This window comes from Mannheimia sp. E30BD (assembly GCF_041807785.1).
Classification (GTDB): domain Bacteria; phylum Pseudomonadota; class Gammaproteobacteria; order Enterobacterales; family Pasteurellaceae; genus Mannheimia.
In genome coordinates this window covers 1-46,670 of the sequence record NZ_JBGTYX010000017.1, presented here as the reverse complement: position 1 = coordinate 46,670, position 46,670 = coordinate 1, and the positions used below count along the sequence as shown (strand labels likewise).

Annotated in this window: 45 protein-coding genes and 2 pseudogenes; 31 read left to right on the top strand and 16 right to left on the bottom strand. The window is 40.7% G+C overall.

The window, feature by feature from the left end:
* From ACERCG_RS09405 to hisIE, 7 genes and pseudogenes are all read left to right on the top strand, one after another.
* Window positions 1–103, top strand: a pseudogene (locus ACERCG_RS09405) (IS1595 family transposase); the annotation flags it as partial.
* A 328-nt stretch (window positions 104–431) separates the two neighbouring features.
* On the top strand, window positions 432–1,025 hold the full coding sequence (gene hisH, locus ACERCG_RS09400; protein WP_373611784.1) for an imidazole glycerol phosphate synthase subunit HisH: 594 nt from the start codon (window positions 432–434) through the stop codon (window positions 1,023–1,025).
* A gap of 101 nt (window positions 1,026–1,126) precedes the next feature.
* Window positions 1,127–1,972: pseudogene (locus tag ACERCG_RS09395) on the top strand (BRO family protein).
* A 75-nt stretch (window positions 1,973–2,047) separates the two neighbouring features.
* A complete protein-coding gene (locus tag ACERCG_RS09390) occupies window positions 2,048–2,530 on the top strand; it encodes an endonuclease domain-containing protein (protein ID WP_373611783.1) in 483 nt (160 codons plus the stop codon).
* Between the two features lie 12 nt (window positions 2,531–2,542).
* Window positions 2,543–3,292: a 1-(5-phosphoribosyl)-5-[(5-phosphoribosylamino)methylideneamino]imidazole-4-carboxamide isomerase gene (gene hisA, locus ACERCG_RS09385; protein ID WP_373611782.1), complete on the top strand. Its 750-nt coding sequence runs from the start codon at window positions 2,543–2,545 to the stop codon at window positions 3,290–3,292.
* Window positions 3,274–4,047: an imidazole glycerol phosphate synthase subunit HisF gene (gene hisF, locus ACERCG_RS09380; RefSeq protein WP_373611781.1), complete on the top strand. Its 774-nt coding sequence runs from the start codon at window positions 3,274–3,276 to the stop codon at window positions 4,045–4,047. The genes hisA and hisF overlap by 19 nt, the downstream gene beginning before the upstream one ends.
* Window positions 4,048–4,135: 88 nt before the next feature.
* Window positions 4,136–4,819: a bifunctional phosphoribosyl-AMP cyclohydrolase/phosphoribosyl-ATP diphosphatase HisIE gene (gene hisIE / locus ACERCG_RS09375; protein WP_373611786.1), complete on the top strand. Its 684-nt coding sequence runs from the start codon at window positions 4,136–4,138 to the stop codon at window positions 4,817–4,819.
* 82 nt (window positions 4,820–4,901) lie between these two features.
* On the opposite strand, the gene ACERCG_RS09370 is transcribed toward hisIE, so the two are convergent.
* From ACERCG_RS09370 to hslR, 3 genes are all read right to left on the bottom strand, one after another.
* Entirely contained in the window at window positions 4,902–5,501 is a 600-nt protein-coding gene (locus ACERCG_RS09370; protein ID WP_373611780.1) for a hypothetical protein, read from the bottom strand.
* 106 nt (window positions 5,502–5,607) lie between these two features.
* Window positions 5,608–6,501, bottom strand: coding sequence for an Hsp33 family molecular chaperone HslO (hslO, locus tag ACERCG_RS09365; RefSeq protein WP_373611778.1), 894 nt, complete (start codon window positions 6,499–6,501; stop codon window positions 5,608–5,610).
* A 136-nt stretch (window positions 6,502–6,637) separates the two neighbouring features.
* Window positions 6,638–7,054 carry a ribosome-associated heat shock protein Hsp15 gene (gene hslR, locus ACERCG_RS09360; protein WP_373611777.1) on the bottom strand — a complete coding sequence of 139 codons (417 nt, stop codon included), beginning with the start codon at window positions 7,052–7,054 and terminating at the stop codon, window positions 6,638–6,640.
* Between the two features lie 88 nt (window positions 7,055–7,142).
* Here hslR and nudE point away from each other — a divergent pair, with 88 nt between their 5' ends.
* From nudE to ACERCG_RS09320, 8 genes are all read left to right on the top strand, one after another.
* Window positions 7,143–7,694 carry an ADP compounds hydrolase NudE gene (nudE, locus tag ACERCG_RS09355; RefSeq protein ID WP_373611776.1) on the top strand — a complete coding sequence of 184 codons (552 nt, stop codon included), beginning with the start codon at window positions 7,143–7,145 and terminating at the stop codon, window positions 7,692–7,694.
* 23 nt (window positions 7,695–7,717) lie between these two features.
* Complete coding sequence (gene cysQ, locus ACERCG_RS09350) at window positions 7,718–8,536, top strand: 3'(2'),5'-bisphosphate nucleotidase CysQ (RefSeq protein ID WP_373611775.1); 819 nt, start codon at window positions 7,718–7,720, stop codon at window positions 8,534–8,536.
* A gap of 77 nt (window positions 8,537–8,613) precedes the next feature.
* A complete protein-coding gene (zwf, locus tag ACERCG_RS09345; RefSeq protein ID WP_373611774.1) occupies window positions 8,614–10,101 on the top strand; it encodes a glucose-6-phosphate dehydrogenase in 1,488 nt (495 codons plus the stop codon).
* Window positions 10,102–10,150: 49 nt separating this feature from the next.
* The gene (pgl, locus tag ACERCG_RS09340) at window positions 10,151–10,849 is read left to right on the top strand and encodes a 6-phosphogluconolactonase (RefSeq protein WP_373611773.1); all 699 of its coding nucleotides are present in this window, start codon (window positions 10,151–10,153) and stop codon (window positions 10,847–10,849) included.
* Window positions 10,850–10,863: 14 nt separating this feature from the next.
* Entirely contained in the window at window positions 10,864–11,205 is a 342-nt protein-coding gene (locus tag ACERCG_RS09335; RefSeq protein ID WP_373611772.1) for a n-acetylglutamate synthase, read from the top strand.
* A 5-nt stretch (window positions 11,206–11,210) separates the two neighbouring features.
* A complete protein-coding gene (locus ACERCG_RS09330; RefSeq protein ID WP_373611771.1) occupies window positions 11,211–11,900 on the top strand; it encodes an aspartate/glutamate racemase family protein in 690 nt (229 codons plus the stop codon).
* A gap of 112 nt (window positions 11,901–12,012) precedes the next feature.
* On the top strand, window positions 12,013–13,467 hold the full coding sequence (gene gnd, locus ACERCG_RS09325) for a decarboxylating NADP(+)-dependent phosphogluconate dehydrogenase (protein WP_373611770.1): 1,455 nt from the start codon (window positions 12,013–12,015) through the stop codon (window positions 13,465–13,467).
* A gap of 129 nt (window positions 13,468–13,596) precedes the next feature.
* Complete coding sequence (locus ACERCG_RS09320) at window positions 13,597–14,190, top strand: SGNH/GDSL hydrolase family protein (protein WP_373611769.1); 594 nt, start codon at window positions 13,597–13,599, stop codon at window positions 14,188–14,190.
* 72 nt (window positions 14,191–14,262) lie between these two features.
* Here the strand turns inward: ACERCG_RS09320 and ACERCG_RS09315 are convergent, their stop codons facing one another.
* The 7 genes from ACERCG_RS09315 to ACERCG_RS09285 all read right to left on the bottom strand — a co-directional run bounded on the left by ACERCG_RS09315 (window position 14,263) and on the right by ACERCG_RS09285 (window position 19,724).
* Window positions 14,263–14,421: a hypothetical protein gene (locus ACERCG_RS09315; RefSeq protein WP_373611768.1), complete on the bottom strand. Its 159-nt coding sequence runs from the start codon at window positions 14,419–14,421 to the stop codon at window positions 14,263–14,265.
* A gap of 99 nt (window positions 14,422–14,520) precedes the next feature.
* Window positions 14,521–15,153, bottom strand: a complete 633-nt coding sequence (locus ACERCG_RS09310) for a hypothetical protein (protein ID WP_373611767.1) — start codon at window positions 15,151–15,153, stop codon at window positions 14,521–14,523.
* Window positions 15,154–15,227: 74 nt separating this feature from the next.
* Window positions 15,228–18,092: a valine--tRNA ligase gene (locus ACERCG_RS09305; protein ID WP_373611766.1), complete on the bottom strand. Its 2,865-nt coding sequence runs from the start codon at window positions 18,090–18,092 to the stop codon at window positions 15,228–15,230.
* A 15-nt stretch (window positions 18,093–18,107) separates the two neighbouring features.
* Window positions 18,108–18,404 (bottom strand): hypothetical protein, encoded by a 297-nt coding sequence (locus tag ACERCG_RS09300; RefSeq protein ID WP_373611765.1) that lies wholly within the window; start codon window positions 18,402–18,404, stop codon window positions 18,108–18,110.
* A 275-nt stretch (window positions 18,405–18,679) separates the two neighbouring features.
* Complete coding sequence (locus tag ACERCG_RS09295; RefSeq protein WP_373611764.1) at window positions 18,680–18,844, bottom strand: hypothetical protein; 165 nt, start codon at window positions 18,842–18,844, stop codon at window positions 18,680–18,682.
* On the bottom strand, window positions 18,841–19,293 hold the full coding sequence (locus tag ACERCG_RS09290) for a GNAT family N-acetyltransferase (protein ID WP_373611763.1): 453 nt from the start codon (window positions 19,291–19,293) through the stop codon (window positions 18,841–18,843). Before ACERCG_RS09290 ends, ACERCG_RS09295 begins: the two co-directional genes overlap by 4 nt.
* Entirely contained in the window at window positions 19,287–19,724 is a 438-nt protein-coding gene (locus tag ACERCG_RS09285) for a DNA polymerase III subunit chi (RefSeq protein ID WP_373611762.1), read from the bottom strand. Before ACERCG_RS09285 ends, ACERCG_RS09290 begins: the two co-directional genes overlap by 7 nt.
* A gap of 291 nt (window positions 19,725–20,015) precedes the next feature.
* Here ACERCG_RS09285 and lysM point away from each other — a divergent pair, with 291 nt between their 5' ends.
* The gene (lysM, locus tag ACERCG_RS09280) at window positions 20,016–20,459 is read left to right on the top strand and encodes a peptidoglycan-binding protein LysM (protein WP_373611761.1); all 444 of its coding nucleotides are present in this window, start codon (window positions 20,016–20,018) and stop codon (window positions 20,457–20,459) included.
* 111 nt (window positions 20,460–20,570) lie between these two features.
* Here the strand turns inward: lysM and ACERCG_RS09275 are convergent, their stop codons facing one another.
* The 3 genes from ACERCG_RS09275 to ACERCG_RS09265 all read right to left on the bottom strand — a co-directional run bounded on the left by ACERCG_RS09275 (window position 20,571) and on the right by ACERCG_RS09265 (window position 25,608).
* Entirely contained in the window at window positions 20,571–21,164 is a 594-nt protein-coding gene (locus ACERCG_RS09275) for a hypothetical protein (RefSeq protein ID WP_373611759.1), read from the bottom strand.
* Window positions 21,165–21,300: 136 nt separating this feature from the next.
* Entirely contained in the window at window positions 21,301–24,306 is a 3,006-nt protein-coding gene (gene rne / locus ACERCG_RS09270; RefSeq protein WP_373611758.1) for a ribonuclease E, read from the bottom strand.
* 456 nt (window positions 24,307–24,762) lie between these two features.
* A complete protein-coding gene (locus ACERCG_RS09265; protein WP_373611785.1) occupies window positions 24,763–25,608 on the bottom strand; it encodes a cysteine hydrolase in 846 nt (281 codons plus the stop codon).
* A 126-nt stretch (window positions 25,609–25,734) separates the two neighbouring features.
* Here ACERCG_RS09265 and ACERCG_RS09260 point away from each other — a divergent pair, with 126 nt between their 5' ends.
* Window positions 25,735–26,559 (top strand): helix-turn-helix domain-containing protein, encoded by an 825-nt coding sequence (locus ACERCG_RS09260; protein WP_373611757.1) that lies wholly within the window; start codon window positions 25,735–25,737, stop codon window positions 26,557–26,559.
* Window positions 26,560–26,654: 95 nt separating this feature from the next.
* Here the strand turns inward: ACERCG_RS09260 and ubiD are convergent, their stop codons facing one another.
* A complete protein-coding gene (ubiD, locus tag ACERCG_RS09255) occupies window positions 26,655–28,118 on the bottom strand; it encodes a 4-hydroxy-3-polyprenylbenzoate decarboxylase (protein ID WP_373611755.1) in 1,464 nt (487 codons plus the stop codon).
* 132 nt (window positions 28,119–28,250) lie between these two features.
* Between ubiD and znuA the strand changes: the two genes are divergently transcribed.
* Window positions 28,251–29,240 carry a zinc ABC transporter substrate-binding protein ZnuA gene (znuA, locus tag ACERCG_RS09250; protein ID WP_373611754.1) on the top strand — a complete coding sequence of 330 codons (990 nt, stop codon included), beginning with the start codon at window positions 28,251–28,253 and terminating at the stop codon, window positions 29,238–29,240.
* 48 nt (window positions 29,241–29,288) lie between these two features.
* Here the strand turns inward: znuA and ACERCG_RS09245 are convergent, their stop codons facing one another.
* Window positions 29,289–29,807, bottom strand: coding sequence for a hypothetical protein (locus tag ACERCG_RS09245; RefSeq protein WP_373611753.1), 519 nt, complete (start codon window positions 29,805–29,807; stop codon window positions 29,289–29,291).
* 65 nt (window positions 29,808–29,872) lie between these two features.
* The gene (locus ACERCG_RS09240) at window positions 29,873–30,193 is read right to left on the bottom strand and encodes a zinc ribbon domain-containing protein YjdM (protein ID WP_373611752.1); all 321 of its coding nucleotides are present in this window, start codon (window positions 30,191–30,193) and stop codon (window positions 29,873–29,875) included.
* Between the two features lie 134 nt (window positions 30,194–30,327).
* Here ACERCG_RS09240 and rnr point away from each other — a divergent pair, with 134 nt between their 5' ends.
* The 13 genes from rnr (at window position 30,328) to murC (ending at window position 46,523) form a co-directional block, all read left to right on the top strand.
* Window positions 30,328–32,682, top strand: a complete 2,355-nt coding sequence (rnr, locus tag ACERCG_RS09235; protein ID WP_373611750.1) for a ribonuclease R — start codon at window positions 30,328–30,330, stop codon at window positions 32,680–32,682.
* Window positions 32,683–32,684: 2 nt separating this feature from the next.
* The gene (locus ACERCG_RS09230) at window positions 32,685–32,951 is read left to right on the top strand and encodes a hypothetical protein (RefSeq protein ID WP_373611749.1); all 267 of its coding nucleotides are present in this window, start codon (window positions 32,685–32,687) and stop codon (window positions 32,949–32,951) included.
* A 192-nt stretch (window positions 32,952–33,143) separates the two neighbouring features.
* The gene (mraZ, locus tag ACERCG_RS09225) at window positions 33,144–33,602 is read left to right on the top strand and encodes a division/cell wall cluster transcriptional repressor MraZ (protein WP_373611748.1); all 459 of its coding nucleotides are present in this window, start codon (window positions 33,144–33,146) and stop codon (window positions 33,600–33,602) included.
* Between the two features lie 15 nt (window positions 33,603–33,617).
* Window positions 33,618–34,556, top strand: coding sequence for a 16S rRNA (cytosine(1402)-N(4))-methyltransferase RsmH (gene rsmH / locus ACERCG_RS09220; protein ID WP_373611747.1), 939 nt, complete (start codon window positions 33,618–33,620; stop codon window positions 34,554–34,556).
* A 23-nt stretch (window positions 34,557–34,579) separates the two neighbouring features.
* Window positions 34,580–34,891: a cell division protein FtsL gene (gene ftsL, locus ACERCG_RS09215; protein ID WP_373611746.1), complete on the top strand. Its 312-nt coding sequence runs from the start codon at window positions 34,580–34,582 to the stop codon at window positions 34,889–34,891.
* A gap of 3 nt (window positions 34,892–34,894) precedes the next feature.
* Window positions 34,895–36,949, top strand: coding sequence for a penicillin-binding transpeptidase domain-containing protein (locus ACERCG_RS09210; protein ID WP_373611744.1), 2,055 nt, complete (start codon window positions 34,895–34,897; stop codon window positions 36,947–36,949).
* An 8-nt stretch (window positions 36,950–36,957) separates the two neighbouring features.
* The gene (gene murE, locus ACERCG_RS09205) at window positions 36,958–38,430 is read left to right on the top strand and encodes a UDP-N-acetylmuramoyl-L-alanyl-D-glutamate--2,6-diaminopimelate ligase (RefSeq protein ID WP_373611743.1); all 1,473 of its coding nucleotides are present in this window, start codon (window positions 36,958–36,960) and stop codon (window positions 38,428–38,430) included.
* 82 nt (window positions 38,431–38,512) lie between these two features.
* Window positions 38,513–39,907, top strand: a complete 1,395-nt coding sequence (gene murF / locus ACERCG_RS09200; protein ID WP_373611742.1) for a UDP-N-acetylmuramoyl-tripeptide--D-alanyl-D-alanine ligase — start codon at window positions 38,513–38,515, stop codon at window positions 39,905–39,907.
* Window positions 39,908–39,932: 25 nt separating this feature from the next.
* Window positions 39,933–41,015, top strand: a complete 1,083-nt coding sequence (mraY, locus tag ACERCG_RS09195) for a phospho-N-acetylmuramoyl-pentapeptide-transferase (RefSeq protein WP_373611741.1) — start codon at window positions 39,933–39,935, stop codon at window positions 41,013–41,015.
* 343 nt (window positions 41,016–41,358) lie between these two features.
* Window positions 41,359–42,660, top strand: a complete 1,302-nt coding sequence (murD, locus tag ACERCG_RS09190) for a UDP-N-acetylmuramoyl-L-alanine--D-glutamate ligase (protein WP_373611739.1) — start codon at window positions 41,359–41,361, stop codon at window positions 42,658–42,660.
* Window positions 42,660–43,838, top strand: a complete 1,179-nt coding sequence (ftsW, locus tag ACERCG_RS09185) for a putative lipid II flippase FtsW (RefSeq protein WP_373611738.1) — start codon at window positions 42,660–42,662, stop codon at window positions 43,836–43,838. The genes murD and ftsW overlap by 1 nt, the downstream gene beginning before the upstream one ends.
* A gap of 117 nt (window positions 43,839–43,955) precedes the next feature.
* Window positions 43,956–45,011, top strand: a complete 1,056-nt coding sequence (gene murG / locus ACERCG_RS09180) for an undecaprenyldiphospho-muramoylpentapeptide beta-N-acetylglucosaminyltransferase (RefSeq protein WP_373611737.1) — start codon at window positions 43,956–43,958, stop codon at window positions 45,009–45,011.
* A gap of 84 nt (window positions 45,012–45,095) precedes the next feature.
* On the top strand, window positions 45,096–46,523 hold the full coding sequence (gene murC / locus ACERCG_RS09175) for a UDP-N-acetylmuramate--L-alanine ligase (protein ID WP_373611735.1): 1,428 nt from the start codon (window positions 45,096–45,098) through the stop codon (window positions 46,521–46,523).
* Window positions 46,524–46,670 lie beyond the last annotated feature (147 nt).

Genomic DNA, 46,670 nt, shown 5'->3' with positions numbered 1-46,670 from the left:
TTTTGAGCTATATTTGAAAGAATGCGAATGGCGTTTTAATCACAGTGACTTAAAATCTCAAATATTCCTTTTAAAACAATTGGTTAAAGGGGGTTTAGATTAGTTATCTAGGACAGCCCCTTATTTTATGTAGATAAGCAAGCAAGAAGAAAAGGTATTGGTAAAGCGTTTTTAAAAGAACTTCTCCAAACATTATTTTTAACAAAATCAGATGTTTTTATAAGAGTTTATATAGGCAAATCTAAAATTTTTGAAAATTTAGCTATTAAACATGGGTTTATTAGGTCTATTAATCAAAATGCTACACAAACAATAAAATATGATTTATCTAGAGATAAATATGATGACAATAAAAAATATGGATTATTTTCTAAAATACAGAATTGCTTGTTTTCTAAAATACAGAATTTCTAGTGTAGAGAATTTAAAAAATGACCAACCTCACCATCATCGACACAGGCTGTGCCAACCTGTCTTCGGTCAAATTTGCTTTTGATCGCCTTGGCATACAGGCTGAGATCTCGCGAGATCTCGGCAAAATCCAATCTGCCGATAAATTGCTGCTCCCTGGTGTGGGAACCGCAGCGGCGGCGATGGCGATTTTGCACGATCGCCGACTTATTAACACCATTCGCAACGCCACCCAACCAATGCTCGGTATCTGTTTGGGAATGCAGCTAATGACGGAATTTTCCCGCGAAGGCGATGTGGCAACACTGAACCTGATGAGTGGCAAAACCGAACGCTTGCCTGAATGCGGTTTACCGTTGCCGCATATGGGCTGGAACAAGGTGCAGTACCAAGCTGACCACCCGTTGTTTCACGACATTGAGCAAGGCAGTCATTTCTATTTTGTGCATAGCTACGGTGTGCTACCGAATGAAAACACCATCGCCACCTGCGACTACGGCGTGCCGTTTTCCGCTGCCATTGCCAGCCAAAACTTCTACGGCGTACAGTTCCACCCAGAGCGTTCTGGAGCGGCTGGGGCGAAGTTGTTACGGAATTTTGTGGAGAATATTTAATTTTGTGAGCTCGCTCGAAAAGTTAAAGAAAGTAACTTGATTGTGCCAAGGTTTAGCTTAAAATATCTGGAAATTTAAACAGGTGTTTTGAGGGGTAAGTGATGAATGAAATTAAGTTATTTGAAAACAGCCAAATCCGCTCGGTGTGGGATAACTAAAAAGAAGAGTGGTTTTTCTCGGTAGTGGACATTATCGAGGTGCTGACGCAAAGTAGCAATCCACGCCGTTATTGGAGTGATTTAAAGCGGAAAATCAAGGACGAAGAAGGCGGAATTGAGTTGTACGAAAAAATCGTACAACTGAAATTCCAAGCCTCTGATGGAAAAATGTATAAAACCGATGCCACGGATTTACAAGGCATTTTCCGTATTATTCAGTCTGTACCAAGCCCTAAAGCCGAGCCGTTGAAAATGTGGCTGGCGGAAGTCGGCAAAGAGCGGATTGATGAGATTATCGATCCTGAATTGACCATTGACAGAGCCTTGGCTACTTACTTGAAAAAGGGCTATTCCCGTGAGTGGATTAATCAGCGTTTGCAGGCTATTCAAGTTCGTAAGGAGCTAACCGATACTTGGCAGGATCACGGTGTGCAAGCCGGGCGTGAATTCGCTATTCTGACTAATGAAATCACTCAGGCGTAGAGTGGGATGACTACTCGCCAGTACAAGGATTTCAAAGGGCTGAAAAAGGAAAACTTGCGAGATAATATGACGACCACCGAGCTGGTGCTGAATATGCTTGCCGAAGCAGCAACCAAAGATATTACCGAAATCAGCCACCCACAAGGCTTAGAAGAGAATAAAACCGTTGCCAAACGGGGCGGAAATGTTGCAAAAGTGGCTCGGGAAAGTTTGGAGGCAGAGACCGGCAAACCGGTGATTACGCAACAAAATGCGATTGATTTCGCTGCGGTGATTGAACAAGTGGCGAAACAGGTGAAGAAATAAACATCTATTTCCCCTCTCCCGTTTACGGGAGAGGGAGGAGCAAATCTAAGATTTGCGGAGGGAGAGGGGAATAATATGAGAAAAACAGAAACCCTAAATTTACGACAGAATTCCAAAACTTTACGTTCCAATATGACAGAAGCTGAGCGAGTTTTATGGTATCACTTGCGAGCAAAGCGTTTTTGTGGAATCAAATTTTATCGACAAAAAATCGTGGGAAATTATATTGCAGATTTTCTCTCATTAAATCCTAGATTAATTATTGAGCTGGACGGTTCTCAACACGCCGAGCAAATAGAATATGATCGTATTCGAACAACTTATTTAGAAGAGCAACAATTTACCGTAATTCGTTTTTGGAATGACGAGGTATTGAGACATATCAATATGGTATTAGATGTGATATTTGCGGCTATTCACGAAAATATCCCCTCTCCCTCCGAAAATCCTACGGATTTTCTCCACCCAATACTCGCTACGCTCGCTCCTTCGGAGCGGTTGGCAAAGCCAACGTTCAAATGCAAGCATTTGTCCCGAGCGGGCGAGGGGAATATATAACAGGAAAACGATATGAAACACTCTCAAATTATCCCCGCCCTCGATCTTATCGATGGGCAAGTAGTTCGTCTGCATCAGGGCGATTATGCGAAACAGACGACTTATACCGATAACCCGATTGCCCAATTTGCCGATTACTTGGCACAAGGGGCGGAGCAGTTACATTTGGTCGATCTTACAGGGGCGAAAAATCCGGCTCAAAGACAGACCGCACTTATTGGCAAGATTATTCGTGAAACCCACTGCAAAATCCAAGTAGGCGGCGGTATCCGCACCGAGCAAGATGTAGCAGATTTGTTGGCCGTGGGGGCAAACCGTGTGGTGATTGGCTCGACTGCGGTGAAAGAGCGTGAAACGGTTAAAGGCTGGTTCAAAAAATACGGTGCGGAGAAATTTGTGCTGGCACTTGATGTGAACATTGATGCAATCGGTCAAAAAATCATTGCTATTAGTGGCTGGCAAGAGGCAAGTGGTGTGTCGCTCGAGGAGTTGATTGAAGATTATCAAACCGTGGGCTTGCAACACGTTTTATGCACTGATATTTCTCGAGACGGCACGCTGGCAGGTTCAAATGTGGATCTCTATCGAGAAATCTGTGTCAAATACCCGGAGATTCAATTCCAGTCCTCAGGCGGTATCGGCTCACTTGCAGATATTGCTGCTTTAAAAGGCACGGGCGTGGCTGGCGTAATTGTCGGTCGTGCGTTGTTGGAAGGTAAATTTAATGTAGCGGAGGCAATCGAATGTTGGCAAAACGGATAATTCCTTGTTTAGATGTGCGTGACGGGCAAGTTGTGAAAGGCGTGCAGTTCCGCAATCACGAAATCATCGGCGACATTGTGCCACTTGCTCAACGCTATGCCCAAGAGGGGGCGGACGAGTTGGTGTTTTACGATATTACCGCTTCAAGTGACGGCAGAACGGTGGATAAAAGCTGGGTGGAGCGTGTGGCACAGGTGATTGATATTCCGTTCTGTGTGGCTGGCGGGATCAAAACTATTGCCGATGCGGAGCAGATTTTCGCTTTCGGGGCGGACAAAATCTCCATCAATTCCCCTGCTCTTGCCAATCCTGAATTGATTACCGAACTGGCAAAGCGCTTTGGTGTGCAAGCGGTGGTGGTTGGCATTGATAGCTGGTTTGAGGCAGAAACCGGCAAATATTGGGTCAATCAATACACCGGCGATGAAAAACGCACCCTCCAAACCGAATGGCAATTGTTGGATTGGGTGGCGGAAGTGCAAAAGCGAGGAGCAGGCGAAATCGTGCTGAATATGATGAACCAAGACGGCGTACGCAACGGCTACGATTTGGTGCAACTGAAAAAAGTGCGTGAAGTTTGCAATGTGCCTTTGATTGCCTCAGGCGGTGCAGGCGAAATGGTGCATTTCCGTGATGCTTTTATTGATGCAAAAGTTGATGGGGCATTGGCAGCAAGCGTGTTTCATAAACAGATTATCAATATTGGGGAGTTGAAGGAATATTTGGCGAAGGAAGGGGTTGAGGTGCGTAAGTAACCTAGCAAGAGCCGTGCTAGGTTAAATAATTCCAGTCGCTCTGCGACTGCTTATAAGAGCGACAAAGTCGCTCGGCTTCGCTAACCCCATACGGCTCGTATGGGTTTACAAGCGGTCAAAAAAGGAAGAAAAAATGCAAAATAAAATAGACTGGCAAAAAGTGGACGGTTTATTGCCTGTTATTATCCAAAACGCCCAAACCTGCGAAGTGCTGATGTTGGGCTATATGAACCAACAAGCCCTCGAAAAAACGCTGGCTGAAAAGCGAGTCACATTTTACTCCCGTACCAAACAACGGCTGTGGACGAAAGGCGAAACCTCGGGCAATTTCCTAAACGTGGTGGATATGAGTTTGGATTGCGATAACGACACCCTGTTAATCCTCGCTAACCCTATCGGCGAAACCTGCCACACAGGGGCGGAGAGCTGTTTTCATCAGTTTGAACAGGAGCAACCAGATTGGCTCTTCTTTAGCAAATTAGAACGAATGATCGCCGAGCGTAAAAATGCTGATCCGGAAAGTTCTTATACCGCTAAACTTTACGCTAAAGGCACACCGAAAATTGCTCAAAAAGTAGGGGAAGAGGCAGTAGAAAGTGTGATTGCGGCAATGAAAAATGATCGGGAAGAATTGGTTTCTGAAGTGGCGGATTTGGCGTATCATTTAACTGTGTTGCTGCACAATGCTGATTTATCTTGGGCAGAAGTAAATGCTAAGTTGAAAGAGAGGCACAAAGGCATAGGCTTGCACCCTGAGGGGTCAAATAAATAAAGCCATATATAAAAAGAGTTGGTAATATTTATGCTTACCGCCCCTTTTTATTTGCAAATTTTTGAGTTTTTATGACCGCTTGTTAATATCCGAAAGCCAATGCGAAACAAATCATTTGGAATGGTAGTAACGCAACGCCAGCGGCAATCGCAAGTGGTATAGTAATTGGATATGTTACTGCCGCAAGGGCGATTTCTCCTGCACTAGTATCACTTTCAAATTCGTAATAAATAACCCTAGCCTCTATTGGTTTTTTGAAACGATATTTTTGCAAAATCTCATTACGATTTGCGAGTTTCACAATTTGACCATTTGCTTTATAACTGCGATACATCATAGAGCCAGCTGCATCATTAAAACTAAATTCAGATTTGAGCCTTGCTCGGTCGGTAGGTTTTAACTTATCGCCAGAGAGATATACTTTATATTCTCCCTCTACTTTTGGACTTTTTTCAATTATAAACTGTGCTTCAACTTGTTCAATATGGTTAGCGTAAGGTGATTTGAGGAAGTGATTTAGTTGAGTAACTAAATCGTGTTCAAATTGATAGTCGTGTAATTCCCCCACTATATAGAGTTTATTTTGCACAATTAAGAAAGATTGAAGATTATCTCGCTTTGTTTGTGTGAGTGGTTTGTCGCTAAAAACGCTACAACCAACTAAGCCAAAGCAAATAAACATTAAGCTGAATCATTTTTTCATTTTTTATCCTTTTGTTTATTAAATTCGAGCTTAATATAAACTCTATAAATAAAAAGGCAAGTCAGACCTGCCTTTGATTTTAAGATTAATTTAACCCTAACTTACTTAATTTTTCAGTTTCTTCCTTAAAGCTTTCAATCGCTGCTTTGTCAAAGAAATATTGTGTACCGCAGCATTCGCATTGCATATCGATCACGCCTTGTTTTTCCGCCAACATTTCTTCAATTTCTTCTGCCGGCACCAGTAATAATGCGGAGCCTGAACGCTCTCTCGAACAGCCACATTTAAATTCGGTATCTTGTGGCGGGTAAACTTCCACTTGTTCTTCGTGGTAGAGGCGATAGAGCAATTCTTCTGCCTCTAAACCAAATAATTCTTCGTCTTTTACGGTTTCGGTGAGCGTGGCTAGATGCTCGAAGTTATCTCGTGATCCTGTGCCGTCCGGCATAATTTGTAGCAACATACCGCCTGCCACCGCTTTGCCTTCAAATTCGCCTGTGCGGATAACGAGGTGGGTTTGTAATTGCTCGGAGCGGGCGAAGTAATCTTCTAAACATTCACGAATGGTTGGTTTATCGAGAGCAATCACCCCTTGATAACGTTCACCATCGGTCGGGATAATAGAAATCACTAATACACCATTGCCGATCATTTCCGCTAATGAGGCTCTGTCTGCAATATCTGCCTGAACACGGGCTAAGGCACGGAGTTGCTGTTGGTCGTTACCGTTCACAACCGCCAATTTTAACGGGCCGTCACCTTGAATCTGCACAGTAATGGTGCCGTTAAATTTCATTGTGGCGGTCAAAAGGCTGGTTGCTACTAACATTTCGCCCAGTAAATTCTGCACCGCTTTCGGGTAGTGATGAGTGTTTAGTGTTTCAGTAAAGGTGTCGTTTAAACGCACCCATTCGCCACGCACCGCACGTTCTTTGAATAGGTAGCGATAAAGTTTGTCGTTGTCTTTGGTGTAATTCATTTTAATTCCTCGTTGCAAGCGGTCGTTTTTACGAAAAAATTTGCAAATTACCGCCTAAAATAATAAATAGGGGGCGAAAAATGTTTCGCCCCTAGCTGGCTCTTAATATAAGGGTTATTTTTTCAATTACAAGGGTTTAACTAAATTCTTGCTCTTTGAATTTAATTAAATCTCGTCGCTCTTTTTTGTTCGGGCGGCGGTCTGGGTGGGGCATTGAAAGAGCATTTGCTTTGCGAGCGAACGCCATTGCCTCACGGTGTTTTACGCTTTTTTCAGTTTCTTGGTAGAGCAGTTGGGCTTCCGGAGCCCCTCGGCGTTGGTCACTGAGGGCTAACACTTCCACTTCTTTTTCTTCGTTACCTTGACGAAGTTTGATCGTCGCCCCAATTTCCACTGTTTTACTGACTTTCGCCCGTTGTCCGTTGTAATGGACTTTGCCCCCTTCAATCATTGCTTTGGCAATCGAGCGGGTTTTATAAAAACGGGCTGCCCAAAGCCATTTATCTAGCCGAACTTCGGCATCGTTTTCCTCTTTTTCGTGTTTATTTTTCATTTTCTGCCTTAAAATCAAAACAATAGTTGAAATATTAGAGCGAAAATGTGTTTTTTCAACTAAAATAACTCTAAAAAGGTAATATAAAATGAAAAAGCAGCTTCCTGACATTCTAAAAGTAGAAATCCTTGCCAAAACTCGCATTTTTGAAGTGCAATCGGTGGACTTACGATTTTCCAATGGCGAAGAGCGAGTTTACGAGCGTTTAACACCACAGCGCCGTTCTTCGGTAATGGTGATTCCGATTCAAAATAATGAGCTGATTATGATTAAAGAATATGCGGTTGGCTCTGAGCGTTATGAGTTAAGTTTTCCTAAAGGCATTGTTGATGAAGGCGAAGAGCCGATTGAGAGTGCTAATCGAGAATTGCAGGAAGAAATCGGCTTTGGGGCGAAAAAGTTAGATTTTCTGCGTTCGCTTTATAGCTCGCCAAGCCATATGTATGGCTTAATGCACGTTTTTGTAGCGAAAGAGCTGTACCCGTCCAAATTAGAAGGCGATGAGCCGGAACCATTGGAAATTGTACGTTATCCGCTGGATAATATTGACGAACTATTGGCAGATCAGAGTTTTGCGGAATCACGGAATTTATCCGCCTTGTTTATGTTAAGAGACTATTTGAAACAGAAAAATAAATAAAAATAGATCTTGGGGAAAGCAAAATGCAAACATTAAATCAACAATTACTGGATAATGTTATCGCTCTTGCGAAAGAAGCAGGCGAACATTTAAAACAATTTTACGCTCGTTCGGTTGCGGTCAAAATTAAGGCAGATGATACGCCTGTTACAGAGGCAGATTTATTTATCAGTCAATTTGTAACCGAGCGTTTAAAACAACTTACGCCTGATGTGCCTGTTTTGTCGGAGGAGAGCTGTAATATTGCTTTGACAGAACGTAATCAATGGCAAGAATATTGGATTATCGACCCATTAGACGGTACTCAGCAGTTTATTAATCGTACCGATCAGTTTTCGATTGTGATTGGTTTAGTGCAGAAAAGAGGTGAGAAAAATCAGCCCGTTTTAGGGGTGATTTATGCTCCAATCGTAGATAAACTCTATTTTGCGATGGAAGCAAGCGGTGCATTTTTGCAAGAAAATGGCAAAATTCGACCGCTTTTAAAGGCAGAGCAGCAAGCTAAAAAACCGTTAGTAATTGCGGTGGGTAGCCAAATGCACGCTGATAAAGCATTGCAAGCAATGGGCGGGCGTGAAGCTCAGTTCTTACAATATGGTTCAAGTAGCTTAAAAGCGGGCTTGGTGGCGGAAGGCAAGGCAGATTGTTATATTCGCTTTGGCGATACAGGCGAGTGGGATACTGCGGTTGCTGAAGTGTTACTTAAGGAAGTGGGCGGATCAGTTTTCGACTTTAATTTTGCTCCATTAACCTATAATCAGCGTGAAACCTTTATTAATCCTTACTTTGTGATGGTTAAAAATAGCTCGCTAAATTGGGATAAAATATTTTTATTCAAATAGGTAGTTCCCATTAGCAATTTTTATGATAATCTTGTACCCAACAATATTTTAACAATTAAAAAGAATAGGATTATTAAATGAATGCTGAAAATAGTTGCGTAGTCATTTTTGGTGCCTCAGGCGATTTAACTTTCCGTAAATTGATTCCCGCACTCTATAATTTATACAAAATTGGAAGATTGGGCGAGCACTTCTCCGTATTAGGTGTTTCCCGTTCGGATTTAACCGACAAAACGTTCCGCAAAAAAATGCGTGAGGCGTTAATCAAATTTGAAAAAGCAGAGGGAGAAGAATTAGATTCATTCTGCGAGCATCTCTATTATCAAGCACTAAATACCTCCGATGCGGCAGATTATGCCAAATTGCTGCCTCGTCTTGATGAATTACACGAGAAATACCAAACTGAAGGCAATACACTTTATTATCTTTCAACTCCGCCAAGTTTGTACGGCATTATTCCTGAGTGTTTAGCCGCTCATGGTTTAACCACAGAGGAAAAAGGCTGGAAGCGTATTATTGTGGAAAAACCCTTTGGTTACGATATTGAAACTGCGAAAAAGTTAGATGTTCAAATTCACAAAAATTTTGCCGAACACCAAATCTACCGTATTGACCACTATTTAGGCAAAGAAACGGTACAAAACTTGCTTGTGCTACGTTTTTCTAACGGCTTATTTGAGCCACTTTGGAACCGTAACTTTATCGACTATGTGGAAATTACTGGTGCAGAATCCATCGGGGTAGAAGATCGAGGTGGTTACTATGATGATTCTGGGGCAATGCGTGATATGTTCCAAAACCACTTACTGCAAGTTTTAGCAATGGTGGCAATGGAACCACCAGCCATTATTAATGCAAACTCAATGCGTGATGAAGTGGCAAAAGTATTGCATTGCTTACACCCACTCACTGAAGAATATGTAAAACATAACGTAGTATTAGGGCAGTACGGGCGTGGTACAGTTGATGGTAAAGAAGTGCCTGCCTATTTAGAAGAAAAAGGTGTGCCTGAAGATTCTAATACTGAAACCTTTATGGCAGTAAAATGTGAAATTGATAACTGGCGTTGGGCTGGTGTACCTTTCTATGTGCGTACAGGTAAGCGTTTACCAACTCGTGTAACCGAAATCGTGATTCACTTTAAAACCACACCACACCCAGTATTCAGCCAAAATGCACCAGAGAATAAACTGATTATTCGTGTGCAACCAGATGAAGGCATTTCAATGCGTTTCGGCTTGAAAAAACCGGGTGCAGGCTTTGAAGCAAAAGAAGTTTCAATGGATTTCCGCTATTCTGATTTAGGCAGTACATCAAGCCTACTTACCGCTTATGAGCGTTTATTACTTGATGCTCTAAAAGGCGATGCAACGCTCTTTGCCCGTACTGATGCAGTACACGCTTGTTGGAAATTTGTACAACCGATTTTAAAATACAAAGAAAATCGTGGACGTGTGTATGAATACGAATCTGGCACTTGGGGACCAACGGAATCGGATAAACTTATCGCAAGACACGGTAAAGTGTGGCGTAAACCAACGGATACATTGAAGAAAAAGGTATAAATTTCAGTTCCCCTCTTTAGCAAAGAGGGGGGATATAACGAGGTAAATTATGAATAAAGTTATTTTCCCAACCGCCCAAGCTGCAGTTGAACAAATCGCCCAAGAGTTTAAAACCTATAGCGAACAAAATCGCCCTGTGCATATTTCTCTATCAGGTGGTTCAACCCCGAAATTATTGTTTAAAACTTTAGCACAATCGCCATTTAATACTGAAATCCAATGGCAAAATCTCCATTTCTGGTGGGGCGATGATCGTATGGTTCACCCAACCGATCCTGAAAGCAACTATGGCGAAGTACAAAAACTATTGTTCGATCATATTGAAATTCCTGCGGAAAATATCCACCGTATTCGTGGCGAAGAAAATGTAGAGCAAGAACTTGCAAGATTTTCGCAAGAATTGACCGCTTGTGTGCCTGATTTAGCCTTCGATTGGATTATTTTAGGAATGGGAACAGACGGCCACACGGCTTCACTTTTCCCACATCAAACCGATTTTGACGATCAAAATGTGGCAGTAATTGCTAAACACCCAGAAACAGGGCAAATCCGCATTTCTAAAACGGCTTCATTGATTGAAAAAGCCAAACGCATTACTTACTTAGTTACAGGCAGCTCAAAAGCAGAAATTTTAAAAGAAATCCAAACCACCCCTGTGGAAGAATCACCTTACCCAGCGGCGAAAATTAAAGCAAAAAATGGGGTAACGGAGTGGTATTTGGATAGTGATGCGGCTAAAAATCTGTAACGGAAATTTTAGTTATGTTCAATCTTAACAATAAAATCTTTACTGCCGTGCAAAATAGTGAAAATGGCGAAGTGAGCAATCAAACGTATTTTCACTATTTTCAACAAGACAAAATGATATGGGCGGAATATCAAGGTGGTGAGATTTTAAAAGGATTTTTAATTGGCAAATGGATTTCAGATTGCCAAATTGAGTTTAGCTATCAGCATTTAAATCAACGATTAGAAAATCGTCTCGGGCGTTGTGTAACCACATTTTCTATAGATAATGGAAAATTGGTTGGACGTGAGCGTTGGCAATGGCTTGGCTCACTGGAAACAGGGCAATCACAAATTATAGAGATAAGTAGAGGATAAGTTTAATGAAAACACTTGGCATTTTAGGTGGAATGAGTGCGGAAAGTACGGTTTCTTATTACATCAATATTAACCGTGCGGTTAATCAAGCATTAGGCGGTAATTCTAGTGCTAAAATTCTTCTCTCAAGTGTGAATTTTGAAGAAATTGTGCAACATCAAAAACAGGGTAACTGGCAACAATCAGGCGAAATTCTTGCAGAGCAAGCCAAGTTATTAGAACAAGCTGGAGCAGAGGGCATTTTGCTTGCCACCAATACAATGCACAAGGTGGCGAAGCAGATTAGCGATAATATTTCTGTTCCCTTTCTGCATATTTTAGACTGCGTTGCAGATAGCATTCAATCAAAAGGCTTGAGCAAAGTTATCCTACTTGGCACACAGTTTACAATGAGCGATAATTTTTATCGTGATGAATTAATAGAGCGTGGCATTACGCCACTTGTGCCAGATGAAACAGCTCAAAAGGAAATCCACCGCATTATTTTTGATGAACTCTGTTTAGGCAAAATTGAAGAAAGCTCAAAAGCGTTCTACCTAGAAACCATTAAGCAGCTACAAGCACAAGGGGCGGAAGGTGTGATTTTAGGCTGTACCGAAATTGGCTTATTAATTCAACAATCAGACAGCGAATTACCGTTTTTTGATACCGCAGCATTGCATAGCCAAATGGCGGTGGAGTTTGTTTTAGGCTAATTAAAACAATAGATAGATTTAATATTTACAAGCGGTCAAATTTATAAAGAATTTTGCAAAATTTTAATGAAATTCAACCGCTTACCAAATTAAAAAACAACAGGAGCAAATAATGTCACAAAAAGGCGATATCGGCGTAATTGGACTCGCCGTAATGGGTCAAAACTTAATTTTGAATATGAATGACAACGGCTTTAAAGTCGTTGCATATAACCGCACTACTTCCAAAGTGGACGAGTTTTTAGCAGGACCTGCGAAAGACACAAACATAATCGGGGCGTATTCGTTAGAAGATTTAGCCGCTAAATTGGAAAAACCACGCCGTGTTATGTTAATGGTGCGTGCAGGTGAGGTAGTGGATCAATTTATTGATGCGTTAGTGCCACACTTAGAAGAAGGCGATATCATTATTGATGGCGGTAACTCAAATTACCCAGATACCAATCGTCGTGTGCAAGCCTTAGCAGAAAAAGGCATCCGCTTTATTGGCTCTGGTGTTTCAGGTGGTGAAGAGGGTGCAAGACACGGACCGTCTATTATGCCGGGTGGTGATGAATCTGCGTGGCCTTATGTTAAGCCTATTTTCCAAGCGATTTCGGCAAAAACCGATCAAGGTGAGCCTTGCTGTGATTGGGTTGGACGTGATGGTGCAGGTCATTTCGTGAAAATGGTTCACAACGGCATTGAATACGGCGATATGCAGTTAATCTGTGAAGCCTACCAATTCTTAAAAGATGGTTTAGGTTTAAGCTATGATGAAATGCACGAAATCTTTAAAGAGTGGAAAAACACCGAATTAGACAGCTACTTAGTAGATATTACAACTGATATTCTTGCTTACAAAGATGAAGATGGCGAGCCATTAGTGGAAAAAATTCTTGATACAGCAGGTCAAAAAGGGACAGGTAAATGGACGGGTATCAATGCCCTTGATTTCGGTATTCCATTAACTTTGATTACCGAATCGGTATTTGCTCGTTGTGTATCGGCATTTAAAGATCAGCGTGTGGCAGCTTCAAGATTGTTCAACAAACAGATTGGTAAAGTTGAAGGTGATAAAAAAGAGTGGATAGAAGCCGTTCGCCGTGCGTTATTAGCTTCAAAAATCATCTCTTACGCACAAGGCTTTATGTTAATTCGTGAAGCATCTGAGCAGTTTGGTTGGGACATCAACTACGGTGGCACAGCGTTATTATGGCGTGAGGGCTGTATTATTCGTAGCCGTTTCTTAGGCAATATCCGTGATGCATACGAAGCAAACCCATACTTAGTCTTCTTAGGTTCAGACCCATACTTTAAAGAGATTTTAGAAAACTGCTTGGCTGATTGGCGTAAAGTGGTAGCAAAATCGGTAGAGATTGGTTTGCCTGTGCCTTGTATGGCATCTGCAATCACTTTCTTAGATGGTTATACTTCAGAGCGTTTACCGGCTAACTTACTCCAAGCCCAACGTGACTACTTCGGAGCTCACACTTATGAGCGTACCGACAAACCTCGTGGTGAGTTCTTTCATACCAACTGGACGGGACGTGGCGGTAATACTGCTTCAACCACCTATGATGTTTAATTAATTTACAAGCCACTTAATCATTAAGTGGCTTTTTTATACGAATTTTTAGTCAATATATCTTGGAGTAAATATTTTAAAATGTGTATAATAATGGAGTGATATTTCAACCATCGGTGAGGAGACACTATGCTTAGCGATCAAGACATTTTTAACCGTTATCAAACTAAAAAAGCAGAGTTTGAAAAAACGGCAGAGGTTACTCTTATCGGACATTCATTGTTCGATATGTGGGGAGATATGGAGCAGGGTACGCCAAATTTAGCCGGCAAACCAACAGCAAATTTAGGTTTATCCGGCACAAGTACTCGCCAATATTTAGATGTGATTATGAAGCCTGCACATATTGAGCACTTAGGCGATAAAGTTTTTATTTTTCTAGGTGTGAATGATATTGTTAAAGAGCCTGAATACTCACCAAAACAAGTGCTTGACTGGATTGAAGAAATTATCCAGCATCTTCGCAAAATTAATCCAAATGCTCAATACTTTTTATTGGAAGCCACACCGGTAAATAACATTACCACCACAAATAATGCAGCAATTAAAGTGCTAAATGATTATTTTGAAGCGAATGTCCCTGCTTATCTTACTTATGTAAAAACGTGGGAACACTTTGCTGATGAAGAAGGGAATTTAGATTTAACCTTATGCCACGATGGATTGCATTTCACTCAAGCTGGCTATGATCGTTTAGAGAAGATTTTAACGAGATATTTATAAATTCATATTAACAAGTTGCACCTTACTCTGTTTTATTACTATATCACTGAGTAAGGTGCAAAATAATGATATTTATTTTACTAATTTAATAAGCACGCCACTTCCCGGTAAAAATGAGCTTGCTGTTTCGGCTGCAATATCAATAATCACCTCTCTAAATTTATCGCTTGATAATACTTCAAGATTATTCTCATTTTCTAATCTTTCTCCATTTACCGAATTAATTCTCATATAAACGGTTTCTTGTGTTGATTTTTTATAACACTTAAAAATATGAATGTGTAATAAATAAAGCTCAAATTTATGGTAACGAATAGTGTCGCTAATAATTCAATTAGATTTAATTTCGGATAATAAACGATTATTAATTTTTTGTACCATATCCGATTTTGATAGAGCAGGTTTAATTAAATTATCGCTATCTAATACAATATCATATTTCTTTGGTTTAAATTTATTAATGAATTTATTATGGAAATTATCATCAATATTACCATTCTCATTATCAAAAGTTTGTGAAAGAATATTCTTTCTTACACAATTTTCAGTTAATTTTAAGGTAATACTACCATTATGAACGTGATATTTTGCAAGTTCATCAGCATTCTCATTAATAATACTAATATGTTTTGCGTCTGTATTTGAAATAGTGATTTTTTCTTCTCGATCATATTCATATTCGGTATAGCGTTCAGCCATAATATTCCAATATGATTTTAAGAAACAGCCCTCATAAGAAATATCAATATCATCATTTTCTTGAGGCGATTTTTTCCCAACAAAACTTTTGATTAATTTGGTTGTTTTATTCTTAAACATATCCAATTTACCAAAGGCTTCTTCTTTTAATTTATTTGCCTCATTAATAGCAGCATTTTTATTATAGATTTCTTTAAATTTGAAGATTTCTGTTTTAGGAATAGCTTCAAATTGTGTCTGTGTTGGTATCTCAATTAAAGACATTTTTATTTCCTTAATGTAAGCAAGCGGTCAGATTTTTGCAAAATTTTACAAAATTCTGACCGCTTGTTAATTAATTACAGTGCTTCAATCTCTGAATACTGCACCTGCAATTTCTCTAAACCACTTAGATACTCTTGCATTTTTTCATGCTCTTTGGCGATGACTTGCTCTGGAGCTTTTGCCACGAAAGCTTCGTTTGAGAGTTTGCCTTCAATGCGAGCCACTTCCCCTTTGAGTTTGTCCATCTCTTTGGTTAAACGAGCCAGTTCAGCGTCTTTGTTGATGAAACCAGCCATTGGGATCAAGATCTCGCCATTTGCCACCAATTTCGCTACTGATAGCGGTGTGCCCTCACCGGTTGCCAGCACTTTAACGCTATCGAGTTTTGCCATTGATTTTAGCAATACTTCGTTGGCATTCAAGATGGCGATTTCGTCCGCCGAGAAGTTACGAGCGATTAGGTCTAAGCCTTTGCTTGGGGCGATATTGCTTTCCGCCCGAATGTTACGCACCGCCACAATCACTTCTTTGATGAAGTTGATTTGGTGCTCGGCTTGTTCGTCAATTGCAAGCGGGTCAAATTGCGGGAATTTTTGCAACATAATGGTATCGGCTTCAATGCCCACAAAGCCTTTCACTTTCTGCCAAATTTCTTCGGTGATGAACGGCATTACCGGGTGGATTAAACGCAGTAATTTTTCAAACACATTTATTAGCGTGCGGCTTGCTCCACGGCGTTGTGCGTCCGTGCCTTTGAAGAAGATTGGCTTGGTTAGCTCTAAGTACCAGTCGCAGAACTGATCCCAAGTAAATTCGTAGATCGCATTTGCCACTAAATCAAAACGGTATTGGCTGAGTGCGGTGCGAAATGTTTCCACTGTGCGGTTGAATTGGCTTTCAATCCAACGATCTGCAAGGCTAAATTCCACTTCGCCTTCGCTTAAATCTAATTTGTCGTTAGTCAGTACGAAACGGCTTGCATTCCACAGTTTGTTGCAGAAGTTGCGGTAGCCCTCTAAGCGTTTCATATCCCAGTTGATGTCACGCCCGTTGCTGGCAAGAGCTGTCAAGGTGAAACGCAAAGCGTCTGTACCGTGTGCCACAATGCCGTCCGCAAATTCTTTGCGGGTCGCTTTGGCAATTTTCTCCGCTAGTTGTGGCTGCATCATATTGCCGGTGCGTTTTTCCAAGAGATCTTCAAGGGAAATGCCGTCAATCATATCAATCGGGTCAAGTACATTGCCCTTAGATTTTGACATTTTTTGCCCTTGCTCGTCACGGATTAAGCCCGTTACATACACGGTTTTGAACGGCACTTGCGGTTTGCCGTTTTTATCTTTAATGAAGTGCATCGTGAACATAATCATTCGTGCAACCCAGAAGAAGATGATGTCGAAGCCGGTGATTAACACATCAGTCGGATGGAACATTTTCAGTTCTTTGGTCTGCTCCGGCCAGCCTAAGGTTGAGAATGTCCATAAGCCTGAGGAGAACCAAGTATCCAGCACATCTTCATCTTGGCGGAGGGCTAAATCCGCAGGCAAGTTGTGTTTTGCACGCACTTCCGCTTCATCACGAGCTACATAGACATTACCCGCTTCGTCATACCACGCCGGAATGCGGTGTCCCCACCAAAGTTGGCGAGAGATACACCAGTCTTGAATATCTCGCATCCAAGAGAAGTAGAGGTTTTCGTACTGTTTCGGCACGAACTGGATTTCGCCGTCTTCCACCGCTTTGGTTGCTACTTTGGCAAGCGGTTTCACGCTCACATACCATTGGTCGGTCAGCATTGGCTCAATCGGCACGCCACCACGGTCGCCGTAAGGCACTTTTAAGTCGTGCGGTTTGATTTGATCTAACAGACCGAGTGCTTCAAAATCGGCAACAATTTTCTTACGAGCCGCAAATCGTTCTAAGCCTTGATAGTCGGCAGGAATTGGGGCAGCGTAGTCAGCAAGCGGTTTACCGTCTGTACCGATAATTTCTGCTTCCGCACGAATATCTGCGTTCAGCGTCATCACATTCACCATCGGCAAGCTGTGGCGTTTGCCCACTTCGTAGTCGTTGAAGTCGTGAGCAGGGGTAATTTTCACCACACCCGTACCAAATTCACGATCCACATACTCATCGGCGATGATCGGGATCTCACGGTTCGCCAGAGGCAGTACCACGCTCTTACCAATCAGAGCTTGATAGCGTTCATCTTCGGGGTGAACCGCAACTGCAGTATCGCCCAACATCGTTTCAGGACGGGTCGTTGCCACCACTAAGTAATCCAAGCCGTCTGCGGTTTTCGCACCGTTGGCGAGTGGATAGCGGAAATGCCACAGCGAGCCTTTGCTCTCTTTGTTTTCCACTTCTAGGTCAGAAATTGCGGTGTGCAGTTTCGGATCCCAGTTTACCAAGCGTTTGCCACGGTAAATCAAGCCTTCTTCGTGTAGGCGAACAAACACTTCTTTCACCGCATTGGACAAGCCTTCGTCCATCGTAAAGCGTTCACGCTCCCAGTCAATCGAGTTGCCTAAACGACGCATTTGCTGACCAATAGTACCGCCTGAATAGGCTTTCCATTCCCAGATTTTGTCGATAAACGCCTCACGACCATAGTTGTGGCGCGTTTTGCCTTCTTCGGCAGCGATTTTACGCTCTACCACCATCTGAGTAGCAATCCCTGCGTGGTCTGTTCCCGCTTGCCAAAGGGTATTATTCCCCTCCATACGGTTAAAGCGGATCAGCGTATCCATCAAAGTCTGCTGGAACGCGTGCCCCATATGCAGGCTACCCGTTACATTCGGTGGCGGAATAGCAATACAGTAGCTTGGTGCGGATAAATCTTCGCTCGGTTTAAAATAGCCTTGCGATTCCCAGTGTTGGTAGAGAGCTTGCTCTACGGCGGAAGGGTTAAAACGGTCTTCCATTGTGAATTTTTGTGTCATTTATTAATCCTAAAATTAATTACTAATCCAAATTATATCGGACAAAACTTCTTTTCCATTTAAATCCAGTTTAACCAAATTATCTAAATTAAAATTATCCAGATAATTATTGATTATTTTATGAGCATTTAAAATCTCAGATTTTAATTTCCAATGCTCTCCATTCTTATATAATACAACTACAAAAAGACGGTTTTCACAATGATGTCGCCCATCATCGCTTTGTTTAGTATATAGCCATTCAACAAGTTCTTTTTCATTATCTTCTGGAATAACTAAATCATGATTTATGAATATTGACTCAATACTCATTGCAGATCAATAATTATACCAACGATTAAATGCATAATTTTTCAAATCAATAGATAAGCCACTACATTTCTTACTTAATGAGTCAACTGAGTAAGTTGAATAAATAAAATTTGTTTTATAGTCCCAATCATTGTTCTGCTTTTTCCCTCCCCAAGAATAGGGGTAGTCACATCTTTTCTTTAATCCCGTCTCGAGTTTTTCATAGTCATTTATTTGTATTCTCATAAGCTCTCCTTATTTGGCTCTTTTATCCATAAGAGCTGTGCTAGGTCTATCTATATATGAATTACTTTTTGCGTGCCATCTGGATAATGTTGAATTAAATCCCCATTTTCACGGCGATAAGTCAGCACCTCGTGCTTTTTCTTTTCTTCAAACCAAGCGGTAAAAAGAATATCTAATTCACGCTGTTTTTTTAGTAATTCTTCACGACTTGTCATTTTGTTTCTCCAAGCACCATATCCAAATGCTCAATCCCATCTTCCAAATATAACCCCGACACCGCTTGAAAGCCGAAGCTTTCGTAAAACCTTTGCAGATAGCTTTGAGCCTGTGCGTGTATCGGCTGATGAGGGAAATGCTCAAGGCTGTAATTGATAGCCCGTTGTACTAACTCTCTTGCCAAGCTTTTTCCTTGTTCAGCTTTTACCACTAACACTCTACCGATATGTGTGCCTTTTTCACTCGGAATTAAACGGCAGTAAGCGGTCAGATTTTTGGTATTTTTTGCAAATAAATGCACCGCTTGTAGGTCTTTATCGTCCACTTCCTGATAGGGGCAGTTTTGCTCCACCACGAAAACGGCTGTGCGGGCGTGGTAGATTTCAAATAGCTCTTGAGTAGAAAGTTGCTCAAAGGCTTTAGCTTGCCAATTTAGGGTGTTTAACATTGTACGGTTTCCAATTGCCAGCCTAGTTGGCGGTAGTGTTTATAACGCTCACGGGCTTGTGCTTTAGCGGTTTCTTCCACAGGCACAAAATCAATAATATGATTGAAACTGTTAATAAAATCGGGGAGTTCCGTTTGTAATGAAATGAGTAAATCCCGATGTTGTGCATTGCGTTTGCCTTTCCAAGAAATTTCAATCGGTGTTGGGTAAGTGGTAATTTCGCCCGATAAATTATGGGGTACGAAAGAATCGGGATCTCTTGCCCAAAGTGCTTCATCAATCTTCAAGGCTTGTTGTTCTGTTTCACAGGCAATTAGTACTCGCTTACCTAATCGCCATGCTTGAGCGGCAAGTTCACAAGCCTGAGCTTCAGCGGCTGAGATCTCGGCTGAGCCTTCTTGGCTTAAGAGATAAAATTGCACTTGTTTCACAGAATATCCTAGAAAATCTAAAAGCTATTTAAACCTTAGATTTTAGCTGAAAATTGCGTAAATATAAAATCTAAGCCGTTATTTTTGCGAAAAATATCTGAAAATTATTCATAGCCTTGTTGCCATTGGCAAAAGCAACGTTCAAAAAGTGATGCTTTTGTGTCTGCTTTTATTGATATTAAAGATGAACTAATTTAATTTTGCTTGCTCTAATTGGGTAATGCACTATTTCAGTAGTTAGAAATTGTGTAGAATACTTATCCCACTTGTCTATTTTATAAGGAACTTACTATGGGTTTATTTGATTTTGTTAGTAATATCGGTCGTAAATTATTTAATAAAGAGGAAGATGCTTCAAAAGCAGTTACTGAGCATTTGGTGGAAGATAATCCAGGCGTGGAAAATGTGAATGTAACCGTTGAAAATGGCGTAGCGAAAATTTCCGGTATCGCTTCAAGTGCTGCAGCAGTTGAGAAAGCAGTATTGATGGCAGGTAACGTAGCGGGTATTACTAACGTGAATATTGATGCTTTACAACTTGCAAGAGAAGAGCAGTTAGCTGGCGATGATGAGTTTTATGTTATCCAAAAAGGCGATACATTATGGGAAATCGCAACGAAAGCATACGGCAACGGTGCAAAATATAAAGCTATTGTAGAAGCAAATAAAGAAGTGATTAAAGACGAAAACAAAATCTTCCCGGGTCAAAAAATCCGTATTCCGAAAGATTTATAATTAAGAAGAGCTAAACTTATGTGTAGAAGATCAAACTTATGAGAGTTTAGCTCTTCTTGCTTCAAATAGTTGTAAAAAAGCTCTGCATTTGCAGAGCTTTTTTGTACGGAATTATTTATTTTCTACCGCTTGTTTTACTTCTTCAGCTTTTGTTTCGGTTACTTCTTTTAACTCAGCTGCTTTTTCAACTACGGCATTTTTAGCTGCCTCTGCTTTGTCTGCGGTTGCTTGTGTAGCATTTTTAGCAGCAGCTTTTAGCTCTGCAGCTTTAGTTTCTGTTGCTGCTTTAGCTTCCTCAGCTTTTTCAATTACGGCATTTTTTGCAGCTTCTGTTTTATCTGAAGCTGTTTGTGCAGCATCTTTAGCTACTTCTTTTAATTCTTCCATTTTTGCTTCAGCTGCTACTTTCGCTTCTGTAGCTTTTTCAACTACTGCATTTTTTGCTTCTTCAGCCTTATCTGTGGTCGCTTGTACGGCTTCTTTAGCTGCTGCTTTTACTTCATCAGTTTTAGCCTCAGTAACTGCTTTTACTTCATCAGTTTTCGCTTCAGTTACTGTTTTAACTTCTGTGGTTTTTTCAACAATAGCGTTTTTAGCTTCTTCTGCTTTATCTGCGGTTGCTTGTGCAGCCTCTTTTGCTTGATCGCAAGCAGCAAGCGTCATCGTTGTACCTAATACTAATAAAGATAAAATTGTTTTTTTCATTCCGAGTTCCTTAAATTAAAAATAAACAAATACATTTTGCAATGTAGTTACTTAGTCTGATTAAATCATAAAAAGTTCACTATCATAAAAAATGCCTATCAATTTTTAATCAATAGGCATTTTTGTTTAGTGATTTTTACTCAATATTGGTTGAGCGGGGTGCAGATTGTACTTGGCTGACTGCACTGGTGTAGCCGCCGAAACCTTTTCCGTAGAAGTAATATTTAGAGTGTTGCCATTCTGTTATGGTCAAAGAGTCTAAATTTTCTGTTGGTGGGGTAGCAACGGTCATTTCAGCTTTGGTATGTTCAGCACGAGAGAATGTACCTAATCGACCATTAAAGCTGTAGTTACTTTCATAGGTTGAAACTGGCACTTCAATTGCTTGTTGCATTTCTGTTTCAATGGCTGGAGCAACAGTTGCTTTTGATTGGAATTTGCTAACACGCTCGTTCTTCTCTTTTACCAAATTACGTTCAGAAGACTGAGCAACAACACTGCCAAATGGGGCAATATGTTCTTTTACTTCTGATTTTTGAATTTCTGGCTCTAAAGCTTTTTCTACTTTAGACTTAGTGTGTTCTGCTTGTTTTTCTTTGACTAAATCACGATTAGTCGGCTGAGTAACAAACCCACCTAATGGGCTAACAGAATGTGTTTTCTTCCCGGTTGTTTTTTTCTCGGCTTCAACAGACTTGTTTTCTTGTTGTTCAAGCATTTGATCAACAGATAAGAATTGCGCTTTTTCTTCTGTTTTTACCGGTGCTGCAAATTGTACCCAAACTTTACCACTAGCAAGTTCAGGCGAAGCAACGGCTGAGCTTAATGGCATAGCAGTAGTTGTATTACCACGCTGATTTTCTCGGCGACGCTGATTACCTACACGCAAATGGCGAGGCAAACGGCGTTGGCGGTTGTTATCACGATTTTCAGAGCTGCTTTCAGCAACGGTTTCTGTAGCTACAAGTGGTTGAATATTACTTGCTACGCTCGCTCCTTCGGAGCCGTTGGCTAAGCCAACGTTCAAATATAAGTGTTTGTCATCACTTTTTTGCAAATCTTCAACATCAGCTACTTTAGTTGCAACAGTTTCTACTGTTGCAGGCACTAATTTCTCACTTACAACCTCTGCTGTTTCAACACGCACTTTTTTGCGTAATTCACGGCGTTGGCGGCGTTCTGCTTGGTTTTCACGTTGATTATTGCGGCTTTCCTGTACTCCAGTTACGTTAGCAACTTCTTCAACCACCGCACGGCGTTGTTTTTTCTCTGCACGAGTAGCTTTTTCTTCTTGCGAAGTGGCTTGATTTTGCTGTTGTTTACGCTCTTGATTTTCCGTTTTTGTATTGCGGTTCGGGCGTTCACGACGTTGGCGACGATCTCGCTGATTACGAGCTTTTGGTTTCGGTTTTTTCTCTTCTTTTTCTTCCGTCGCAAACCAACCTTTAATTGTTGCTATTAAGCGGCTCAATAACGATGGTTTAGCAGGCTTGACTGGTGTTGGGGAAGGCTGAAGATTCAGCTCCGAGCTTTGTAATACAGATTCTACCGTAATCACAGGTTCGTTACGGGTGACTAACACATCATCGTGGTGGTGATGGTGAGGATGCTCCTCTTCTGTACGAGCTTCATAATGTTTGGTGAGATCGTAACTCAAGGTTGGCGTTACTTCATTTTCACGCAGACGATATACCGCAAAGTGAGGGGTTTCCATGCTTTCAGACGGTACAACCACAATTTGTACATCGTGGCGTTTCTCAATGCTGGAAATCGCTTTACGTTTTTCGTTAAGTAAGTAGCTGGCGATTTCCACCGGCACAATGGTGTGAACTTGTGCAGTGTTTTCTTTGATCGCTTCTTCTTCTAATAAACGTAAGATCGAAAGTGCGATTGACTCATTATCACGCACCTTACCTGTTCCCTGACAGCGAGGACAAATATGAGATGAAGCCTCACTTAATGAGGGGCTTAAACGCTGGCGGCTCATTTCTAACAAGCCGAAACGGGAAATGCGGGCAAATTGGATTCTCGCACGGTCTTGGCGTGTCGCTTCACGAATACGGTTTTCCACTTCACGTTGGTGGCGAACCGGTGTCATATCGATAAAGTCGATCACAATCAGACCACCTAAGTCACGCAAACGTAACTGACGGGCAATTTCATCAGCCGCTTCTAAGTTGGTGTTAAGAGCCGTTTCTTCAATATCGCCACCACGGGTTGAGCGTGAAGAGTTAATATCAATCGAGGTTAATGCCTCTGTGACATCAATAACGATAGAGCCACCTGATGGTAAACGCACCTCACGTTGGAATGCCGATTCAATTTGCGATTCAATTTGATAGTGGCTGAATAGTGGTACTTCGCCTTCATATAACTTCACACGGTTGATGAAATCAGGACGAACAAGGCGAATGTGGTTTTTAGCTTTCTCGAACACTTTTTTGTTGTCGATTAAGATTTCGCCAATATCACGGCGTAGATAGTCACGAATTGCACGCACAATTACGTCACTTTCTTGGTGAATTAAGAACGGAGCTGGGCGAGATTCCGCCGCTTTTTTAATCGCTTCCCAGTGGTGTAACAAGACTTTTAAGTCCCATTGTAACTCTTCCGGCGATTTGCCGACACCTGCGGTACGAACGATTAAGCCCACGTCTTCCGGTACATCTAAGCAGTCTAAAGCCTCTTTGAGTTCTAAACGCTCATCACCTTCAATACGGCGGGAAATACCACCGGCACGAGGGTTGTTCGGCATTAAGACTAAGTAACTGCCCGCAAGCGAAATAAAGGTGGTTAAGGCTGCTCCTTTGTTACCACGCTCTTCTTTGCTGACTTGAACAATCACTTCTTGCCCTTCTTGAATAATATCTTTGATATTCGGGCGACCGTTAAACACATAGTCTGACGGGAAGTATTCTCGGGAAATTTCTTTTAAAGGTAGGAAGCCGTGGCGTTCTGCACCGTAATCCACGAATGCAGCTTCAAGGCTTGGTTCGACACGGGTAATTTTACCCTTGTAGATATTGGATTTTTTCTGTTCGTGACCAGGGCTTTCAATGTCCAAGTCAAATAAGCGTTGCCCATCAACGAGGGCAACACGCAACTCTTCTTTTTGAGTTGCATTGATTAACATTCTTTTCATTGTGTTTTCTCATTATTTTGTTTTTGTCTTACACGGTCATTTTGACCCATTAATAAGGGAATGGATTTAATGTCTATCTCACGACTGTCTTCATTCCCGATAGTGCATTGATAGTTGTCTCACGTTTACTTTGTCTTGTCTTAAAGAAACTGCAAAATCAATCACTTAAGGCTTGTTTATCTCTATTACAAGCGGTTATTTTTGCTTTATTTTTTGCAATTTTCTATTGCTTTTTCAAGCCAAAAATAACGAGCCATTATCGCATTTTAACCCTGAAAAAGGCAAGGTAATTGTTGTATGGTAGCTGTTATTTGTTGTGGAGATGAATATAATGAAAATGAATGGGGTGATAAGGAAAAATAATGAGATTTAGTGTGAGTGCTGGGGATAAGCGTGAAATCCAAGCGGTTAAATTTGCAAAAAAAGAGCTAAATTTAACCGCTTGTAAAGCGAATATTATGCTTTTGCCGTCATTTTTTTCACTGCATCTTCAGTGGTCCAGAGGTCATTTGCGATAATACGGTAGTTGGTTAATGCTGCAAGGTAGCCGTCACCTTCAGGAATACGAGGCCCTGCGGTTGCATCTTTCACCACTGTTACTTCAAAACCTTGCTCAATTAACTCACGCAAGTGTGAATCAATACATAAGTTGGCCGCCATACCGGCTAAAATCACTTGGTCGATTTTACGTTTGCGTAATTGCAACACTAAGTCATTGGTTTCCGGACCAAAGATTTTGTGTGGAGAGGTGATTACTGTTTTACCATCAAAAATGTATGGTTTGTACTCAGGCATAAAGTCTGCACCTGAATTTTCAAAGCCTTCCATGGTGTATTGACCTTTTCTCGCAAACATTCCGCTGTCGTGCATAAAGTGTTCGCCCGGTGAACCAAATTCCCATTTGTGATCGGTAGGGTAGTAATAGTGTGGCGAAACAAAGGTTGGCATATCCACTGCTTTTGCCGCTTTAAATAGGCTTTCAATGTTGGCTACGGTGTTGTTCTCTTTGATAGAATCACCTAGCACGCCCCACATTACACCTTTCGGGCTTAGGAAGTCAATTTGTGGATCAACTACTACTAATGCCACCCGTTTTGGATCAATAGTCATTCCGTGGCGTTTTAAACCGTATTGTTCCGGCTCGGCATAAGGTGATTTTTCTGCACTGGCTTGTTTTGCATTTGCTGTTGATGCAATACCTAATGCACCTAATACACTGGCTGCCATTGCAATACGAGAGCCGTGGTTAAGTGCTTGACGGCGTTCTTGGTTGATTTCTTCAAATTGTGCTTGTGACATTATTTTATCCTCATTAATAGATATACAAATTGTAATGATAACTTGCGTTACCGAACGGGTTGCTATTATAGTGACTCCCTTCCGCTTGTTTTAACTGTTCGTCTCAATTGTTTACCCAAGGAGCTTAATGTGGATAGTTTGACTCATCTTTTTACTCAATTTCAGTTTCGTACGGACTTATTTCATCTAGGTCAGTTGTGCCAAATCGGGACTTTTAATGAAGAGAATAAAGGCTATTTACATTTTGTTCGCCAAGGACGTTTTATTTTAAATCAGGCTGCCGAACGCCCGATTACGATTGAACGCCCAGCGATTATTTTTTCACCGACCAATATTTTGCATAGTTTGCACCCGTTAGATGATAGTGGGTTAGATATATTTTGTATTAATTTTGATTTTGGCAAAGGGATTCGCAACCCATTAACCCATACCTTGCACAATATTGTGATCTTAGAGTTGGCACAGTATCCGGAATTGGGGGTTTTAGCTGATCAAATTTTTAGTGAAGTGAATCAGAAAGGGTGTGGTTATCAGTCAATGATCCATCATTTATGTGCCTATTTTACCTTGAAAGTTGCCCGCCAATGTTTAAAAAAAGGGTATATTCAAACAGGTTTGTTAAAAGGCTTGGCAGATAAGCAACTGGGGAAAGTGCTGTTAGCTATTCACAATGCACCAGAGCGAGATTGGAATGTAGAGGAGTTAGCAAATGTGGCATTAATGTCTCGCTCACGCTTTGCCGCTTATTTTAAACAAATTATGGGGGTTTCACCGATGGATTATCTCACTAACTGGCGAGTAGCGGTTGCCCAGCATTTATTACAAAAAGGGATACCCGTAGCATTGGTGGCAGAGCAAGTCGGTTATAGCCATAATGCTGCTCTCAGCCGTGTCTTTATGCGGGAATTAGGGCTTTCACCTACGGAATGGTTAGCTCAAAATAAAGAATCGTAACCTGATGGCAACCAAGAGCAGAATGGTAAAAAGATCAAAAAATTTAACCGCTTGTAGTGTGAAGAACAGTGTGACACAAGCGGTTAAATGTTGTCTTAGATGCCAAGAGAATCCCAAATCTCATCAATGCGTTTCACCACATTGTCATCTTTTTTGATTGGCGTTCCCCACTCTCTTGAGGTTTCACCCGCCCATTTATTGGTGGCATCAATCCCCATTTTTGAGCCTAACCCTGCAATTGGCGAGGCAAAATCGAGATAATCAATCGGCGTGTTTTCAATTAGTGTGGTATCTCGCGCAGGATCACAACGGGTGGTAATTGCCCAGATAACATCTTTCCAATCTCGGGCGTTCACATCATCATCGCACACAATCACAAACTTGGTGTACATAAATTGACGTAGGAACGACCAAACCCCCATCATCACCCGTTTGGCGTGTCCGGCATATTGTTTTTTCATTGTTACCACCGCTAAGCGGTAAGAACAACCTTCTGGCGGCAAGTAGAAATCGACAATTTCCGGAAACTGTTTTTGCAAAATCGGAATAAAGACTTCATTTAATGCCTCGCCTAACACTGCCGGTTCATCAGGTGGTCTGCCAGTGTAAGTAGAGTGATAAATCGCATCTTTTCGCATAGTAATATGGGTAACAGTGAATACAGGGAAATATTCTTGCTCGTTGTAGTAGCCGGTATGATCGCCGTAAGGACCTTCTAAGGCGGTTTCTTCTAAATCAATATAGCCTTCCAGCACAATTTCTGCACTTGCCGGTACTTCTAAATCGTTTGAAATGGATTTAACCACCTCAGTTTTATTGCCACGCAAAAGCCCTGCGAATGCGTATTCCGAAAGCGTATCCGGCACAGGCGTTACCGCAGCTAAAATCGTAGCAGGATCTGCCCCAATCGCAACAGATACAGGGAATGGTTTATCAGGATTTTCCGCTTTCCACTCTTGGAAATCTAACGCACCGCCACGATGGGAAAGCCAACGCATAATCAGCTTGTTTTTATCGATTAATTGCTGGCGATAAATACCTAGATTTTGGCGTTTTTTGTAAGGACCTTGTGTAATCGTCAGTCCCCAAGTTACAAGTGGGGCAACATCGCCTTTCCAACAGTGCATAATTGGTAACTGAGTGAGATCAACATCATCACCTGAAATTACCACCTGCTGACATTCCGCACGGCTTAACACTTTCGGTGGCATATTGAGAATTTGTTTCCATTGAGGAAGTTGCCCAATTAAATCTTTGAAACCTTTTGGCGGCTCAGGCTCTTTCAAAAAGGCAAGCAGTTTGCCTAATTCACGCAAGGCTTTGGTATCTTCCTGCCCCATTCCCATTGCTACACGCTTTGGCGTACCAAATAAGTTACATAAAACGGGAATTTGGCTACCTTTTGGGTTCTCAAACAGTAATGCAGGCCCACCTTTTCGTAAGGTGCGGTCTGCAATTTCGGTCATTTCTAAATAAGGGTCGATTTCTTGCTTAATGCGAACTAGCTCGCCTTGTGCTTCAAGCAAATCAAGAAATTCTCGTAAGTTTTTATATTTCATAGCGGTCATATTTCTGAAATTTTTTGCAAGTATATAGAAAAATGACGATGAAAAATACCCATAAAAAATTTATAGAAATTTTATTGGATTTTGCTAAAATACACCTACTTCAAATTTATAAAAGGAGATTTTATGTTTAAGAGAACATTAATCGGTTTAGCCGTTTTAGGAGCAGGAGTTGCTCAAGCAGACGTATTAACCAGTATCAAACCGTTAGGTTTTATCGCGAATGCGATTACTGATGGTATAACTGAAACCAAAGTGTTATTACCAGTAACCGCTTCTCCGCACGATTACAGCTTAAAACCATCTGATGTATCGCTGTTACAATCTGCTCAATTAGTGGTTTGGGTGGGCGATGGTTTAGAAAGTTTCTTAGAAAAAAGTATCGAAAAGCTCCCGAAAGAGAAAGTTTTAACTCTTGAAGATGTTGATGCAATTGAGGAGATCGTAGAAAAGAACAGTAAAAAAGAGAAAGACCACGATCATAAGCACGAGCATAAACATAATCACGAACATAGTCACGAACACAAACATAGTCACGAATACAAACATAGTCACGATCATAAACGCGACCACAGCCACGATCATAACGGACATAACCACGATGAAGATTGGCATATTTGGTTATCAAGTGAAGCTAGTGTATTAGCGGCGGAACAAATCGCTACACGTTTAAGCGAGCAATTACCGGAGCAAAAAACGAAAATTGCCGATAATTTAGCAAAATTTAAGGCAAATTTAGCCGCTAAAAAAGCAGAAATTGTGAAGCAATTAGAGCCAGTTAAAGCAAAAGGCTACTACACATTCCACGATGCTTATGGCTATTTTGAAAGAGAGTATGGCTTAAATTCATTGGGTTCATTTACCATCAACCCAACAGTTGCACCGGGTGCAAAAACGCTTGCCGCAATCAAGAAAAATATCGCTAAAAATAAAGCTCAATGTTTATTTGCTGAGCCGCAATTTACCCCAAAAGTGATTGAAACATTAGCAAAAGAAACGCAAGTAAATGTAGGACAATTAGACCCACTAGGTGAAAAAGTTCAGTTAAGTGCAACCGCTTATCCTGAATTTTTACAATCTTTAGCTGATGAGTTTAGCAAATGTTTACCTAAATAAGGTAAAAAAATAACCCCATTTAAGTCAATTTAAATGGGGTTTGTTTTATTATTCCTTCACAATAATTTTCTTACCATTAGTAAAATCAATCTGTTTGGCAACAGTAATATGACCAATTGGTGTCTCAAGTGAGGTGAATACGGATCTTACATTTTCCGGTAATGTTTCAATAGGCAAGACAACCGTAATATTTTCTTTCTTTTTCACTGCAATTGCCTTGTCTAACTTGGTTTGTACTTCTTGAACAAAGAAAATTTGATCATTGATAGTAAAAGCCGATAACCAATTTAAATTTTTAATGCGATTTTTACCGAGATTATTAACTTCATAGGTTAATACAATGATATCTTGGTTATCTTGTTTGGCTGTTCCCCTTTGGATCAAATTAATTTTTACATTTTGGTTAAATGCTGTTAGGTTTTTATCTTCAGTTTGCTTTGTTTTCATTTTTTTAGTCTCGGTTTTATTTGTTTCAGTTTTTGTTGCTTGATTATTTTCTGCTGCCTGGGTATTAAGCGTAAATAGTGAAATAGCTGTAAGTGTGAATAAAAATTTCTTAATAGACATAATATTCCTCATTAGTAGTAAGTTGTAAGTTTCAGGATAAAAATGACCGCTTGTAAACCTAGTAACTAGGCCTTCTTCAAAAATTCAGACTTCAGCATAATTTTGCCACAATCCACATTGTGATCGCCTTTTGCTAAACGAATCCCTTTGAATTTAGTACCTTTTTTCAAAACTTCTGACGATCCTTTCAATTTAAGATCTTTGATTAATAATACATCGTCGCCGTCAGATAATAAATTACCATTACTATCCTTTACAATTAACACATCTTCATCTTGTTCTGCTTCTTCACCATTCCATTCATAAGCACAATCAGGGCAAACAAATTGAATAGAATCGTGGTAGGTATTTTCACCTTTACATTCAGGGCATACAGGGTATGTCATGCTATTTCCTTATTGATTTATATGAAAATGCCATTATATAGCAAAATATTATAAAAAGGTATGAAGACAATTTTTTACACATTATAAAGAAAAGTCAGTTAGAATAAGGAGAGATTAAAATAAAGGAGGAAACTATGGTAGTCGATCCTAATTATCAGCAAGAATTAGAAAAATATGAAAACCCGGTACCAAGCCGTGAGTTTATTTTAAATACGATTCGCGAACATAACGCCCCAATGAGCCGTGACGAGCTGTTAGAAGTTTTTCATATTTATGATGAAGAACGTATGGAAGGTATTCGCCGCCGTTTACGTGCAATGGAAAATGATGGCGAACTCGTTTTCACCAAAGGAAAACGTTATGCCTTGCCTGAAAAAATGGATTTGATTAAAGGCACGGTAATCGGTCATCGTGATGGTTACGGCTTTCTACAAGTTGAAGGGCACGAAAAATTAGCTACTAAAAGTGAAGATTGGTTTATTCCAAATGCTCAAATGGTGCGAGTGATGCACGGTGATTTTGTGTTAGCACAGTCTAATGGTACAGATAGACGAGGCAGAAAAGAAGTGCGTATTGTGCGTGTGCTAGAAGCTCGTAAAAAGCAGATTGTGGGGCGTTTCTTCCTTGAAAGTGGCATCGGTTTTGTTGTGCCTGATGATAGCCGTATCAATCAAGATATTCTAATCCCTGACGAACATCGTATGGGTGCAAGAATGGGGCAGGTTGTGGTGGTAGAACTGCAAGAACGCAAAGCCAGCTTTAACCGCCCTGTTGGTGTTATCACCGAAATTTTAGGCGATAATCTCGCACCGGGTATGGAAATTGAAATTGCCTTACGCAATCACGATATTCCGCACGTTTGGCCAGAGGGTGTAGAAAAACAGATTCGTCAATTTGCCAGCGAAGAAGTGCCAGAAGAAGCTAAACAAGGGCGTGTTGATTTACGAGACTTACCACTTATTACCATTGACGGCGAAGACGCTCGTGATTTTGATGATGCGGTCTTTGCCAAAAAAGAGGGTAACGGTTGGCGTTTATGGGTAGCGATTGCGGATGTGAGCTATTACGTCCGCCCGAAAACGGCATTAGATTTGGAAGCACTTAATCGGGGCAACTCGGTTTACTTTCCAAATCGAGTCATTCCAATGTTACCTGAAGTGCTTTCAAATGGTTTATGTTCATTAAATCCACAGGTTGATCGCCTCTGTTTGGTGGCGGAAATGTCGGTCTCCAACAAAGGGGAGTTGGTTGATTACAAATTTTATGAAGCGGTAATGAATTCACACGCTCGTTTAACTTACACCAAAGTTTGGAAAATGCTAGAGGGCGATGAAACCTTACGTGAACGCTATGCACCATTAGTGCCACACATTGAAGAACTCTATGCGATGTTCCAAACCTTAATGAAAGCTCGTCAAAAACGAGGAGCGATTGAGTTTGAAACCATTGAAAATCAATTTATTTTCAATCCACAAGGGCGAATTGAACGTATTGAGCCGCTTATCCGCAACGATGCGCATAAACTCATTGAAGAGTGTATGATTTTGGCAAACATTGCAGCAGCTCGCTTTGTTGAGCAAGCGAATGAGCCAGCACTTTATCGAATTCACGATAAACCAAGCGAAGAAAAATTACTGAGCTTTAAATCCTTTGTGCGTGAATGCGGCTTAACGTGGGACGTTGGGCTTGATCCACAACCTAAAGATTACGGCGTATTGTTAGAGCAAATAGCCGAACGTGCGGATAAAGAACTCATTCAAACGATGTTACTCCGCTCGCTCAAACAAGCGGTGTATACAGCAGATAACATCGGGCATTTTGGCTTGGCATTAACTGAGTATGCTCACTTTACTTCGCCAATTCGCCGTTACCCAGATTTGTTATTACACCGTGCGATTAAATATTTAATCGAAAAAGGCAAGGGCAATACACGCCATTACACCGATGGCGGCGGTTATCACTACAAGCTAGATGATATGGACGAGTTTGGCGATAAATGCTCTGCCACCGAACGCCGAGCCGATGAAGCCACTCGTGATGTGGCAGATTGGCTGAAATGTGAATTTATGCAAGACCATATCGGCGAAGAGTTTGATGGGGTCATTTCAAGCGTAACCGGCTTCGGATTATTTGTGAAACTTAACGAGCTATTTATTGATGGTTTAGTTCATATTTCAACTTTAGATAATGACTACTACCATTATGACGCAGACAGACAACGTTTAGTTGGCGGTAGTGGTATTATTTACCGCTTGGGCGATGCCGTTAGAGTGAAAGTGATTAACGTAAACTTGGACGAGAAAAAAATCGATTTTGAACTCTTAACGGGCAATAAGAAAATAGGAAAAACAGCGAAGAAAAAAGCGAAAGTTGCTGAGCAACCTATTTTCAAAGAGCCTAAAACGGTTAAAAAATCCAAAAAGGAAACAGGCAAAAAATCTGCAAAAAAACGGACAAAAACGACCGCTAGTAAATCACGGAAGAAGTAGAAATGGATTATAAAAAACAGATTCTATTGAGTATTTTATTTGCATTCATTATCGCAATTATTAGCTATTTTGTTTTTACCTACATTCCTTTTGATTGTAGCGATCTCACAAAATTAAATGATTACCAACGTTTAGAATGTAGAACCGCAGAAGTACTGGGGATCTATTATTGGCTGCCTTATACTGCCACCCTATTCTTCTGCTCAATCATCTTCTATTGGGTTATTTATGGCATTATCACTGTTGTGAAATCAACATTAACACGCTAACAAGCGGTATAATTTCATCAAATATTTGCAGACCTATCTTTCTTAGATAGGTCTTTTGTTTTGTAAATAAATAAAACTCCTTGATAGATGTATCACTAATAGATAAAATCCTCCAGTTAAGTGGGAAAAAGTGGTATTTTGTGGATCTTTTTCTTAAATTTTACATTATTTAACTAGGGCGAAGAATCAAAAATGTTTCGTGGTGCAAGTTCAATCAGCATTGATAGTAAAGGGCGGATCGCAATTCCGACCCGTTACCGTGCTGAGCTTTTAGAAAAACATCACGGTATTTTGGTTTGCACCGTAGATATTCGCCAGCCTTGTTTGTTACTTTATCCTTTGCACGAATGGGAAGTTGTTGAACAGAAATTACTGGCATTATCTAATTTTGACCCGGTTCAACGCCGTATTCAGCGTGTAATGCAAGGCTTTGCCACCGAATGTGAAATGGATTCGGCAGGTCGTATTTTACTTAGCCCGACACTTCGCCAACACGCTCAGTTAGAGCAGCAAATTATGCTCGTTGGTCAATTAAATAAATTCGAAATCTGGCAAGACAAACAATGGCAAGCCCAAATTGCTGAAGATCTTGCGTTTGGCGGTTCAGCAGAAATGTTGGATTGTGATGCCTTAAAAAATCTCTCGCTATAGTAATTGGAAAGAAAGATGAGCGAAACACCAAAACATATTACAGTATTATTGCACGAAGCCGTTGATGGCTTAGCAATTAAGCCTAACGGTATCTATATTGATGGTACTTTTGGGCGTGGTGGGCATTCTCGTTTAATTTTATCTAAACTTGGCGAAAATGGGCGTTTAATTGCAACAGATCGTGATCTTCGAGCCATTGCAGAAGCTCAAACCATTGATGACCCTCGTTTTCAGATTGAACACACTGCTTTTTCAGCTATTCCTGAAATTTGTGAAAAACTGGGATTAGTCGGCAAAATTGACGGTATTCTGCTCGACTTAGGCGTTTCATCGCCGCAGCTTGATGAAGCAGTGCGTGGTTTTAGCTTTATGCGTGATGGACCTCTTGATATGCGTATGGATACCACCAAAGGCTTATCTGCTGCCGAGTGGCTGGCTCAAGTGTCTGTAGAAGATTTAGCTTGGGTACTCAAAGAGTTTGGCGAAGAACGCTTTGCAAAGCGCGTTGCACAAGCGATCGTTTCTTACAATAAATCTGCAAGCGAGAAAATTTCTCGCACCCTACAACTCGCTCAAATTATTAGCGATGCTGTGCCGTTTAAAGATAAGCATAAACACCCAGCTACTCGCTCTTTCCAAGCTATCCGCATTTTTATCAATAGCGAATTAGACGAACTCGAAAAAGCCCTCAACTCTGCATTAACGGTATTAGCTCCAGAGGGGCGTTTGTCGATTATCAGCTTCCATTCTCTTGAAGATAGAATGGTCAAACAGTTTATGCGTAAACATAGTAAAGGTATGGACGTACCTCGAGGTTTACCAATCTTAGAAGCTGAATTGAATAAAAATATTCCGCTTAAAACTATTGGAAAAGCGATTATGCCAAGCGAAGCAGAAATTGAAGCTAATGCTCGCTCACGCAGTGCTGTATTACGCATTGCTGAAAAACGTTAAAAGTACCAAATATAGGAATGAAAATGTCTAACGAACGCTATCCGTTACATCAAATTATTATTGACGATATTTTTAGCCATAATAAAGTAGCGATTTTACTGCTCATTGGTGTGGTTATTTCCGCAGTTGCAACAATTTGGGTAACGCACCAAACCCGTTTATCCGTCAGCGAACAAGGGCAGCTAATTTCTGCTAATCAGAAGTTGGAAAGCCAATATACCAATTTATTATTAGAAGAAAATAGCCGTAGTGGCAGAGCAAGAGTTGATGCCGCAGCTCAATCTTTCGGCTTGCAGCCAATTAAAAAAGAACAAGAAATAATTTTAGTTGAATAGAAAATGGTCAAATCAGTCAAAGTAAAACCTAAACAAAAAGCCCCAATTGCAGAGCCGCCTAAATCAGAAAGTAAAAAATTACCAAGTTTTTTACCGAAACGCTTTTGGGTAGTGACACTATTAATGGGAGTAATGGTGGTAGGGCTGTTGGCTCAAGCTGCTTATATTCAAATTATTGATTCTGAACGATTAATTAAAGAAGCAAATAATCGCTCGCTTCGTACTAAAGAATTACAATTTACTCGAGGAAGAATTTTAGACCGAAACGGACGTTTTCTGTCAATTAGTGTGCCGATGTATTCTTTAACGCTTGATCCTAGAGAATATTTTGACACCAAGCTAAGACGCTCCAATGAAAGCTGGCGAGCTTTAGCGATGGAAATGGAAGCTTCAAAAAGCAAAATTGAAGCCAGTGTGAATAAATTTATTGAGAAGAAAAATGTTTCAAAAGAAAAAGTAGATTTTGATCCTCGCTCTATTTTAAATACTAAAAGTGAAGGCTATTGGACGCAACTGGCACAGGTTACAGGCTTGGATTACAACACTTTAATAGAGAAAGTGAGAAATAATCCCAGCTCTGTTTTTCTTCGTTTAGATAATGAGCATAGGGAATTAGAACATCAAAAGTTTCAAGCATTAAGTAAAGAAATTGGACGCTCCTACAATAATGTGATGGATGAGCTTTACAGTAAGTATCGCCAACGTTTTGTTTACTTATCTCGCCATCAATCGGAAGCGATTAGTGAGTATGCGAAAGAGCTTGATATTGATGCGTTAATGATTAAAGTCGAATCCCGCCGTTTTTATCCATTGTCAGAAGAGGCTTCTCAACTTATTGGCTTTACTGACAAAGATGATATGAATGGTTCAGAAGGTTTAGAGCGTAGCTTTAACTCTTTACTCGTCGGTAAAAATGGTAAGCAAGTTATTCGTAAAGATGCTAAAGGCAATATTGTTGAAAATATTCGCTCAGAAAAGCAATATGATCCGCAAGATGTGATGCTCAGTATTGATGAAGAATTGCAATCTATGGTGTACCGAGAAATTAAGAAAGCCGTGCAGGAAAATAATGCTGAATCCGGTACAGCAGTATTAGTTGATGTGCAAACCGGCGAAGTATTGGCGATGGCAAATGCCCCGTCATTCAATCCAAACAAACGTGATAGCTTTAAGCCGGAACTTATGCGTAACCGTGCGATTACCGATACTTTTGAACCGGGTTCAACCGTAAAACCTTTTACAGTATTAACTGCCTTACATAATAAAGTGACTTATAAAGACGAAGTGATCGGCACAAGACCTATTGTGGTAAACGGACATACGATTAAAGATGTTGCGCCAAGAGATAGCCTAACGCTAACAGGGATTTTACAGAAATCAAGTAACATTGGGGTAAGTAAGTTAGCACTCAGAATGCCTGCGAATGCGTTAGTGGATACTTACACCAAAGTTGGTTTTGGTAAAGATACAGGATTAGGCTTGGGCGAACAACGAGGCACAAACGGAGACCGTAAACGCTGGGCAGATATTGAGCGGGCAACCCTTTCTTACGGCTACGGCTTGAATGTTACGCCACTTCAACTAGCTCGTGCTTATGCTACTTTAGGCAGTTTTGGGATTTATCGCCCACTGTCTATTACCAAAGTTGATCCGCCTGTAATTGGCGAACGTGTTCTGCCTGAAAAAACCACCCGTGATGTCGTGCAAATGATGGAAAGCGTTGCAGCTAAAGGTGAAGGTGGACATCGTGCAGCGGTTGATGGCTACCGTGTTGCTATCAAAACTGGTACAGCCCGTAAGCTGGAAAAAGGCAAATATGTGGAGAAATATATCGCTTATACTGCAGGTATCGCCCCAGCAAGCGATCCACGTTTTGCTTTGGTAGTACTCATTAATGAACCAAAAGGCGATAATTACTACGGTGGTTTTGTATCAGCACCACTATTCTCTCGGATTATGGGCTATACGCTCAAACAGCGTAATATTAAGCCGGATAACCTAACGGAAGCCACCCAAAGCGCCGTGCGTGAAATTAAATTAGAACGTAGTATCAATTAAGGTGAGCTATGAAACGTTTACTTCCTTTCATTACACAACTCAATGCGTGGGTTGAAGAACTCATCGAGCTAAAGCAAATGACTTTAGATAGCCGCCAAGTGCAACAAGGTGACTTATTTGTTGCACTTAAAGGTCATCAAGTTGATGGTAGAAAATTTATTGCAAATGCGATTGAGAAAGGGGCGAAAATTGTTTTAGCGGAAGCAGATAATGAGCATGGTGAAATCGCAAAATGTAACGAAAATTCAACCGCTTGTTGCATAGTTATTTATGTTCCACAGCTACCAAAAGTACTATCTGCCATTGCCGGAGCTTTCTACGATAATCCATCACAGAAATTAGTATTAGCAGGGATTACCGGCACAAATGGAAAGACGACCACCGCTCAACTGCTGGCTCAATGGCATAATTTATTGGGTGGAAAATCGGCAGTAATGGGAACAATCGGCAATGGTTTATACGGTAAGGTACAAGAAGCTGTAAACACAACAGGTTCAGCCATTGAAATTCAACGTAACCTTGCTGATTTTGTAGAACTTGGAGCAGATTTCTGTGCGATGGAAGTGAGTTCTCACGGTTTAGCACAATTTAGAGCTGAAGCCTTAGAGTTTGATTTGGCGATGTTTACCAACTTAAGCCGAGATCATCTCGATTACCACAATACAATAGAAGAATACGCAGAGGCGAAATTTCGTTTGTTCAGTGAGCTTAAAACAAAAGCTCAAGTGATTAATGCTGATGATGAAATCGGGGCTGAAAGGCTTAGTAAATTACCTAATGCGGTTGCGGTAAGTGTCAATCCAAATTTCAGCACGAACCAACAATTTGTAAAAGCGACTGCGGTAAAATTTACCCTACAAGGTGCAACCATTGAATTTGAATCCAGCTGGGGAAATGGCGAATTACACAGCCGCTTAATTGGGGCTTTCAACGTAAGCAATATTTTAACGGCTTTTGCGGGACTGCTTGCCTTAGGTGTTGATATTCAAGCACTCATCAAAACAGCCCCGCAATTAGTTGGTGTGGCTGGCAGAATGGAATGTATCACAAGCCCAAATAAGCCAATGGTGATTGTAGATTATGCTCACACACCTGATGCTCTAGAAAAAGCAATCCAAGCTGCTCGCCTACATTGCGAAGGCGAACTTTGGTGCATTTTCGGCTGCGGTGGCGACCGTGATGCAGGCAAACGCCCACTAATGGCAGCGATTGCGGAACAATTAGCCGATAAAGTGATTGCAACGGACGATAACCCAAGAACGGAAGATAACCAAAAAATTATGGCGGATATTGTGAAAGGTTTTAGCAAACCACAACAAATTATCCACAACCGTGAAGAGGCAATTAAAGCTGCCATTGAGCAAGCAAAAGCTAGTGATGTGATTTTAATTGCAGGAAAAGGACACGAAGATTATCAGATTATTGGGATGGAGAAGTTGCATTTTTCGGATCAGGAAACGGCAAGGAAATATCTTGTTTAATTGTCACTTTTCTTTGGCGAAGCAAAGAAAGTGACAAATACAAAATGCTCGTAATTAATTTTATAAAGAAAAAGATAAATCAATGATAAAACTAACCACCCAACAAATTGCTGAAATCCTAAATGCCAAATTGATCGGCAATGGCGAAACTGTGGTAGAAACCACCAGTACCGACACCCGACAAGCGGTTGAAAATGGCTTATTTTTTGCATTAAAAGGCGAAAACTTTGATGCTCATCACTATCTTGAGAATGCCGTTGCTCAAGGCTGTGTGGCAGTCGTAGTTGAGCGTGAATGTGAAATTAACGTGCCACAAATTGTGGTAGCAGATACTCGTCTTGCTTTAGGTAAATTAGCGAAGTGGTTAAAAGCAAAGCTGAATCCGAAAACGGTGGCGATGACAGGTTCTTCAGGTAAAACAACCGTCAAAGAGATGACAGCAAAAATTCTGCAAAAAATGACCGCTTGTGAAGAGGAGGTTTTATACACTTTTGGCAATTTAAACAATGACTTAGGTGTACCGATGACCTTGCTTCGCTTAACCGAACAGCATAAATACGCTGTCATTGAGCTGGGAGCTAATCATATTGGTGAAATTGCTTATACCACCGAGATTGCTAAACCTGACGCTTGTTTAGTCAATAATGTCGCAGCCGCTCACTTAGAGGGTTTTGGCTCACTCGAAGGTGTAGCACAGGCAAAAGGCGAAATTTATCGTGGCTTAAAAGAAGGTGGAAAAGCGATTGTCAATTTAGCATTCTACTATCCGCAATGGCAGAAAGAGATTGGCTCAAACGAAATCCAATCTTTCTCTTATGTTGGCTCAGACTCAGATTCTTACGCTGATTACTGGGCTGATGATGTGGAATTACTGCTAAATGGATCACGTTTTACTCTCCACACACCACAAGGTGAAATAAAGATCGAATTGCCTTATTTAGGTAGCCATAATATAAGTAATGCGTTAGCGGCAACCTCCCTTGCAATGTCTGTGGGAGCAAGTTTAGAGGCAATTAAAGCAGGGCTTGAACAACGTTCAATGGTAAAAGGACGTTTGTATCCTGTACAAATTAATGAATACTGCTTGTTTATTGATGATACTTACAATGCCAATGTGGATTCGATGAGATCTGCTATTTCAGTACTGGAAAACTACCCTGCTTACCGAATTTTTGTGGTAGGTGATATGGCAGAATTAGGCGAAGAAAGTGGCAAATGCCACCAAGACGTAGCCGATTTTGCTCAACAAGCGAAGCTGGATTTGATTTTAAGTTTTGGCAAAGAGAGTGCGGTTATCAGCCAAAATCCACAACATCATTTTACCGATAAACAACAAATGGTTGAATTTTTAATGCCGATTATTTTGCAAAAAATCGAAGAAAAACAACCGCTTGTATTATTAGCAAAAGGCTCTCGCAGCCAAAAAATGGAAACTGTGATTTCCGAGCTTTGTAAACAATTTAATATCCATTTTTAATTTTATTATTTTTAAGGACTAAACAATGTTAGTTTGGCTTGCAGAAATATTAGTGCAATATAACACAGCGTTTAACGTTGTTTCTTATATCACTTTCCGTGCCATTATGGCGTTATTAACCGCAATGGGGATCGGGCTTTGGATCGGCCCAAAGGTAATTCGCCATTTACAGATCTTAAAATTTGGTCAAGAAGTACGTAATGATGGCCCTGAAAGCCATTTCAAAAAACGTGGTACGCCAACAATGGGTGGCATAATGATCCTAATTGCAATTGGTGTAAGTACGTTACTTTGGGCTGATCTGCGTAACTCTTATGTTTGGTTTACCTTATTTGTATTATTTGGTTATGGTGTGATTGGCTTTGTTGATGATTATCGTAAAATTTCCCGCAAAAATACCGATGGTTTAATTGCCCGTTGGAAATATTTTTGGTTATCTGCCATCGCATTAGTGGCAGTAGTGGGTATGTATGCAGTAGGTAAAGATACGGCAGCAACTCAATTAGTTGTGCCGTTTTTTAAAGATGTAATGCCACAATTAGGTCTCTTTTATATCATCTTAGCGTATTTTGTGATTGTTGGTACAAGTAACGCGGTAAACTTAACTGACGGTTTAGACGGCTTAGCGATTATGCCAATTATTCTAGTCGCCTCTGCGTTTGCATTAATTGCGTGGGCAACAGGTAACTTCAATTTCGCACAATATCTGCATATTCCATTTATTCCAAATGCCTCGGAATTAGTAATTTTATGTACGGCAATTGTTGGAGCTGGCTTAGGCTTCCTATGGTATAACACTTATCCCGCTCAAGTATTTATGGGCGATGTAGGCTCACTTTCATTAGGCGGAGCATTAGGCATTATCGCCGTATTAGTTCGCCAGGAATTACTATTAGTTGTGATGGGCGGTGTGTTTGTGATTGAAGCCCTTTCGGTTATTTTACAGGTTGGTTCTTATAAGCTACGACAAAAACGAATTTTCCGAATGGCGCCGATTCACCACCACTTTGAATTAAAAGGTTGGCCTGAACCACGAGTGATTGTCCGTTTCTGGATTATTACGCTAATGTTAGTATTAATAGGATTAGTAACATTGAAACTGCGTTAATTCAAATAATAAATAAGGTGCATTTTATAAATGTGCCTTATGCTATTTAAATAACAAGATAAATTGACTCAGAAAGATGGCTATTTCCCTTCTGAGTTGCCCGAACGACTTGAAATTTTTAGAAAAATAATCCCGAGCGAGAGCGAAGCGAACATCAGGGTTATTTTTCGTTAAGAAAATTTCAACAAAGTGAGGAATAGCAACGAAGTAGGGTTGTCTTTCTTTTGGTTACTTTTCTTTATTCGCTACGCTCACACTTCGTGCCGTTGGCATAGCCAACGTTCAAAACATAAATGCTTTGTGGCAAAGCAAAGAAAAGTAACATAGATTGAGAGAAGAAAATATGCAAAACCCATATCAAGATAAAATCGTAACAGTCATCGGATTAGGTAAAACAGGACTGTCTTGTGCTGATTTCTTAGTAAAAAGAAATGCTAAAGTTCAAGTTATTGACACTCGAGCAAACCCTGCAGGTGCAGATCAATTAGATAAAAACATTCCGTTACACACAGGTGGTTTAAATAGTGAATGGTTGCTTAACTCTGATTTAATTGTGATTAGCCCGGGTTTAGCGGTTGCAACACCTGAAATCCAACAAGCTATTCAAGCGGGTGTTGAAGTGGTGGGAGATGTGGAACTATTTTGTCGTGAAGCAAAAGCCCCGATTATTGCAATTACTGGCTCAAACGGAAAAAGCACGGTAACCACCTTAACTACTGAAATGGTAAAACAAGCAGGTTTGAAAGTCGGAATGGGCGGCAACATTGGTGTGCCTGTTTTAAGTTTATTAGACGAAGATTATGATCTTTTTGTGTTAGAGCTTTCCAGTTTCCAGCTTGAAACCACTCATTCACTGAAAGCAAAAGCAGCTACTATTTTAAACATTAGCGAAGATCATATGGATCGCTACGACTCGATTGCCGATTACCGTAATGCCAAATTGCGTATTTATGATAATGCGGAAAACATCATCGTAAACGGTGAAGATGCTCAAACCTATCCTGAACAAGCGGTCAAAAATTTAATTCGTTTTGCAGAGCAGAATGCAGAATACACAATGCGTAATGGTGTGCTTTATGCAGGTGATACTGCCATTATTAATACTAACCAAATGTTAATTAGTGGTCGCCATAATGAGATGAACGCACTTGCAGCAATGGCATTGGCAGAGGCGGCGAATGTTCCACGTGAGGGTATAGTCAAAGCACTACAAACTTATGGTGGATTGCCTCACCGTTTCCAAGCAGTTGCAACAAATGATGGCGTGCGTTGGGTTAATGATTCCAAAGCAACCAACGTGGGGAGCACAGTCGCTGCATTAAATGGACTAAGCGTAGCCGGTACGCTTTATTTATTACTCGGTGGCGATGGCAAAGCAGCCGATTTTTCTGAACTCAAGCCGTTAATTAATAAGCCAAATATTGTTTGTTACTGTTTCGGGCAAGATGGCAAGGAATTAGCAAAGTTAAGCGACCAAAGTGTGTTAGTCGAAACAATGCAAGAAGCGGTTGCAGCTATTCACCCACAGCTTAAAAAAGGCGATATGGTTTTACTTTCTCCTGCTTGTGCGAGCTTAGATCAGTTTAAAAATTTTGAACAACGTGGCGATGTATTTGTTTCGTTGGCACAAGGACAAGATGCATAATGTTAGAAAAATTTAAAACAGAATGGTATAAATGGGTCAAACTAACTCCTTCTAATTCGCTTTATGACAGAACCCTAATTTGGTTGTTTTTAGGGTTACTCGTAATCGGATTTGTGATGGTTACGTCCGCTTCTATTCCTGTGAGCACAAGGCTTAATGACGATCCATTCTATTTTGCTATTCGTGATGGTTTATATATCATTGCCTCCATTATTTTTTGCTATATTTTTGTACAAATTCCTGTCGAAAAATGGGAAAAATATAATGTAGCGTTGTTTTTTATCGCCATCAGTTTTTTGATTGCCGTATTGATTTTCGGGCGTTCGATTAATGGTGCGGTGCGTTGGATTCCGTTGGGTATCCTTAACTTTCAGCCTGCGGAATTAGCGAAATTAGCGGTAATTTGTTATTTTGCCAGTTTTTATGTGCGTAAATATGATGAAATCCGTAAAGAGAAAGCTAGCTTCTGGCGACCAGCGGTTATCTTATTTGTGTTCGGTTTTCTCTTAATTTTACAGCCCGATTTGGGAAGTACCTTTGTGTTATTCGTTCTCACTTTCTCAATGCTTTTCATTGTGGGAGCGAAAATTATGCAATTTATGTTTTTAGGCGTGGTAGGAACAGTATTATTTGCGGTGCTGATTTTAACCTCAGAGTATCGTCTAAAGCGTGTTACTTCCTTTATGGATCCGTTTGCTGATGCGTATGGAGACGGCTTCCAGCTCTCTAATTCTCAAATGGCATTCGGACAAGGCGAATTTTGGGGACAAGGCTTAGGAAATTCAGTACAAAAATTAGAATATTTACCTGAAGCTCATACCGATTTTGTGATGGCAGTTGTTGGAGAAGAATTTGGTTTCTTCGGTGTTATTTGCATTGTGTTGTTATTAGTATTACTTACAATGAGAGCATTAAAAATCAGTAAAGAGTCTTTAATTTTAGAAGAACGTTTTAAAGGCTATATGGCATTTGGTATTGCGATTTGGATCTTCTTACAAGGTTTTGTAAATTTAGGTGTAGCATCAGGGTTACTACCAACTAAAGGTTTAACCTTCCCCTTAGTGAGCTATGGTGGTTCAAGTTTAGTGATTATGTCGATTGCGATTGCGGTATTACTCCGAATAGACCACGAAAATAGAGCGGAACGAATTGGGCACGCTAAAATTAAAACAGTGTAGTAAAGGCTGTGTTGGTTCAAAAATTGTAAATAAATACAAAATTTTAACCGCTTGTATTTCCTTAAATAGAGATAAATCAAGTAAAATAACGAGTTTTTCTATCAAAAAGAGTTAAAGATGGCTAAAAAATTATTAGTGATGGCAGGTGGAACGGGAGGACATGTTTTTCCTGCAATAGCTGTAGCACGAGAGCTACAAAAACAAGGTTGGCAAATTCGCTGGCTCGGCACGAAAGATAGAATGGAAGCCACTCTTGTGCCAAAACACGGCATAGACATTGATTTTATTGAAATTTCTGGCTTGCGTGGTAAAGGTCTAGGGGCATTGCTAAAAGCTCCTTTTGCGATTTTTAAAGCGGTAATGCAGGCTCGTAAAATCATTAAAAATTATCAGCCTGATGCGGTGCTAGGAATGGGAGGTTATGTTTCTGGGCCGGGTGGTATTGCAGCAAAATTATGTGGTGTGCCAGTCATTTTACACGAGCAAAATGCGGTAGCTGGTTTAACGAATGTATGGCTTTCAAAAATTGCTCGTAAGGTGCTGCAAGCGTTTCCTACTGCATTTAAAGATGCAGAAGTAGTGGGCAACCCTGTGCGTGAAGATTTATCTGTTTTGCCTTTGCCAAACGAACGCTTTAATGAGCGTGGTTATCCTATTAATATTTTAGTGATGGGCGGTAGTCAAGGGGCAAGAGTGATTAACCAAACTGTGCCGGAAGTGGCAAAAATGTTGGGTAATAATGTGTTTATCAGCCATCAGGTTGGAAAAGGCAATTTAGTAGGTATTGAAGAAGTTTACCAACAAACAGGTAATGGTATCGCTTCAGAGTTTATTGATGATATGAAAGCGGCTTACGAATGGGCAGATTTAGTCATTTGCCGTTCAGGGGCTTTAACCGTTTGCGAAATTGCTGCTGTTGGTTTACCTGCTATTTTTGTGCCGTTCCAACATAAAGATAGGCAACAATTTTTAAATGCGAATTACTTGGCGGAATCTGGAGCAGCCGTGATTATTGAGCAGAAAGATTTCAACTCTCAATCATTGTTAAATGCTTTACAGCTATTGGTTGCTGATCGCCAAAAATTACTTGATATGGCAATGCGAGCGAGAGCCAAAGCGACACCAACTGCAGCACAGCGTGTGGCGGAAGTGATTATTCAAGAAGCAAATTAGTTGGATTACAAGCGGTCAAATTTTTGCGTTTTTTTGCAAAAGATTCAAAAAATTTGACCGCTTGCAGAGCATATAGGATTAAAGATGAAAAATTTCCAAGATAAAGTTAAAAAGTTAGTGCCGGAAATGCGTCGTGTTAGCCAAATCCATTTCATTGGGATTGGCGGTGCAGGCATGAGTGGTATTGCAGAAGTATTACTAAACGAAGGTTACCAAATTTCAGGCTCAGATATTGCAGATGGTGCTGTAACACAACGCTTATCGTCAGCAGGGGCGAAAGTGTTCATCGGGCATCAAGCCGAAAATATTTCAGGTGCAAGCGTAGTAGTTGTTTCAACGGCAATTGATGAAACTAACCCAGAAATTATTGCGGCTCGTGAAGCAAGAACCCCTGTGATTCGTCGTGCAGAAATGTTAGCGGAAATTATGCGTTTTAGACACGGCATTGCAATTGCGGGTACACACGGTAAAACAACCACAACAGCAATGATTTCAATGATCTATACAGAGGCAAAATTAGATCCAACCTTTGTAAATGGTGGTTTAGTGAAATCAACAGGCAAAAATGCTCATTTAGGTGCAAGCCGTTATTTAATTGCAGAAGCTGATGAGAGTGATGCTTCTTTCTTACACTTGCAGCCAATGGTGTCTGTGGTAACGAATATTGAGCCAGATCATATGGACACTTACGGTGGCGATTTTGAAAAAATGAAAGATACTTATGTGCGTTTTCTGCGTAACTTACCCTTCTACGGTTTAGCTGTGATGTGTGCAGATGATGAAACTGTAATGGAAATTGCCCCTCGCGTTGGTCGCCAAGTGATTACTTATGGTTTTAGTGAAAAAGCGGATTATCGTATTGAAGATTATCAACAAACAGGTTTTCAGGGGCATTACACCGTTGTTTGCCCAACGGGGGAGCGTATTGATGTATTGCTCAATGTGCCGGGTACTCATAATGCATTAAATGCAACGGCGGCACTGGCTGTTGCTAAAGAGGAAGGGATTGAAAACGAAGCCATTCTAGCCGCTCTTGCGGATTTCCAAGGGGCGGGTCGCCGTTTCGATCAGCTTGGTTCATTTATTCGCCCGAACGGTAAAATTATGTTAGTTGATGATTATGGTCATCACCCAACAGAAGTTGATGTAACCATTCAAGCGGCTCGTCAAGGCTGGGAAGGAAAACGTGTCGTGATGGTATTCCAACCTCACCGTTATTCTCGTACTCGTGATTTATTCGATGAGTTTGTGCAAGTGCTTTCTAAAGTTGATGCGTTGATTTTATTAGATGTGTATGCGGCTGGTGAATCACCGATTGTTGGGGCAGACAGTAAAGCTCTAGCCCGTTCAATCCGTAATTTGGGCAAAGTTGATCCGATTTTAGTATCAGATACCGAGCAGCTCGGCGAAGTATTGGATCAAATTATCCAAGATGGTGATTTAATCTTGGCACAGGGTGCAGGTAGTGTAAGTCGTATCTCTCGTGGTTTAGCTGAGAACTGGAAAGCATAATGTAATGTAGCAACTGTATCTCCCCAACATTTTTGGCAAGATACAAATTCGTTAATTAAACCGCGTGAGCATTCCACTGTGAGCCATCACGGACGATGGCATTAATCACGGTTAAAAGCTTACGCATACAGGCGTTTACCGCCACTT

Bases quoted from the DNA above. Each gene is read 5' to 3' on its own strand.
- ACERCG_RS09305 (WP_373611766.1), bottom strand. From the start codon at position 18,092: ATGACACAAAAATTCACAATGGAAGACCGTTTTAACCCTTCCGCCGTA.
- ACERCG_RS09290 (WP_373611763.1), bottom strand. From the start codon at position 19,293: ATGTTAAACACCCTAAATTGGCAAGCTAAAGCCTTTGAGCAACTTTCT.
- znuA (WP_373611754.1), top strand. From the start codon at position 28,251: ATGTTTAAGAGAACATTAATCGGTTTAGCCGTTTTAGGAGCAGGAGTT.
- pgl (WP_373611773.1), top strand. From the start codon at position 10,151: ATGAATAAAGTTATTTTCCCAACCGCCCAAGCTGCAGTTGAACAAATC.
- mraY (WP_373611741.1), top strand. From the start codon at position 39,933: ATGTTAGTTTGGCTTGCAGAAATATTAGTGCAATATAACACAGCGTTT.
- ubiD (WP_373611755.1), bottom strand. From the start codon at position 28,118: ATGAAATATAAAAACTTACGAGAATTTCTTGATTTGCTTGAAGCACAA.
- ACERCG_RS09295 (WP_373611764.1), bottom strand. From the start codon at position 18,844: ATGACAAGTCGTGAAGAATTACTAAAAAAACAGCGTGAATTAGATATT.
- cysQ (WP_373611775.1), top strand. From the start codon at position 7,718: ATGCAAACATTAAATCAACAATTACTGGATAATGTTATCGCTCTTGCG.
- murD (WP_373611739.1), top strand. From the start codon at position 41,359: ATGCAAAACCCATATCAAGATAAAATCGTAACAGTCATCGGATTAGGT.
- hisA (WP_373611782.1), top strand. From the start codon at position 2,543: ATGAAACACTCTCAAATTATCCCCGCCCTCGATCTTATCGATGGGCAA.
- ftsL (WP_373611746.1), top strand. From the start codon at position 34,580: ATGTCTAACGAACGCTATCCGTTACATCAAATTATTATTGACGATATT.
- hisH (WP_373611784.1), top strand. From the start codon at position 432: ATGACCAACCTCACCATCATCGACACAGGCTGTGCCAACCTGTCTTCG.
- mraZ (WP_373611748.1), top strand. From the start codon at position 33,144: ATGTTTCGTGGTGCAAGTTCAATCAGCATTGATAGTAAAGGGCGGATC.
- hisF (WP_373611781.1), top strand. From the start codon at position 3,274: ATGTTGGCAAAACGGATAATTCCTTGTTTAGATGTGCGTGACGGGCAA.
- rne (WP_373611758.1), bottom strand. From the start codon at position 24,306: ATGAAAAGAATGTTAATCAATGCAACTCAAAAAGAAGAGTTGCGTGTT.
- ACERCG_RS09315 (WP_373611768.1), bottom strand. From the start codon at position 14,421: ATGAGAATTAATTCGGTAAATGGAGAAAGATTAGAAAATGAGAATAAT.
- ACERCG_RS09310 (WP_373611767.1), bottom strand. From the start codon at position 15,153: ATGTCTTTAATTGAGATACCAACACAGACACAATTTGAAGCTATTCCT.
- ACERCG_RS09230 (WP_373611749.1), top strand. From the start codon at position 32,685: ATGGATTATAAAAAACAGATTCTATTGAGTATTTTATTTGCATTCATT.
- hslR (WP_373611777.1), bottom strand. From the start codon at position 7,054: ATGAAAAATAAACACGAAAAAGAGGAAAACGATGCCGAAGTTCGGCTA.
- murC (WP_373611735.1), top strand. From the start codon at position 45,096: ATGAAAAATTTCCAAGATAAAGTTAAAAAGTTAGTGCCGGAAATGCGT.
- ACERCG_RS09330 (WP_373611771.1), top strand. From the start codon at position 11,211: ATGAAAACACTTGGCATTTTAGGTGGAATGAGTGCGGAAAGTACGGTT.
- ACERCG_RS09300 (WP_373611765.1), bottom strand. From the start codon at position 18,404: ATGAGTATTGAGTCAATATTCATAAATCATGATTTAGTTATTCCAGAA.
- ACERCG_RS09335 (WP_373611772.1), top strand. From the start codon at position 10,864: ATGTTCAATCTTAACAATAAAATCTTTACTGCCGTGCAAAATAGTGAA.
- lysM (WP_373611761.1), top strand. From the start codon at position 20,016: ATGGGTTTATTTGATTTTGTTAGTAATATCGGTCGTAAATTATTTAAT.
- ftsW (WP_373611738.1), top strand. From the start codon at position 42,660: ATGTTAGAAAAATTTAAAACAGAATGGTATAAATGGGTCAAACTAACT.
- zwf (WP_373611774.1), top strand. From the start codon at position 8,614: ATGAATGCTGAAAATAGTTGCGTAGTCATTTTTGGTGCCTCAGGCGAT.
- gnd (WP_373611770.1), top strand. From the start codon at position 12,013: ATGTCACAAAAAGGCGATATCGGCGTAATTGGACTCGCCGTAATGGGT.
- murG (WP_373611737.1), top strand. From the start codon at position 43,956: ATGGCTAAAAAATTATTAGTGATGGCAGGTGGAACGGGAGGACATGTT.
- ACERCG_RS09275 (WP_373611759.1), bottom strand. From the start codon at position 21,164: ATGAAAAAAACAATTTTATCTTTATTAGTATTAGGTACAACGATGACG.
- ACERCG_RS09210 (WP_373611744.1), top strand. From the start codon at position 34,895: ATGGTCAAATCAGTCAAAGTAAAACCTAAACAAAAAGCCCCAATTGCA.
- rsmH (WP_373611747.1), top strand. From the start codon at position 33,618: ATGAGCGAAACACCAAAACATATTACAGTATTATTGCACGAAGCCGTT.
- ACERCG_RS09390 (WP_373611783.1), top strand. From the start codon at position 2,048: ATGAGAAAAACAGAAACCCTAAATTTACGACAGAATTCCAAAACTTTA.
- murE (WP_373611743.1), top strand. From the start codon at position 36,958: ATGAAACGTTTACTTCCTTTCATTACACAACTCAATGCGTGGGTTGAA.
- nudE (WP_373611776.1), top strand. From the start codon at position 7,143: ATGAAAAAGCAGCTTCCTGACATTCTAAAAGTAGAAATCCTTGCCAAA.
- ACERCG_RS09245 (WP_373611753.1), bottom strand. From the start codon at position 29,807: ATGTCTATTAAGAAATTTTTATTCACACTTACAGCTATTTCACTATTT.
- ACERCG_RS09240 (WP_373611752.1), bottom strand. From the start codon at position 30,193: ATGACATACCCTGTATGCCCTGAATGTAAAGGTGAAAATACCTACCAC.
- ACERCG_RS09370 (WP_373611780.1), bottom strand. From the start codon at position 5,501: ATGTTTATTTGCTTTGGCTTAGTTGGTTGTAGCGTTTTTAGCGACAAA.
- rnr (WP_373611750.1), top strand. From the start codon at position 30,328: ATGGTAGTCGATCCTAATTATCAGCAAGAATTAGAAAAATATGAAAAC.
- murF (WP_373611742.1), top strand. From the start codon at position 38,513: ATGATAAAACTAACCACCCAACAAATTGCTGAAATCCTAAATGCCAAA.
- hslO (WP_373611778.1), bottom strand. From the start codon at position 6,501: ATGAATTACACCAAAGACAACGACAAACTTTATCGCTACCTATTCAAA.
- ACERCG_RS09320 (WP_373611769.1), top strand. From the start codon at position 13,597: ATGCTTAGCGATCAAGACATTTTTAACCGTTATCAAACTAAAAAAGCA.